Raw genomic sequence first — 55,228 nt, forward strand, 5'->3', positions numbered from 1 at the left:
GTTCCTGCGGATATGATCCAGATTGATCGGAAAACGCTCTAAGGGCTATCGCGTCTTTGCTGCCGGCGCGGGGCCTAGACTCCACCAAGACAGCGTGTGCACGTCATGCGCGCTGGTCCAGAGACCATTTCCGGCAAACCGCAGCGCCCCGCTTCCGCTCGCAGTGCCAAGCCGACCGAGGATCGCGAGAGACTGCGGATCGATCTTCACGAAAGTCTGGTCTGCGGTGGTGCGGAGCCAGACCGCTCCATTTCCGGTGTCGATATCACCGTAGAGCAAGTCGGCGCCTACCTTCACGCGGCCAGAGACCGCGCCGCTGGCCGGATCGATCCGCGCCAGCGTACCGTCGCCCTGTTCTTGCACCCATACCGCGCCTTCCCCGGCGGCGAGAAAGCCCGGCTGCTTTCCCAGCCCCGTGCGGCGGACGACCTGGTTGGTGGCAGGATCGACCTGTTGCACCGTCTGGGCATCGCTGCTGACCGCCCAGACCGAACCGAAGCCAAAAGTGAGGAAGAAGGTGCCCGGATCGACGGCGATGGAGGCGACTACCCGGTTACTCGCGGGGTCGACGCGCGCCAGTTTGCCACCCGCGTCGCTCGCTACCCAGATCGATCCTGCTCCAGCGACCACGTTCAACTCGCCCTTAGGGTTGGCGATTCCAGTGGGAATCGCCGCCAAGAGCTTAGCGGTCTTCAGGTCAATCCGGTTAAGCGTGGCGTCCTTGCAATCGGCGACCCACAGCGAGCCGGCGGTGATCGTCATGGCGCCGCATGGATGTGCCAACACCACTTCGGCGAGCTTGCCACTGCGCGACCAGCGCTCCACTCGCCCCCTGTTGGTGGCCCAAACGCTATCCCCGTCCACTGCCAGGAAATCGGCGAAACCGGGAACCGACAGCACCTGTTCCTCGCGCGGCAGCGGATCGGTGGCCTCAGCGGCGGCGCTGCTGGCCAGCAGCGCTGCAAACATCAGCATCCAGGCCATCGCGCTCAGCCTGCCACGACATCGGTGGAGATTGCTGGGCTGCGCTTCAGTCGCGCAAAGATCGGCTGGAACGGGAATAGCCACTGCTCGCGAATCGAGAGCCGACGGCGATCGTCCTGTCCTACCACCGATGCCTCGCCCTCCTTGTATGTGCCGAAGATGCGATCGAGTAGGATTAGCGCGTTGCCGTAGTTGCAGCGTGTATCTTCATAGGGAACCGAATGGTGAAGGCTATGGTGGCGAATCGTCGTGAAAACAAAGCTGTACCAGATCGGCGGATTGGCCCTCACATTGGCGTGTGCGAAGGTGGAAACCACGCCAAGCACGTTCAGCGCGCAGAAAACGGCGGTCAGCGGCAGGTCGAAAAGGGCAACGACGCTGAGGCTGATCAGGAACAGCTCGACCGGATTGCCGACATAGCCCTTGGCAGCATTGAGCTGGGTGATGTGGTGATGCGGCGCATGGGTGAGCCAAAAGGGCGTCACGTTGTGCATCAGCCGGTGCATCCAATACTGCCCGAACTCGATGAGGAAGACCACGAGCGCCACCTGCAGCAGGAACGGCATCTGCATCGCCCAGGGAGTGCGAATCCCCAGCGCCTGCTTGAGCGCCAGCAACGGCGCTTCCGCCAGCGCCTGCGATGCCCAGGAGATCGCCGTCGCGCCCAAGACAACGTAAAAAAGATCGGTCCAGAATTCGCGCCAGTTCATCCGCCATCCCGGGTGCCGTTCGAACAGGAACTCCAGGCCCTGCACAAACAGCGTTATCGCCGCGGAGGTGATAACGATGGTCCAAGGGTTGGCGAGGATCGCCGCCGGGGCGAACGCCCAGAAGCATAGCACCGCCGCCACGGATATCGGCGGAATCAGGTTTACGAGACCATTCTTCATCTGCTGTTCGCCCCGGTCGCGGGGAAGGCAGTGACGCTACCGACGTGCCTTCCCTTTCCTGCGACGGAGAATAGAGCACGCGCCCGTGTCCGCGCAGGTGTCCGAATGACGTAGCCGCGAGAAACGGCGCGGCCGCACGCGTCCCCTGCGGACGCACGCGGCCGGAACTGCTCTACAAAGGGTCGGATCAGCGCAGCGCGGCGACCTGCACGCCGCGGGCCTTGCCGGCCTGGGCGACACGCATCTCGATCTGGCTGCGGACCTGCTCGGCCACATCGGCGCGGCAGGCACGAGCGCGGGCTTCGAGTTCGGGGTGGATCGTGGCGAGGCTTTCGCCGCAGACGATGCGAGCAGCCTGATCGACGCGGATTGCCAGACGCTGCTGGCCTTCCGCCGTCGCGAGATCGAGGCCGGCGAGCGTGAGCACAGCCGAAGGCTTGCCAAAGCCGGTGTCGGTTGTGCCGGCGAAAGCGGCGGTGCTGATCGAAAGCGCGGCGGCGGCCGCGATGAGCATCTTCATCGAAATCTCCTGCAACCAAAGGCCGCCTCTACCGAGCGGTCGAGGCGCATCTAGCCGCAGGCGCGACAAATCGCAAGATGAAAAGCTACAGAACGCCTTAAGGACTTCCCCCATGCAAGGATGAGGCAAGTGTTGCAATGCAGCAGTGCTTTATTACGACTCTAGTCCTTCTTCATACTCCGTCTTTCTATTGGACAGTATTACGCATCAACGCGCACGTACCACCAGCGACGCCAATGCTACATCATGGCCCAGCAAACCTATCGGCAGCCGCACCGTCGCCTGCCACTCGACCCGCCCCGATGCGTCGACCGCCGCTACCGCGAGCGTACGCGCGAAAGGCGATGCCCAGTTGCGCACCGTTGCCAAGGGCAGCCGTACCTTCCAGCCGCGCCGGCCGCTTGCCGGTACAAGGTGATCGTTGATCGTGATGCGGGCGGCCGCCGACCTACGCTCACCGCGGATCAGCAGACAATCACCGGCGTCGCAGCGGACGAGCTTGGCGGTGGGAAGCGCATCGGCCTGCGCGCCGGGCGCGGCGAGCAGCGCGGCGAGCAGTGCAAGGCTGGAAGCATATCCCATGCCCAGGATGCTGACCGGCGTCGCCGGTCAGCACCATGAGGCGTTTGACGTACGCGACCGTCAGTCGATAGCGATGCCGTGCGCGGTAAAATAGGCGGCGACGGGTGCCAGCGCCGCCGCGTGCCGCCGCCATCGCGCCACCGAGTCGCCGTAGATCGGGCGGCGCACCTGCGCGGCGCTGGGGGTGGAAACCGCCCCGCCCTGCGTATGGAAATCGAGGCAAGCATCGCTCCAGTCGAGCCGGCAGTGGTCCAGCAGCCGCCGTGTCTGCCCGGCCTGATCGGCAACGAGATCCTCGTAGCGCAGTTCCAGGATACGGCCGGGCAGTTCCGCCCGCCAAAGCGCCATCAATCGTTCGAAGCCTGCGACATAGGCGGCGATTTCCAGGAGATCATAACTATAGTCGTAATAGCGCGAGCCGATCGCGAACAGGTTGCGGAAATTGGCCAGCACCGTGTCCATGGGGTTGCGACGCAGGCAGACGATCGCCGCACTCGGCAGCGCCCGCGCCGCGATGCCGGCATAATGGAAGTTGCCGGGAAACTTGTCGACGAAGCGTCGCTCCGGCGCGCGCCGATGATGTTCCGCCCGTGCCAGATAGTCGCGGCCGATCGCGCCGAGATCGGTGCTGGCGGCCGCGTGCAGCGTTTCAGGATCGAGCACCGTGCGGCTGCGCGTACCTGCGGCAGCCTTTACCGCCAGCGGCAGCGCTTGAAGCTCGCCGACGCTTTCCACCGCCGGATGCGCGGCAAGGATGCGATCGACCAGCGTGGTGCCGGTGCGCGGCATGCCGATGATCAGGATGGGCGCCTCTTCGGGACAGCCCGTCGCGGGAGCGGCGGCAAAGGCGGGCCAACTTGCCGCCACGGCCTCGACGATCGCCGCATCGCGCGCGGGATCATAGCCGAGCGTAGCGCGATGCTCGGTATTGACGGCGAGCAAGCAGGCCAGCGCTTCGTCCGCCCGGCCGATATCCTCCAGTTCCTTCGCAAGCGCATAGCCGGTCAACAGCCGGTCGCTCCCCTGCGCGCGGCCGTGGGCGCCCTGCAGTCGCACGACATGGTTACGATCCTCCCGCTGCTTGCGCAGTCCCGCGAGGAGGTGGTGCGCGCGGGCATGATCGGGACTGCGCGCGAGCAGCATCTCCAGCGCCCCTTCGGCATCGTCGGTGCGGCCGAGGAAGCTCAGCGTCGCGGCCTGGTTGTAGAGAAACTGGTCGTTCTCCGGCGCTAGCGCTACCGCCACCGCAAAGTGCGGCAGCGCGGCTTCATGGTCGCCCAGCCGGGCATAGACGCAACCGATCGTATCTCGCGACAGCGCATCCGCGGGCGGGTTCGCCTCCGTCGCCGCCAGCTGCACCGCCGCATCGCCGTCGCGGCGCACCAGCGTATAGAGCCGGGCGAGCTGCGCCCGATATTCGCTGCGCGGATCCTGCCCCACCGCCGCTTCGATTCGCCGGATGGCCTCGCCGATCCGTCCCTGCTCCGCCGCGATCACGCCGAGCACGAACCCCGCTTCGGCTGCGCTTTCCGATGCGCTCAGGCACGCGGTGGCGATACGCGCCGCCCGGTCGAAATCCCCTTGCTCGAGCGCCGCCCGCGCCCCTGCCGCACCGCTCATCCCGCCAGCGTCGCCACCGCGATCGCCGTCGCCGAAGCGCGATTTTCGACGCCCATCTTCTGGAAGATCTGCTCGAGATGCTTGTTCACGGTGCGCGGGCTGATTTCGAGGATCTCGCTGATCTCGCGGTTCTGCTTGCCGCGACTGATCCATACCAGCACTTCCGCTTCACGCGACGTGAGTCCGTGGCGTTCGGCGAGGATGCGTTCGGCATCGCCCTCGCGCTTCTCGATCAGGCGGAACAGCCATTCGCTGGCGCTGGTCTGACGCAGAAAGCTGCACTGAAGCGCGCTATCGCCCAGTTGCAGCGTGGCCTGCGCCCCCGCTGGCACCGCCGGATCCTGCAACCGCCGCACGATCGCCGCCAGTTCGTCCGGCAGATGCAGATCGCGCGGCGACCAGGCGGGAAACAGCCGCTCGATCGTGTCGGCGGCGAGCGGGGTCAGCCAGCTGGTGCGCCCCACCTCGTCCACGGCAAAGGACGGCCGGCCGGCGGTATCGAGCGCGAGCTGGCTGCTTTGCGCGATTCGCGCATTGGCGAGATGGACCGAGACGCGCGCTAGCAGCTCATCGACGACGATCGGCTTATGGACATAATCGACCGCGCCGGCATCAAGCCCGCGCACGACATGCTCGCTTTCGGTGAGCCCGGTCATGAAGATCACCGGCACGTGGCGGAAGCGGCCGTCGCCCTTGATGCGGCGGGTGGTGCTGAACCCGTCCAGCCCCGGCATCACCGCGTCCATCAGGATCAGGTCCGGCGTGCCATGTTCGAGCAGGTCGAGCGCGGCGAGCCCGTCCACCGCGATCAGCACCGTCATCCCCGCCTGCTCCAGTGTCGCCGTGAGAAAGCGGAGCGATTCGGGCGTGTCGTCCACCACCAGGATCGTGGCGCCGGGATCGCTAGCCGACATCGTCGAGTGTCCTTGCCAGCCCGCGCAGATCGAACGCCTGCAATTGCGGCCGCAGCCGCGCGACAAGATCGGCGCTTTCGGGAACGTTCCTCTCCAGCGTCACCAGCGTGGTTTCGATTCCGCGGACATGCCCGAGCTTCATAAAGCGGCGCAGCTCTTCGAGATAGGGGGCGGCCGAGGGCGGCAGCGCCCGCGCCGCCTGGCGCGGCGCCGCCACGGTTTCCGCTTCCTCGACAATCCAGTCGAGGCTCAGCTGGCGGGCGATCATGTCGAGCAGCGCGTCGAGATCCACCGGCTTGGTAAGAAAGGCATCGTGCGCGCGACGGCCGTCACGGCCGGCATGGAATTCATGCGCGTTGGCGGAGACCATCACGATCCGCAACGCCGGCCCGAAGCGCGCGCGGAGCTGTTCGGCCACGTCCCAGCCGCTGGTGCCCGGCATTTGGATGTCGAGCAGCACCAGATCGGGCGAACAGTGATCGGCAAGCGCGAGGCCTGCCGCGCCTCCGCCCGCTTCGAATACCGAAAAGCCGAGCGGGCGCAGGAGGTGGTTCACCACCGTCGTTTGCGCGGGGCTGTCGTCGATCACCAAGATCGTCTTGCGAGGCCCCTGATAGCCGGTGACGCGCCGATAGGCGGCTGCACCCGACGGCGCGGCGATCGGCTCAGGGAGCAGCAGCCGCAGCAGGAAGCTGCTGCCCTTGCCCAGTTCGCTGGTCACCGTCACTTCGCCGCCCAGGATGCGGGCCAGCACCCGGGTGATCGCCAGGCCAAGCCCGATACCGGGCTGCATCGCCGCATCGGTGTCCCTGCCCCGCTCGAACGGCTCGAAGATGCGTTCCAGATCCTCGGCCGGAATGCCCGTGCCGGTATCGCGCACCTCGATCGCAGCGCTCTGGCTGCGATAGCGGACGGTGAGCGTGGCGCCGCCCTGATCGGTATATTTGATCGCATTGGACAGCAGGTTGATCAGGATTTGCCGCAGCCTTTTCTCGTCGGTGCGGACATAGGCGGGAAGCCGACCCTCCACCACATAATCGAGCGACAGCCCCTTGGCGGCAGCCTGGACGCGGAACATCTCGACCACCTGGTCGAGCAGGGCGGGCAGCCGCACCAGTTCCTGCCGCACCTGCAACACCCCGCTTTCAACGCGGGAAATATCGAGCAGCCCTTCAACGAGGTTGGTGAGATGCTCTGCCGAGCGGCGGATCACCCCGCCCGCTTCGACGGCAGGAATCGTATCGCCGCGCTCCAATAGCTGGGCGTATCCATAAATGGCGTTGAGCGGCGAGCGAATTTCGTGGCTCACCGCGACCAGGTAGCGCGTCTTGGCGGCATTTGCGGCCTCCGCAGCATCCTTGGCCCGCTGCAGCGCGGCTTCAGTCTCGCGATGCGCCGCAATCTCGTTGTGAAGCCGCTCGGTCTGGAGCAGGCTTGCCTGCTCGGCGGCGCGGTGCCCGTCGCGCGCCTTCAGGAACAATCGGACGAAGGTAGCGGCAACGGCAAGCGCCAGCCCGAGGCCAACTGCCCAGAAGATGCGCGCCGTCGCCATTGGTCGTCAGCCCCTCCCCCCCGCCACACACTTGTCCGAACGGCCCGAGAGGGGCCATCCCATGCCTGAATGGCGCATTGCAGCATCACGATTTCGGGTGACACATGCCATGGAGCATGTCTATAAGTCGTATTACTGGATTGAGCAAACGTAATATCGGGCGCAACCATCCGGCGGCTGAAATTCGCGCTTTTCAGCGCGACGAACATGGGGGTCGAACATGGCGAGCTGGGTGTCAAAGGCGCGGGTAGCGGTAGCGGCGATGGCGATGCTGGCAACGGCCTCATGCGGCGGCGGTGGCGATGCACAAAAGCCGCGCACCGACTTCAACATCGGCTGGTCGATCTATGCGGGCTGGATGCCCTGGCCCTATGCCGAACAGGCCGGAATCGTGAAGAAATGGGCCGACAAGTACGGCGTGAAGATCCACTTCGTGCAGGTCAATGACTACGTCGAATCGGTGAACCAGTTCAACGCCGGCAAGCTGGACGGCGTCACCGTCACCAACATGGACGCGCTCACCATCCCGGCCGCGGGCGGCAAGGATACCAGCGCGATCATCCTCGGCGACTATTCGAACGGCAATGACGGCATCGTCCTCAAGAACGCCAAGAGCCTGGCGGACATCAAGGGCCGCACCGTCTATCTCGTCGAGTTGTCGGTCTCGCATTATCTGCTCGCGCGCGGCCTCTCCACGGTAGGCTTGCAGCTGTCCGACGTGAAGACGGTCAACACCTCGGACGCGGATATCGTCGGCGCCTTCGCCAACCCGGCCGCAACCGCCGTGGTCACCTGGAACCCGCAGCTTACCGAAGTCGCCAAGCTGCCGGGTGCTACGAAGGTATTCGATTCGAGCCAGGTGCCCGCCGAGATCCTCGACCTGCTCGCGGTCGACACTGCGACGCTCAAGGCCAATCCGAACCTCGGCAAGGCACTGGCCGGCATCTGGTACGAGACGATCCAGCTGATGCAGAAGAAGGACGCCGCTGGCGCCGCCGCCCGCGCGGCGATGGCCAAGCTCGCCGGCGCGACGCCGGAGGCGTTCGACGCACAGCTTGCCACCACGCATCTTTACGGTACGCCGCAGGATGCCCTTGCCGCCGTGAAGTCTCCGGCGATCGGCGCCACCATGGTGAAGGTGCGCGACTTCAGCTTCTCCAAGGGGCTTTTCGGCCAGGGCGCCAAGTCCGCCGACGCGATCGGCATTTCGGTGCCGGGCAAGACGATCGGCGACGCCAACAACGTCAAGCTGCGCTTCGACCCGACCTATATGGAGCTGGCTGCGGCCGGCAAGCTCTGAGGCCGGTCCGAATATGCGCTGGGTGAACATCCGACCTCGCCGCCGCACCGGCTGGCTGCTGGGGAGCCTGCCGCTACTGCTGGTGGCGATCGTCTACCTCTTCGCCTCGGCAGCGCGGCACGCCGAGAATCCCTCGGACAAGCTGCTGCCGACACCCGGCGCGATGGTCGAGGCGATGCACGGCCTGCTCGCCCAGGCCGACCCCTTGAGCGGCCGGCTGATCTTCTGGGCGGACACGGTGGCGAGCCTGGAGCGGCTGGGCCTCGCGCTCGGCATCTGTGCGCTCTCGGCGCTACTGGTCGGCATGGTGCTGGGCGTGCTCCCCGCCGCCCGCGCCACCTTCGGCGCGTTCGTCACCACGATCGCGGTGATCCCGCCGATCGCGCTGCTGCCGGTGCTGTTCATCGTCTTCGGGCTGGGCGACACCGCCAAGGTCGCGCTGATCGTCATCGGCGTCACCCCCTTCCTGATCCGCGACCTCGCCGATCACATCACCGCGATTCCCCAGGAACAGCTGATCAAGGCGCAGACGCTCGGCGCGAGCAGCTGGCAGCTCGCGCTCCGCGTCGCGCTGCCGCAGGCGCTGCCCCGGCTGATCGCGGGCATCCGCCTCTCGCTCGGGCCGGCCTGGGTATACCTGATCTCGGCCGAGGCGATCGCGTCGGACGTCGGGCTCGGCTACCGGATCTTCCTCGTGCGGCGCTATCTGGCGATGGATATCATCATCCCGTATGTCGCCTGGATCTCGATCCTCGCCATCCTGATGGACGTGGCGCTGGCCCAGCTGAGCAAGCGCGCCTTCGCCTGGGCACACGGAGCCGCCCGATGAGCGCGCTCCTCTCCTTCCAGAATGTCTGGCTCGAATATGGCGACAAGATCGTGCTGGAGCGGGTCGATCTCGACATCGCCGAGCGCAGCTTCGTCTCGATCGTCGGGCCTTCGGGGGCAGGCAAGAGCAGCTTTCTCCGCCTTGCGCTCGGCCAGGAACGCCCCACGCGGGGCAAGATCCTGCTCGACGGTACGCCGCTCCCCGGCGAATGCGGCCCCGATCGCGGCGTGGTGTTCCAGCGCTATTCGGTGTTCCCGCATCTGACCGCACTCAGGAACGTGATGTTCGAGCGCGAATGCGTCGGCGCGCCCTTTACCGCCCGGCTGTTCGGCGCCGCCCGCCGCCGGGCCCGCGACGAGGCCGCCGCGATGCTCGCCGAAGTGGGCCTGGGCGATGCGCTCGACCTCTATCCCGCCCAGCTTTCCGGGGGCATGCAGCAGCGGCTCGCCATCGCCCAGGCGCTGATCGCCCGGCCACGCGTGCTGCTGCTCGACGAGCCGTTCGGCGCGCTCGATCCCGGCATCCGCCAGGACATGCACCGGCTGATCCTCAAGCTCTGGGAAGAGCATGCACTCACCGTGCTGATGGTCACCCACGACATTTCCGAGGCGTTCAACCTCGGCACCCGCGTGCTCACCTTCGACAAGCGCCGCGTCGATCCGCACGCGCCGCACCGCTACGGCGCGACCGCCGTCTACGACCTCCACCTCACCCGCAAGCGGCGCGAGGCGATCGTCGAGGCGCAGCAGGAAGTATTACGATTGACAGAATCAGTAATAACCGGGAAAGAGGAATCACTGTGAAGGAACCCACCTCTTCCTCGACCCTCGCGCGGCTCAGCATGAGCCTGCCCGCCGATCTTTTCCGCCAGCTCGATGAAATGGTGGAGGATCGCGGCCTCCCCTCGCGCTCGCAGCTGATCGCCGAGCTGATCCGCGACGAGCTGGCCGAGCAGAGCGCCGCCTCGCGCCCCGAGGAGATGCTCGCCGGCACGATCACGCTGGTCTACCGCGCCGATCTCGGCCGGGTGCGCCACCAGCTGGCGCAGACCCAGGCCGAGTATCTGAAGGAGGTCATCTCCTCGCAGCACGTATTCCTGGAGGACGACCAGTCGCTCGAGGTGCTGCTGGTCCAGGGGCCGGCCCGCCGGCTGCGCGACCTGTGCGACGCGCTGCGCAAGGTGCGCGGCGTGCAGCAACTGCGCCTCTTCACCACCACCGCGCTGCTGCCCCCGCTCCACGAGCAGGACGAGGCGGCAGCCCCTAAAGGGAGCAAGGCGGCATGAGCATTCTCGCCGACCCCAATGCCGCGCGCGACCATGCGCGGGCGATGGCCGGCACCGTCGTCGAGGCGATGCCGATCCTGCCGCCCAAGGCGGACGACCTGCCCGCGGGCGTGCGCGCCGAGGATCTGGTCTGGGAAGAGACGATCGCCGCGGGCGGCTATGCCAGCCGCGTGCTGGCGCGCGGCACCCGACTACGGCTGATCGACCTGCACGGCGACGCCTGCGCCTCGCTCCAGCTGTTCAACGCCGCGATGCCCACCGAGCGCTTGAACGTCGCCGATACGGTGAAGGTGCAGTGGAACGCCTATCTCGGCACCGGCAGCCTGTTCCTCTCCGACATGGGCCGCGTGCTCGCCAGCATCGAGCAGGACGACGCCGGCACCCACGACGCGTTCTGCGGCGCGTCCAACGCCGCGTCGAACACCCGCCGCTACGGCGACGGCAGCAATTCGGGGCCGTATCCGAACGCCCGCGACAGGCTGCTGCTCGGTGCCGCCAAGCACGGCCTCACCCGCCGCGACGTCCACCCCTGCGTGAACCTGTTCAAGGGCGTCCGCATCGCCGCCGACGGCACCACCGAGCCGCAGCTCGGGCCGTTCGTCCCCGGCCGCGCGCTGGTGCTCCGCGCCGAGATGGACCTGATCGTCGCGCTGGCCAATTGCCCGCACGTCCTCGATCCACGGCCCTGGACCGTCACGCCCCTGCGCGCCACCGCCTGGCGCGGGCCGGTGACGGCGCAGGAAGATCCGATCCGCAACGCGACGCCCGAACGGCAGCGCGCCTTCCTCAACACCGAAGACTGGGTCCGCCGCTGATGGAACAGGATATGGCACTTGCCGGCCTCACCGGCCGGGTGGTCCATGACGAGATCGTCCCCGCCCGCGCGCCCTGGCTGCACCGCGTGAAAGCGGGCGAAACGCTCCGCGTCGTCGATCTCGAAGGCAATCAGGCGGTCGATTTCCTCCTCTACGCCACGCACGACGATGCCGAGCGCTACAGCGCGCAGGACACGATCGCGGCGCAGGCCAATATCTTCCTGCGCACCGGCAGCGTGCTGCGCTCGAACGAGGGCCGGCCGATGATGACGATCACCGCGACGGCGGTCGAATACCACGACACGATCGGCGGCGCCTGCTCCTGCGAGTCCAACACGCTGCGCTACGGTCATTTCACCAAGGCGCAGCACGCCTGTGTCGACAATTTCCTCGAAGCCAATCTCCGCGACGGCCGGGGCAAGCGCGACATCGTGTCGAACGTCAATTTCTTCATGAACGTGCCGGTCGAGGCCGATGGCGCGCTGGGCATCGTCGACGGCATCTCGGCGCCCGGCCTTACCGTGGACCTTCGCGCAGAAATGGATGTGACCGTGGTCGTTTCGAATTGCCCGCAGATCAACAATCCCTGCAACGGCTTCAATCCCACCCCCGTCCGCATGATCGTCACCGCATGAGCGGCGTGCGCACGGTCCTGATCGCCAATCGCGGGGCGATCGCCTGCCGGATCATCCGCACGCTGAAAACAATGGGCATCCGCTCGGTCGCGGTGTTCTCCGACGCCGACGAGGCCTCGCGCCACGTCGCGCTTGCGGACATCGCGGTGCGGATCGGCCCGGGCCCGGCGGCGGAAAGCTATCTCGACGTCGCCCGCATCCTCGCAGCCGCCAAGGAAACCGGCGCCGACGCGATCCACCCCGGCTATGGCTTCCTCTCCGAGAACGCCGCTTTCGCCGAGGCCTGCGAAGCCGCCGGCATCGCCTTCATCGGCCCGACCCCAGACAGCATCCGCGCCTTCGGCCTCAAGCACAGCGCCCGCGCGCTCGCGGAGGCGGAGAACGTCCCCCTCGCTCCCGGCACCGGGCTGCTCGACAGCGTCGAGGCCGCGCTCGAAGCGGCGGAGCGCATCGGCTATCCGGTGATGCTCAAGGCGACCGCCGGCGGCGGCGGCATCGGCATGCGCGTCTGCGCGGACGAACAGGCGGTGCGCGACGGCTATGCCGCGGTGGCCCGCCTGGGTGCCGGCAATTTCGGCGATGCCGGGCTGTTCCTCGAACGCTTCGTGCCGCGCGCGCGGCATGTCGAAGTGCAGATCTTCGGCGACGGGCAGGGCCGCGTCGTGGCGCTCGGCGAGCGCGACTGCTCGCTTCAGCGCCGCAACCAGAAGGTGGTGGAAGAGGCCCCCGCCCCGCACCTCCCCGAACGCGTCCGCGCGGCGCTGATCGAGGCGGCGGTGCGCCTTGGCCGGGCGGCCAATTATCGCTCCGCCGGCACGGTCGAGTTCCTCTACGATCCGGCGCGCGAGGACTGGTTCTTCCTCGAAGTGAACACGCGCCTCCAGGTCGAGCACGGCGTCACCGAGGAAGTGACCGGCGTCGACCTGGTCGAATGGATGGTCCGCGGCGCAGGCGGCGACTACAGCTTCCTCGACACCCCCGTCCCCGCCCCCAGGGGCTGGTCGATCCAGGCGCGGCTCTATGCCGAGGATCCGGCGGTCGACTTCCGCCCCGCCTCGGGCACGCTCACCGACGTGGCGTTCCCCGAAGGCGCCCGCGTCGAAAGCTGGGTGGAATCGGGCAGCGCCGTCTCCTCCTTCTACGACCCGATGCTCGCCAAGCTGATCGTCCACGGCGAGGACCGCGAGTCCGCCGTCGCGGCGATGCAGGCGGCGCTCGACCACACCCGCTTCGCCGGCATCGAGACCAATGTCCGCTGGCTGCGCGACGTGGCCCGCAGCGAAGACTTCGTCACCGGCGACGTCTCGACGCGCTCGCTGGAAACGGTGGTCCATCGCCCGCAGAGCATCGTCGTCCGCTCGGCCGGCACCGCGACCAGCGTGCAGGATTATCCCGGCCGCGTCGGCCTGTGGGACATCGGCGTGCCGCCCTCGGGCCCGATGGACGCCCGTGCCTTCCGGCTCGGCAACATGCTGCTCGGCAACGACAGCACCGCGCCCGGGCTGGAGATGACCGCCACCGGCCCGACGCTCCAGTTCAACACCGCGACTCGCATCGTCCTCACCGGCGCCGACTTCGCCGCGACGCTCGATGGTGCCCCGGTACCGCGCAACAAGCCTGTCGCGATCGCCGAGGGCCAGACGCTCGCGCTCGGCCGCGTCACCGGCGGCGGCATGCGCGGCTATATCCTGTTCGCCGGCGGGCTCGACGTGCCGAGCTATCTCGGCAGCGCCAGCACCTTCGATCTCGGCGAGTTCGGCGGCCATGGCGGGCGCGTGCTCCGCGTCGGCGACACGCTGCACCTGACCGATCATGCCCCGGCCGTCATCCCCGGCCCGCGCGTGGTGGAGCAGGAGCAGCTCGGCCCTGACTGGACGATCCGCGTCCTCTACGGCCCCCACGGCGCCCCCGATTTCTTTGCGCCGGAGGATGTCGACACGATCCTCTCGGCCGAATGGCGCGTCCACTACAACAGCAACCGCACCGGCGTGCGGCTGGTCGGCCCCAAGCCGCACTGGGCCCGCAAGGATGGCGGCGAGGCAGGGCTCCACCCGTCGAACATCCACGATAACCCCTATGCGATCGGCGCGCTGGATTTCACCGGCGACATGCCAATCATCCTCGGCCCCGACGGACCCTCGCTCGGCGGCTTCGTCTGCCCGTTCGTGGTGATCGCGGCGGATCTGTGGAAGGTCGGCCAGCTCGCACCCGGCGACCGCATCCAGTTCGAGCAGGTCAGCCTCGACGAGGCCGATGCCGCCGCAGCAGTCGAAGAGGCGTGGATCGAAGGCCGCGCCGCCACCGCGACGCACCCCGCCAAGGGCGGCGGACGCGATGCGATCCTGGTCGACCTGCCGGCCAAGGGCCGCCGCCCGCGCGTGCTGTTCCGCCGCCAGGGCGATCGCAACCTGCTGATCGAATATGGCCCGATCACGCTCGACCTCGAGCTGCGCCTGCGCGTCCATGCCGCGACCACCGCGCTTGCCGAACTCGCGCTGCCGGGCATCCTCGACATCGTGCCGGGCATCCGCTCCTTCCAGGTGCATATCGACGGCATCCGCTTGAAGGAAGCGGCGCTGATCGAGCGGCTGACGCAAATCGAGGACGCGCTCGGCGATCTCGAGGATTTCGTCATCCCCTCGCGCATCGTCCATCTGCCGCTCAGCTGGAACGACCCCGCGATCCACGAGACGATCCAGCGCTATATGCGCGTGGTCCGCGACGATGCGCCCTGGTGCCCGGACAATATCGAGTTCATCCGGCGCGCCAACGGGCTGGAAAGCGCCGAGGAGGTCCACCGGATCATCTTCGACGCCAGCTACCTCGTCTATGGCCTGGGCGACGTGTATCTGGGCGCGCCGGTCGCCACGCCGATCGATCCGCGCCACCGGCTCGTCACCACCAAGTACAACCCGGCCCGCACCTGGACACCGCCCAACGTGGTGGGCATCGGCGGCGCGTATATGTGCATCTATGGCATGGAGGGTCCGGGCGGCTACCAGCTGTTCGGGCGCACCATCCAGGTGTGGAACACCTATCGCCAGACCGGCGCCTTCGCCGAGGGCAAGCCGTGGCTGCTGCGCTTCTTCGACCAGATCCGCTTCTTTCCCGTCAGCCATGAAGAGCTGACCGAGTGGCGGCGCGACTTCCCGCTCGGGCGCCGCGAGATCAAGATCGAGGAAACCGAGTTCCGGCTTTCCGACTATCGCGCGTTCCTGGCCGAGAATGCCCGCTCGATCGCCGCATTCGAGAAGCAGCGCAACGCCGCCTTCGCCGCCGAGCGCGCCGACTGGGAACGCAAGGGCGAGTTCGATCGCGTCGCCAGCTTGACCGAAAGTGCCGACGACAGCGCCGACGCGGCGGTGACGGTGCCGGAAGGCGCCGAACTGGTCGAAGCGCCGTTCGGCGGCAGCGTGTGGAAACTGCTCAAGGAGGTCGGCGACCCGATCGACGCAGGCGAGACCATCGCCGTGCTCGAAGCGATGAAGATGGAGTTTCCGGTCACCAGCCCGGCAGCGGGTACGGTGGCAGCACTCTATGTCGCCGAGCGGCAGACCGTCACCCCGGGCTCGCCGGTGCTGGCGCTGGTGCGGGCATGACGGCGCTCGACCGGCTCTCGGTCGCGGCCATCGCCGCCGAGGTGCAGGCGGGCGAGCGCAGTGCGCTCGCGGTGATCGAGGACGTGCTGGCGCGGCTCGACGCCTATGACGCCATCCAGCCTGCCGTGTGGATTGCGCGGTTCGAGCCCGAGGCGCTGCGTGCCGTCGCCACTGCGGTGGATGCCCGGATAGCCGCGGGAGAAACGCTGCCGCTGGCGGGCGTACCCTTCGCGGTGAAGGACAATATCGATCTCGCGGGCCTCGCCACCACCGCTGCCTGCCCGGCCTTCGCCTACCAGCCCGAACACTCGGCCACCGTGGTTGCGAAGCTGGTAGCCGCCGGGGCGATCCCGGTGGGCAAGGCCAATCTCGACCAGTTCGCCACCGGGCTCAACGGCACGCGCAGCCCCTATGGCATTCCGCGCAACGCCTATAACCGCGCCTGGGTAAGCGGCGGCTCCAGCTCGGGCTCGGCGGTGGCGGTCGCCGCGGGGCTGGTCGCCTTCGCGCTCGGCACCGACACCGCGGGCTCGGGCCGCGTACCCGCCGCGTTCAACCATCTCGTCGGCCTCAAGCCCAGCAAGGGCCGCTGGAGCAGCACCGGCCTCGTCCCCGCCTGCCGCACGCTCGATTGCATCACCGTGTTCGCGGGCAGCACCGAAGACGCCGCGCTGGTGGACACCATTGCCGCCGGCTTCGACGCGACGGACGCGCTCTCCCGCGCGCTGCCCGATCTGCCCCGCGCGCATCGCCGCATCGGCGTGCCGCGCGCCGAGCAATGCCGCTGGTTCGGCGACATCGAGTCCGAATATCTCTATCGCACGGCGCTGGCCGGCCTCGATGCCGAACTGGTCGAGATCGACCTCGCCCCGCTCGATGAAGCCGCCCGCCTGCTCTACGATGGCCCCTGGGTCGCCGAGCGCACCGCCGCGCTGCAGGGCCTGCTGCTGGACAACCCCGACGCGATCCACCCGGTGGTGCGCGAGATTGTCGAGGGCGGCTTCGGCTACAGCGCGATCGATGCGTTCAACGGCGCCTATCGCCTCGCCGAACTCGCCCGCATCGCCGAGGCGATGTGGGAGAAGGTCGACCTGATCGCCCTCCCCACCGCGCCGACCAGCTACCGCGTGGCGGAGATGCTCGAAGCACCCATCGCGCTCAATGCGAGCCTCGGCGCCTATACCAATTTCGTGAACCTGCTCGACATGGCGGCGATCGCGGTTCCCGCCGGCAGCTATGCCAGCGGTGTCGGCTTCGGCGTGACGCTGATGGGCCCGGCAGGCACCGATCGCGCGCTGATCGACGCGGCCAACGCATTTTTCCCCGCGCCGGCATCCCCGCCGCCGCTGGACCTGGAGGGACGGATGGAAACGGTGAAGCTCGCGGTCGTAGGCGCCCATCTCGAAGGCATGCCGCTCCACTGGCAGCTGACCTCGCGCGACGCGAAGTTCGTCGAGGCGACTACCACCGCGCCGACCTACAAGCTCTATGCCATGGCGGAAAGCGTGCCGCCCAAGCCGGCGCTGGTTTACAGCGAAGACGGCGGTGCGGCGATCGCGCTGGAAGTCTACGAGCTCGACATGGCCGCGTTCGGCAGCTTCGTCGCCGAAGTGCCGCCGCCGCTCGCGATCGGCACGGTGACGCTGGCCGATGGCAGCATGGTCAAGGGCTTCGTCGCCGAACCGCGCGCGATGACCGGCGCCGAGGACATCACCGCGCTGGGCGGCTGGCGGGCGTATATCGCGCGGGGCTGAGCCCGCTCAGTCGTTCGGGCGGGCCGGCACCGGATAGACGATGAAGTCCGCGTGCCGGTCCACCACCGGCACAGGCCCGGCCTTGGCTACGGCGGCGCGCAGTTCCTCGATCGCGGAAGGCGCCAACGGGAGCGGATGTTCGTCGGCATGCACCGGAGCCTCCATCGCATAATCCTTGGCCGGGGTGGTCGTCATTTCGATATGCGCGCCGAGCAGCGCACGGATCCGGTGCGTCCTAGCAAACGCCGCCAGCCGCTCGGCACTCCCCCGGAAATCGTCGAAATGGTTGAGCGGCACGTAGAGCCGTCCCGGATAAAGCATGTCCCCCGAGAACAGCAGCCGAGTCCGCGCATCATAGACCATGATGTGCGCCGGCTGGTGGCCAGGCGTCGCCAGCACGTCTAACGTCCGGCCCCCGAGGTCAAACCGCGCCACGCTCTGTGGCCAATCGGTGAAGCCGAAGAACGCAGCGACTTCAGTGGGTTTCAATCCCACCACATCGGTATCCGGCCGCGCGCGGAACTCGTCGTCGCCGGCATGATGGTCGCCATGGCTGTGCGAGTGCGCCACAATCAGCCGGATCGGTCGCTCGCCGTGCCTGGCGCGCCAGTCCGCGATCAGCCGGTCGATCGTCGGCCGGATCTGCAGCCCGCCAGCGCCGCTATCGAGGAGCAGCACCCGCTCGCGGCCGAAGAGCAGGTATAGGAAAGGCGCTTCAAAATTGGTCTGCACCGATTGGCGGATCACGAAGGTGTCGCCGTCGATCGCCTGCACCTGCGTTTCGGGTTCGCGCGCCTGCGTGCCGTTGATCCAGGGCTTGAAGGCAAGCGGCTTCGGGTCCTCCGCCCCGAGCAGAGCAAAGGTGGCCAGCGTGAGCAAAAGCGATCGGCGAAATCGGTGCATACGCGGCATGCTGGGCCAGGCAAGCAGGCCGGACAAGCCGTTGAATCGCCTGCTACGTCAAACGACTTACGGCATGTCGCGCTGCTTTCGGTCATCTTGGTTTCATCGGAGTCACTAAGAGGACCGGGCGCAGTCATGGATGCAGCTGTTTCGAACCTGAACGTTTCGAACCTGAACGAGGCGACCGGCGTGCAAGGCGGGCCGATCAAGCGCTTCGTCTTCACCCATTTCCAGCCGGCCATGCTGGTGGCAATGATCCTGTTCTGGACCTTCGCGCCGGATTCGATTGCCAAGCCGGCCACCGCAGTAGGCATCGGCATCGTCTTCAAGCTGTGCCTGCTGGGCATGGAGCGCATCAGCGAGCGGCACGCCAGCTGGCGGCTCACCTGGAAGGAGCTGGCCAGCGACGTCTTCTATGTCGCGATCAGCTATACGCTGGTGAAATATGTCGGAAAGAACTTTGGCGATGACGCGATTATCGACGCCATCAAAGGCTATTTCCACATTAAGACCGCCTGGGCCGCCCAGATCCCGATCCTGTTCCAGGCGCTCGCTATCCTGCTAATCTTCGATTTCGGCCAGTATTGGATGCATCGCGGCATGCACAACTGGTATCCGCTGTGGCTGACCCATGCGCCGCACCACCATATTACGCAGCTCAACGCGCTGAAGGGCTCCGTTGGCAACCCGATCGAACTGTTCCTGATCGGGCTTAGCTTTGGGGGGTTCTTCGATTTCCTGCCGCGCGCCGCGCTGCTCGCCGGCGGCATCGGCATGGCGGTGGGCGCCTATACCCACGCGAACATCCGTTTCAACACGCCGCGTTGGTGGTCCTATCTGTTCAACACGGTCGAGCATCACAGCCTGCACCATTCGCCGGATTACGACAGCAGCCGCACCAACTACGCCAACACCTTCATCTTTATCGACCGCATCTTCGGCACCTGCGTCGACTCGCAGTCGGAACGGGTCGGGCTCGATGATTGCCGTCGCCTGCCCATCAAGGACCAGATGCTCTACCCCTTCTACCCGATGGTCGATCAGGTGAAGAAATGGCGGCTTTCGCGGACGGCAGCCGCCGTACCCGCCGAATAGGACCGCCTCCGTCGCTCTTCTGAAAAAGGCTTGGCTATGCGCATCATCGACTGGATCTGGCGTGTCCGCGGAAGCATCCCGCTTGCGTCTCCGCGATCAAGCGCCGAGCTTTTCGGTCGGCTGGAAGGCCTGTTCCAGGAACGGGGCACGACGACCGAGATCGTCGACGGCGCACTTATCTTTCACAAGGAAAATCCCGATTCGCAGGACAAGCTGGCTTCGTTCGAGACCGGCAGGCTGACCCTTTCCGGCGGAAGCGCACCCGCACTCCACTATGCGATGAGCAGCAAGCCGCTCCTTTGGTGCTTCATCGCGCCTCTGCCCTTCCTAGCGGTAGCCCTGGGTGTGCCGAGCCTGAAGATCTCAGGATACAGTTTTGCCGGCATCTTCGTGCTGCTATATATCGCCGGTCGCTTCATTGAACAGCGCCAGGCGCACAGGCTGTTCACCCGTGCGCTGGGGGATGCTGCAGCAATCGCGGCGCCCGCTGCCGCTTCGGCCGAAGCCGGCGTACCGATCTGACGCACCTTCCGTGGCGCGCGGTTTCCACTGATGCCGCGAACCCAGGCGCGCCGCGGCGAACACCTTTCTTTTGCGGCCGTTAACCGCTGAAATGCGTAAACGATCCTTTTCCCTGTTACAGACCGGAGACAAACCGGGAGGAAGGCCCTATATGGCGGCCAACCGTTGCCGTTCCCCCCGAGGGCCAATGCTTACCACACACCCGTTTGATGACGACAAGCTGCACGAAGAGTGTGGCATTTTCGGCGTTTCCAACAGCGAAGGCGCCGCCGCGATGGTCGCGTTGGGGCTGCACGCGCTCCAGCACCGCGGCCAGGAAGCTGCGGGCATCACCAGCTGGGATGGGCAGCAATTCCATTCCCACCGGGCGATGGGCCATGTCGCCGGCAATTTCGATCGCGACGATGTGATTCGCTCGCTGCCCGGCCTCGTGGCCTGTGGCCATGTCCGCTATGCCACCACCGGCGGCTCGGCGATCCGCAACGTCCAGCCGCTCTATGCCGAGCTGGCCAGCGGCGGCTTCGCCGTTGCGCATAACGGCAATATCTCGAATGCGATGCGGCTGCGGCGCGATCTCGTCCGCCGCGGCGCGATCTTCCAGTCGACTTCGGATACCGAGGTGATTCTCCATCTCGTCGCCACCTCTCAATATCGTACGCTGATCGATCGGTTCATCGACGCGCTCAAGCAAGTGGAAGGCGCCTATTCGCTGATCGTGATGACGCCGGAAGGCATGGTCGCCTGCCGCGATCCGCTGGGCATTCGTCCGCTGGTGATGGGCCGGTTGGGCGATGCAGTGATCTTCGCTTCCGAAACGGTTGCCCTCGACGTGGTCGGCGCCGATTATGTCCGCGACGTCGAACCTGGCGAGCTGGTGATCGTGAAGGGCAATGGCAATATCTCCAGCCACAAGCCGTTCGCGCCGCAGGCGGCCCGCCCGTGCATCTTCGAATATGTCTACTTCTCACGCCCCGATTCGATCAGCGACAACCGCTCGGTCTATTCGGTGCGCAAGGCGATCGGCGCGCAGTTGGCGATCGAATCGCCGGTCGAGGCCGACCTCGTCGTGCCGGTGCCCGATTCGGGCGTTCCGGCGGCGATCGGCTATGCCCAGCAATCGGGCATCCCGTTCGAGCTGGGCATCATCCGTTCGCACTATGTCGGCCGCACCTTCATCCAGCCGGGCGACAAGGTCCGCCATCTCGGCGTGAAGCTGAAGCACAACGCCAATCGCGATCTGATTGCCGGCAAGCGCATCGTGCTGATCGACGATTCGATCGTGCGCGGCACCACGAGCCTGAAGATCGTGCAGATGATGCACGAAGCCGGCGCGGCGGAAGTCCATATGCGCATCGCCTCGCCGCCCACCCGGCACAGCTGCTTCTACGGTGTCGACACGCCGGAACGCGCCAAGCTGCTCGCGGCGAAGATGGATGTCGGCGGCATGACCGATTTCATTCATGCAGACAGCCTTGCCTTCGTCTCAATCGACGGCCTGTACAAGGCGCTGGGCGAAGCGAAGCGCGCGGACATCCATCCGAAATATTGCGACGCCTGTTTCACCGGCGATTATCCGACGATGCTGACCGATCAGGACGAGCTTGCGCCGCCGCCCGATCAACTGGCGCTGCTTGCCGAAAAGGTCGGCTGAACCGTCCTCCCTCTTCGCATTCCAGGAGACCGCATGCGCGACCGTCCGCTATCGGGAAAGACTGCGCTCGTCACCGGCGCCAGCCGCGGCATCGGCGCCGCCACGGCGCTGGCGCTCGCCGAAGCGGGAGCGCATGTGGTGCTTACCGCGCGCACGGCCGGCGGGCTGGAGGAAGTTGAGGACGCGATTTTCGCGGCCGGCGGCAGCGCCACCATCGCGCCGCTCGACCTGACCGTACATCAGGCGATCGCCCGGCTTGCCGAAGCGGTTGCGGAACGCTGGTCGGCGCTCGACATGCTGGTGCTGAACGCCGGCATGCTGGGGACGCTTGGCGCGATCAACGCCATCGACTTCCCGGAATTCGCGAAGGTGTTGACGCTGAACGTCACCGCGCAGGCCGCGCTGCTCGCCGCTTTCGATCCGTTGCTGCGCCGGGCGCCTTCGGCGCGGGTGATCGGGATCACCTCCAGCGTGGCGCAGGCGCCGCGCGCCTATTGGGGCGTCTATGGCGCATCAAAGGCTGCGTTCGAGAATCTGCTGCTCAGCTATGGCGAGGAAGTGGGACCGATCAGCGCAATCCGCACGGCGATCCTCGATCCCGGCGCCACCCGCACCAAGATGCGGGCGCGCGCCTTTCCCGGTGAAGATCCTGCCAGCGTCAAGCCGCCGGAAGCGGTGGCTGCGCGGATCGCAGCACTGATGCAGGCCGGCTTTGATGCCGGGCACCGCGAACGGGTCGACTGAGCCGCGTCAAGCTTCCACCACCGGCTGCAGTCCCATAGCCCCCGCCAGCGCGCGGTGGCGCTTCTCCACCGCTTCGCCCCACAGCGCTTCGTCGCCATCGGCAAGGCTGAGGATCACGCTCCCATGCTCTACCCGCAGCCGCGAACGCTTGAGCGGAGCAGCGACGCCGCCGCTCAGCCGCTGGCCCAGTCGCATCGCAAGGCCCCATTTTGTCGCTTCCAGCAACGCATCGGGCGATGCAAGACGTTCGAGGGGCTGCGGCCTATCGGTGGCACCGCCCAGCGACGTGTAGAGCGCCTGTGCCACCATCGCTCGGCCGGCCGCATCGATTCCAACCCAATTGCCGTGCAGCGCGATTTCCATGCCGCGTTCCGCCCGAAATTCCGGGTTTGCCCGCCAGCCAACATCGGCGAGCAGGCAGGCGGCATGGCGCAGCCGCGCCCAATCGCGGCTGTCCTGGAACAGCGGCGCGATCCAGGCATCGAGCAGGTCACCATGCTCGGGGAAGCGGCCCAGCCGCTCGCCTTCCTCGCGCGCCGCGACGATCAGCGGATCCATCCGGCGCTCCTCGGGCGACAGGCGCTGGAACAGCAGGCCTTCGCGCAAACCATAAGCGGAGACGATCGTGCCCGAACTGCCCAGTTGTCTCACTATGGCGAGCAGCACCGCGGCCGCATCGGCAAGCGTGGGGATGCGGGCGCTAGACAGGTCCGGCACGGTCTTCAGGTCCGCCTTGGTGGCGCCTTCTACCCGGCGGCCTAGTTCGGCGATCCGATCGATCGCCAGGGGGTAATTGTGGACGATCGGCAGCGGATAGGCGGTCAGATGCATGTCCAGCTTCGCCAGCGAACGCCAAGAACCGCCGACGAGATAGAAGGGCAGCCCCTTGCAGCGTCCCTTCCAGCCCGCCGCGTCGATCATTCGCGCCACCTCACGATCGAAGGCGGCGCGCCCCTGCGCCCGGATCGCCCCCAGCCGCAGCACCCCCAGCGGGAAGGAAACGCGATCGGTTACGGTGCCGGCCACCACCCGCACCAGCTCCAGGCTGCCGCCGCCGAGATCGCCGACGATACCGTCCGCGTCGGGAATGGCAGACAGAACCCCCAGCCCGGATGCAGTCGCTTCTTCCTGCCCGGAGAGCAGCTCTACCTCGAGCCCCATCGCCTCGGCTGCCGCCATCAGCTCGCCGCCATTGCGGGCATCGCGCACCGCAGCGGTCGCCACCGTGCGAAGCTCGCCCACCTGCATCTCGCCAGCGAGCAGCGCGAACCGGGCGAGTGCGGCGCGGGCGCTGGCCAGCGCGGCAGGCGCGATCGCACCCGTTTCGGCCAGGCCGCGGCCTAGCCCGGCCATGACCTTCTCGTTGAACAGGATCGCCGGCAGCCGCGCTGCGCCTTCATAGACCACCAGGCGCACCGAGTTGGAACCGATATCGATGATCGCGGTGCGCGGGCGTGTGCCCTCTGCCGCCGCCCGCGGCTTGCCGAACAACAAGGTCGCCACCCGGCTCAACCGCCTTTCGCGGCGAGACGACGCTTGCGCGGCGAGAGCTTCGGCACCGGCTTGCGCGCCTCGACGGCAGCGCCGCGGCCGGACAGCGACGGATTGGTCATGAAATAGCGATGCAAGTTGAATTCGCCATCCTCGCCCGGTGCAACCCGCGCATAATGGCCGTCCGCGTCCAACAGCCAGCTTTGTTCGGTATCGAGCAGGTTCGCCACCATCACCTGATCCAGCACCTGATCGTGCACGGTCTTATTGAGGATCGGCAACATGAACTCGACTCGGCGGTCGAAGTTGCGCGGCATCCAGTCGGCGGAGGAGATATACACCTTGGCGCCGTCGTTCGGCAGCGCCTGGCCATTGCCGAACGCCCAGATGCGGCTGTGCTCCAGGAACCGACCGACGATTGACTTTACGCGGATGTTCTCGCTCATGCCCGCCACGCCCGGCCGCAGGCAGCAGATGCCGCGCACAACCAGTTCCACCTTCACGCCGGCGCAGCTTGCTTCGTACAGCTTCTCGATGATCGCAGGGTCGACCAGCGAATTCATCTTCGCCCACACCGTGCCCGGCCGCCCCGCGCGGGCATGGGCGGTTTCCTCTTCGATCAGCTGGCCCAGCCGGTTGCGCAAATCGCGCGGCGAAATGCCGATCAGCTCTAGATGCTGCGGCTCGACATAGCCGGTGACGTAGTTGAAGATCTGCGCAGCATCGCGCCCTACCCGCGGATCGGCGGTGAAGAAGCTGAGATCGGTATAGATGCGCGCGGTAATCGGGTGGTAATTGCCCGTGCCGAAATGGCAGTAGGTGCGATAGCCATTGCCTTCGCGCCGCACCACCATCGAAACCTTGGCATGCGTTTTCCAGTCGATGAAGCCATATACCACTTGCACGCCGGCCCGCTCCAGCGCGGTTGCCCAATAGAGGTTCTGCTCTTCGTCGAACCGCGCTTTCAGCTCCACCACCGCGGTGACTGATTTGCCCGCCTCGGCAGCGGCGATCAGCGCGTTGATAACAGCGGGCTGCTTGCCGGCGCGGTACAGCGTCTGCTTGATCGCAACGACATCCGGATCCGCCGCTGCCTGCTGCAAGAAAGAAATGACAACGTCGAAGCTCTCATAGGGATGGTGGACGATGATGTCCTTTGCTCGGATCGCAGCAAAGCAATCGCCGCCATATTCTCGGATTCGTTCGGGAATTCGCGCAGAGAAGGGCGTGAACTTCAGGTCCGGGCGGTCCTCGTCGACCAGCAGTGAAAGGTCGCCCACTCCCAAAAAGCCGCCGGTCTCCGTCAGCAGCGCATCACTGCCGCCCAGCTCTTCCTTCAGAATGGCTTCCAGCTCCGGGGCGATCCCCTCCTCCATCTCCAGGCGGATCACGCGGCCGCGGCGGCGGCGTTTGATCGCGGACCGGAAGGTCATCACCAAGTCCTCGGCTTCTTCCTCGATCTCGATGTCGCTGTCGCGCAGCACGCGGAACGTGGCGGCACTCACCACGGTATAGCCGGGGAAGAGCAGCCAGGAGAAATGCTTGATCAGCGTCTCGATCGCCACATACCGCGCAGGCGTGCCTGGAAGGCGCACGAACCGGCGGATGGCAGACGGCAAAAGCACAAGCTCACGAACAGGTTGTCTATCGCTCTTGCGAACAAGATTGAAGATCACGCTCGATCCCTGGTTGGGGATGAACGGAAAGGGATGCGCCGGATCCAGCGCTTGCGGCGTCAGGATGGGGAAGATCTGTTCGCGGAAATGCGCCTCAAGCCATTGCTCGACCTCGCCCTCGATCGCATCGGCTTCCAGCACGAAAATATTGGCGATGGCGAGCTCGGCGCGGATATCTACCCACACCGCTTGCTGCTCGTCAGCCAGCCGCGCCGCTTCGGCGGAGATTGCTTCCAGCTGCTGCGCAGGCGTCAGCCCGTCGACCGAACGGGTATCGATGAGCTGAAGCTGCTGACCCATCAGGCCGGCAACGCGGACCATGAAGAACTCGTCGAAGTTATTCCCGGAGATGGACAGGAAGCGCAGCCGCTCCAGCAGCGGATGGGCGGGATTGCACGCCTCTTCCATCACCCGCCGGTTGAACGCGAGCCAGGAAAGCTCCCGGTTGAAATAGCGGGCGGCCTGTTCGGCCGGACTGCGCGGCGGTGCCTCCGGGGCGGCGATCGAAGCGGTTGCTGGGCTGTTCATTCGCTCTCGCTATCGTCGAAATGCGTCAAAAGGCTTGCAGCCCCCAATGTAGCCTTCACCACTGGGATCGACAAACGACCATCGGTTTCGGTCTCCAGCACATCGGCCACGCGCAGAATGGCGACATGGCTGCGTTCGATCCGCTTTGCGATCCAGGCGATCACCACGGGCGCCGCGTGCAGCAGGTGCCGGGTGAAGGCGCGCTCCACCAGCTGCGGCATCAGCGCATCGTCGGGCGGGCCGATCTCCAGCAGCGGCGACGCGGCAAGGCGCGAGCGCAGGTCGGGCAGTGCCACCTCCCACCGTGGCGGTGGCGCATCGGCGACGATCAACAGCGGGCGATGCTCGACCTGTGCTCGATTCCAGGCATGAAAGATCTCCGCCTCCACCGCCCGCTCCGCATCGTCGATGATCGCAGCACCCGTCTTCGCCGCGAAGATCCGCGCCAGCAGGCTACGGCCCGACTTGCGCGGGCCTGTGAGCAGCGCCGCCATGACCGGCCATGTGCCCCAATGTTCAAGCTGGTGGACCGCGCGGGCGTTCGATTCGCTGACCAGGAAATCAGTTTCGCTCGCCTCGGGCAAGCCAAGCGGCAGGCGCAGCTGGCTCATGGTTCCCGCGGCGTCGCCGAAGCGCGCGGCGACGGTGTCGCGGCCGGTGCGGAGCTTCCGCCTCCGGCCCGCCGGATCCGCAGCACCCCTGGCCCCTCCTGCACGCTCCAGCCGCGCGCCTCCAACGCGGCGCGAAGGCTTGCCTGCGATCCGTCGAAGGCGATGCGCATCACCGAGATGCCGCCGAGCGCTAGGCTCGCGGTCGTTGCGCTGCGCACGCCCGGCACGCTCCGAATGGCCGATTCAGATGCCGTCACTGCGGCAGCGTTGGGCGTGTCGACCTGAATCGACAGCGTGGCGCCTCCGGCGGCGTCGGCCGTGGGCGTCGCCGTCGGGGTGGGTTCGGGCGCCGCCTCGGTGAGTTCGGGCGGCGCGATCTGCGCCACCGGCGGACGTGCAGCGAGCACGGCATCGGTGTGCAACCGGCCCTCGGCCAGCGCCGTCTGATACGCCTTGTCGATGCGCCTCACCGCAGTATCGAGCAGCGCATCGATCGCGTCACCATTGTCGATGCGCAGCGCAAAGCTTGTCACCGGCACCCGGTCCGGCCCGTGGCTGGCCGCGAATACGCCGATAATCGGCCCGCCGGGATATTCGCGCCGCAGCTGCACCTCGGCGACCAGGACATCGTTCGCGCCATATTGGTCGAGGATCGTGCGCCACCAGTTGCGCCCGCGCCGCAGCGTCTGGCCGCTGTTCACCAGCAACCGGTCCGCGCCCGTGCCGCGCAGGCGCACATAGTCGATGGTGCTGCTAGCAGCACGCAATCGGTTCCATGCGCGCGCCCATGCGGTCTCGCGCTCGAAAACCTGTCCCGAACCGCCCGAAAACTGCAGCGGCACCAGCAACATGGGCGCCGAATGGGTAACGGCGATCGAAACCCCTAAAATCGAGCCTGCTTTGGACCTGTCGAACAGGATACCCAGGCTGGCGATATAGCGGTTCGGCCCGATCTGCTCGCGCTCCACCACGATGCCGGTCACGATCGAATCGAGGGCCGAATCGGACAGCGGGCTGGTCTTGCCGGTCAACTGCTTCGCCAGCCGTTCCCAGCCTTTGCGCTGGGCGATCCGCCAGCCCCCCTGCCGCGCGAGATCCGCCGTCTTACCTGATACGTCGACGGTGACGCCGCTCACCTCGAAGCTGCCGGAAGCCGCAGCAGCAGCCGTCGGCGCTTCGCCCTGCCCCCGCGCGACCATGGCCCCGGTAGCGGCCATGCCGAGCGCCGCAAGGGCGACGAAAGCGGTTTTGGGACGTCGGAACTGCATCTGCGCGCTCTTTTGGCGAAGCGGGCGTGGAAATCCAAGCGCGTTGTGGCTAGTGCCGACGCCCATGAGCGAGACCAAGGCGGGCGATGGCCCTTATACCTATGCCCAGGCGGGCGTTTCGATTGCGGCAGGCAACGCGCTGGTGCGCGCGATCGGGCCGCTGGCGCGTTCCACTCGGCGCTCCGGCGCCGATGCCGATCTCGGCGGGGTCGGCGGCATCTTCGATCTAAAGGCGGCCGGCTTTACCGATCCGCTACTAGTCGCCGCGAACGATGGCGTCGGCACCAAGCTCAAGCTGGCGATCGAGCATGACCGGCACGACGGCGTCGGCATCGATCTTGTGGCGATGTGCGCCAACGATCTGATCGTGCAGGGCGCCGAGCCTCTGTTTTTCCTCGATTATTATGCGAGCGGCAAGCTCGACAACGCGGTGGCAGAGCGAGTGATCGCAGGAATCGCCGAAGGATGCCGCCAGGCCGGTTGCGCGCTGATCGGCGGCGAAACGGCGGAGATGCCGGGCATGTACGCCGATGGAGATTATGATCTCGCCGGCTTCTGCGTCGGCGCGGTCGAGCGCGATCAGTTGCTCGACGGCAAGAAGATTGCGCCCGGCGACGTGCTGCTCGGTCTCGCCTCAAATGGCGTGCACTCGAACGGCTTCTCGCTGGTGCGGCGACTCGCGGCAGACAAGGGGTGGAAGCTCGATCGACCTGCTTTGTTCGATCAGGAGCGCCTGCTGATCGACGCGCTGATGGCACCGACTCGTATTTATGTCGCCAGCCTGCTGCCGGAGTTACGCAAGGGCAGCATCCATGGACTTGCCCACATCACCGGCGGCGGCCTACTGGAAAACGTTCCTCGCGTGCTCCCCGCAGGCACCCACGCGCGCATCGATGCCGATGCATGGCCACAGCCGCGCCTCATGGCGTTCCTACAGGCACAGGGCGCAATCGAGCCGGAAGAGATGGCGCGCACCTTCAACTGCGGCATTGGCATGGTCGCCGTAGTCCCGGCGGATCAGGCCGAGGCGGTAACGGCAGCACTTACCACTGCGGGCGAGACGGTGTTCACGATCGGCACGATCGAAGCCGGCGAGTGCGGGTGCACCGTGGTTGGCGGCGACGAAACCTGGAGCGCGCGCGAACCGTGGAGCGCCACGCACCATGGCTGAGGCGTCTACCGGCGCCTCAAGCCCTAAGAAGCGAGTCGGCATCCTGATCTCGGGTCGCGGATCGAACATGGCTTCGCTGGTGGAGGCCGCCGCGGCGCCGGATTGCCCCTATACGGTAGCACTTGTCGCCAGCGACAAGCCGGAAGCCGCCGGGCTTGCCTGGGCCGCCGAGCGCGGCGTCCGGACCTTCGCCCAGTCGCCCAAGGGCATGCCGAAGGCCGAGTATGAAGCCAGCATCGACGCGGCGCTGCGCGATGCGGACGTGGAGGCGATTGCGCTTGCCGGCTATATGCGGCTGCTATCAGATGCGTTCGTGGCCCGCTGGCGCGGGCGAATCGTGAACATTCACCCGTCGCTGCTGCCGAAATACAAGGGACTGGATACCCATGCCCGCGCGATCGCTGCCGGCGATACCGAAGCCGGCGCCTCCGTGCATCTGGTGACCGAAGAATTGGATGGCGGTGAGGTTCTGGGCCAGGCGCGCGTGGCGATCCTTGCCGGTGACACCGCCGACACCCTCTCGCAGCGCGTGCTGCAGGAAGAACACCGTCTATACCCCCGCATCCTTTCGCAATGGCTACAAGGCTGATCGACAACGGATATTTCGCCCGCCCCGCGCGTTAAGGTCGCCGATAAGAACAGGCAGAAAGAAACGGACATGCCCAGCGAATCGCCGCTTGCGCCCGAAACGAGCGGCGGGGTGGCGTCCGCGGAATTCGGCCTGGTGATGCTCGACGGGCCTGCGGGCGTGGCCGTGGCAATGACCCCCGAAGCCGCCGAGGAAACCGGTCTCAGCTTGCTGGCGGCCGCAGAAGCCGCCGCCGGGCAACGCGCGCGCGGAGAAACGGGTTATTAGGCTTGTGCAACGATGCTGCTCGCGCCGATAAGGGGCGCGGATGATCAAGGTCGCCAGCTACAACATGCGGAAGTCGATCGGCACCGACCGACGACGCCGACCGGAGAGGACGCTCGAGGTACTGCTCGAGGTCGATGCCGATGTGATCGCCTTGCAGGAGGCGGATCGCCGATTCGGCACACGCGAGGCTGTGCTCACCGCGAACCTGCTCGCCGAACACAGCCCGTGGAAGGCGGTGCACTTCGGGATGCGGGCGCGTTCGATGGGCTGGCATGGCAATGCCTTGCTGGTACGCAAGGACGCGGAGATCCTCGCCTGCGAAGCCATTCACCTCCCTACGCTTGAGCCGCGCGGCGCGGTGATGGCCGATCTGCGGGTGAACGGCTCGCCCTTGCGGGGGGTCGGGATGCATCTCGATCTTTCCGGCCTCTGGCGGCGCCGCCAGGCCCATGCCATTCTTTCCCATCTCGCCGCCTGCACCCCACGGATGCCGACAGTGATGATGGGCGACCTTAACGAATGGAGCGCTGAACGCGGCTGCCTGCACGATTTCGCTCAGCATTTCGCGTTCGCTCCCACCGGCAAGAGCTTCCACGCCCGCCGCCCGATGGCGCGGCTGGACAGGATAATGGCATCGCCCGAACTTGAGATCGGCGACGTCGGCGTGCACCGGAGTCTCGCCGCGCGCACCGCCTCCGATCACCTGCCGGTCTGGGCGGAGCTACGGCACCGCTGATGCACGAGACGCAGGAAAAGGAACTGCGGCTCGCACTGGTCTGCTATGGCGGGATCAGCCTCGCCGTCTACATGCACGGCATCACCAAGGAAGTCTGGCACCTCGCCCGCGCCAGCTGTGCGGAACGCGAGGGCACGCCGCTCGACAGCGTCTATCGCGGGCTGATCGAGGAAATCCGCGAGCGCAGCGGCCTTAACCTTCGCGTGCTCGTCGACATTCTATCCGGCGCCAGCGCCGGCGGGATCAACGCGGTTTTCCTGGCACAGGCGATCGCCACCGGCCAGTCGCTGGATCCGCTGACCGCAATGTGGCTCGACCATGCCGATGTCGAGGCGCTGCTCGCCCCCGCTCAGGCCCCGTCGCACCGCTTCGCCAAGATCTGGGCGACGCCGATCGCCTGGATGATGGCCAATCGCTCGCAGACGATCGACGAGACCGTGGAGGCCAGTGCCCGCGCCGAAGTCCGGGAAAAGCTGGAGCGTTTCGTCCGGTCCCGCTGGTTCGAACCGCCTTTCGGCGGAGAGCAGCTGCTGAACAAGCTGCTCGATGCCTTCGACGCAATGGCCCGGGGCCCGGCCGACCGTCGCCTCCTGCCGCACGGGCAGCCGCTCGATCTGTTCGTCACCGCCACCGATTTTCGCGGACATTCCGAAATGCTGCGACTGAATTCCCCGCGGGAAGTGGTGGAAACCGAACACCGGCTGGTCTTCGCCTTCAGCGATCACGGGCGAGGCACCGGCGTCGCCCATCCCGCGGCCCTCGCCTTCGCAGCGCGTGCCACCTCCAGCTTCCCGGGCGCCTTCCCGCCGCTGATGGTGGCGGAACTCGACAAGGTTCTTGCCGAGCGCGGCGAGCAATGGGCGGGCCGCAACGCCTTCCTGCAGCGCGCGCTGCCCGAGCAATGGGCGGACAATCGAGCGGAAAAGGCCGTGCTAATCGATGGCTCGGTGCTCGCAAACGCGCCCTTCCGCCCGGCGATGGAGGCATTGCGTGAGCGTCCCGCCCACCGCCAGGTGGACCGCCGCTTCGTCTTCCTCGATCCGACGCCGGACATGCGCTTCGATTTTTACGGCCCCCGGCAGGAACGCCCTGGGTTCTTTTCGACGCTGATCGGCGCGCTTTCGGAGCTGCCGCGCAAGCAGCCGATCCGCGACAATCTAGAAACTATCGCCGAGCGGTCCGATCGGATCGAGCGGATGCTTGCCATCGTGACGGAGATCCGCGCAGAGGTTGAAGCGCAGGTCGACTTGCTGTTCGGCTATACGCTGTGGCTGGATTACCCGACGCCCAAGCGACTGGCCGCGTGGCGCAAACGCGCGCAGCTCCAGGCCGCCGCAAAGGCGGGCTATGGCCACACCGCCTATGCGTTGCTGAAAGTGGACGGCGCGATCGATCGCACTGCGCGACTGGTGCAGGCGGTGCTGGGCCAGCAGGACGGCCAGCGGCTTCGCATGCTTTGCCGGCAGCTGCGCGAAACGGTGCGCGCGCGAGGCGCCGATCGGTTCGGCGCATCGCTGCCGGGCGGCGCTTCCCCCGAGGCGCTGGATTTCCTTCGTGGTCACGACCTAGGTTTCCGCATCCGCCGGCTGCGCCTTCTCGCCCGGCGCCTCGCCGAACTGGAGCAGTCGGCGCCGCGCGGGGTGATGCGGCCGATGCGCGATGCGATCTATGGTGCGCTCGCCGCCTATCTTGAGCTGAAGCGCGCCGATACCTTTGTCGATCTGCGCGAAACGCTGGTGGATGCGGAGAATCATGCCGGGCCGACGCTCGATGCCCTGGCGGCGCACATGCAGCTCCGCACGCTCGACGCGCAGACCGATGCGATCCTTTCCACCGGGTTCAGCGCACTGTCGAAGGATCTGCGGCGGCCGATGCTGCTCGCCTATCTCGGCTTCCCCTTCTTCGACATCGCCACGCTGCCCCTACTGCAAGGCGAAGGCGTGGACGAATTCGATCCGATCCGCGTCGACCGGATCTCGCCCGAGGATGCCAAGGCAATCCGGACCGGCGGCGTGGCGGCGATGCTAAAAGGCAATCAGTTCAACAATTTCGGCGCCTTTTTCAGCCGCGCCTACCGCGAGAACGATTATCTCTGGGGCCGGCTCAACGGTGCCGATCGGCTGATCGACATCGTCTTGTCGACTCTCGACGAAGATGCTCAACTACCCGCCGATCGCATCGCCGAAGTGAAGCGCCGGGCCTTTCACGCGATCCTGGACGAAGAGGCGCCGCGTCTCACGGCCATTCCTGCCCTGATCGCGGAGCTGCGCAGCGAAATCGGCTGAGCCTTGGCAAGCAGCCTTCCTCGGGCCTAGAAGGATGGCAAGGTTTGCTTGGAAGGGAGCGGAATGCGGTTTCTGAAGGTGCTATTGTGGCTCCTGCTCGGCGGCGTGATCGCCGGGTTCGTGATCTACAATGGCGAGCAGCGCGTGAGCATCCAGCTCTGGGGCGGACTGGTCGCCGATATCAGTCTGCCGCTGCTGCTGATCGTCGTGTTCCTAGCCGGCTTCCTGCCGATGCTGGTGGCCTATCAGGCGCTCCGGTGGCGGATGCGCCAGCGCTTCGCCGGGCTGGAACGCGCTATTGCTGATCTCCGCGCTGTCCCCGCCGCGCCCGCACCCCGTTTCGAGCCGGTCGCCCCCACCGCGGCGCTTGAGGAGCCGCGTGCATGAGCGGCCGTATCTATGTCGCGCTCGACACGCCGGAGCTGGATAAGGCGAAGTCGCTCGCCCAGAAGGTTCGCCACCATGTCGGCGGTATCAAGCTGGGCCTTGAATTCTTCATGGCGAACGGCGGCCACGGCGTGCACGAAATGGCCGAGATCGGCGTGCCGATCTTCCTCGACCTCAAATTCCACGACATCCCCAACACCGTTGCCAAGGCCATCCAGGCGCTGCGGCCGCTGAACCCCGCGATCCTCACCGTTCACGCCGCCGGCGGCCGGGCGATGCTGGAGGATGCCAAGGCCGCCGCGCCCGAGGGCACCAAGGTCGTCGCGGTGACGATGCTCACCAGCCTCGACGGCAACGACATGACGTCGATCGGCCTCAGGCCCGATCCGCACGAGCAGGTGATGCGGCTGGCCGAGCTCGCCCGCTCGGCGGGGGTCGACGGCATCGTCTGCTCGGGCGAAGAGGTGAAGGCGGCGCATGCGGCGTGGAAGGACGGCTTCTTCGTCGTCCCCGGCGTGCGCCCTGCCGATGCGCATGTCGGCGATCAGAAGCGGGTGGTGACGCCGCGCAGCGCGGTGGATGCCGGTGCCTCGATTCTGGTGATCGGCCGTCCGATCACCCAGGCCGAGGATCCGGACGCGGCCGCGCGAGCGATCGCGGCGACCTTGTAACTCGCCGCAAGGCCCCCCTCGCCCTCCCCACTGCCTCCGGCGCGGGAGGCGCCGAGCGCCGGAAGGGTGAGAGTAACCGTCCAAGCATAACCATGGCTCCTATCATCCGCCCCGCCACCACTGCCGACCTGCCGGCGATCCACCCAATGATCGAACGCGCCTATCGCGGCGAAACCGCGCGCCAAGGCTGGACGCACGAGGCCGATCTGATCGAGGGTCCGCGCACCAATCTCCAAACGCTCACCGCCATCGTCAACGATCCGGCGCAGGTGCTGCTCAGCGCCTGGGACGGCAACACCGCGATCGGCTGCGTCAACGTCGCGAACCGGGGGGGCGGCACCGCCTATCTGGGCCTGCTCTGCATCGATCCGCTGCGCCAGGCCGCGGGGCTCGGCCGCCAGCTGATCGCCGCCGCCGAGGCGCATGCCCGCACCGTCTTTGGCTGCACGCGGATGGAGATGACGGTGATCGAGCAACGCCGCAAGCTGATCGATTACTATGTGCGCCGCGGCTATACCGAAACCGGCGCGCGCTGCGACTTCCCGATCCCGCTCGATCCGCCGCTGTTCATGACGGTGCTGGCCAAGAAGCTGGTCTAGCGCCTACAGGGCAGCGATGCCCGCAACCGCGAAAATCTGTGGCCTGTCCACGCCCGAGACGCTCGACGCCGCCGTGGCCGGCGGGGCGAGCCATATCGGCCTCGTTTTCTTCCCGCCCAGCCCGCGCCACCTGAGCTTCGACAAGGCGCAGGGACTCGCCGCGCGGGTGCCTGGGCATGTCGCGCGCGTAGGCGTGTTCGTCGATCCCGACGACGCGCTGCTCGACACCGCGATTGCCGCCGGATGGCTGGACGTGATCCAGCTCCACAAGGTGACGCCCGAGCGCACCGCCGCCGTGAAGGCCCGCACCCGCCTCGAAACCTGGGCCGCGCTCGCGGTGAAGACCCGCGCCGATCTCGTCCCCGCCGCCGGCTTTCGGGGCGCCGCCGACCGGCTGCTCTACGACGCCAAGGCGCCGGAAGGGGCGAAGGTCCCCGGCGGCACCGGCCTGCGCTTCGACTGGACCCTGCTCGACGGCTTCGCCCATCCCCTGCCCTGGATCCTTTCCGGCGGGCTCGACGCGGGCAATGTCAGCGAGGCGATCCGCGTCACCGGTGCCCGCCTGGTGGATGTCTCTTCGGGCATCGAGGCCGCGCCGGGCATCAAGGATGTGGACAAGATCGCCGCATTCCTTAAAGCCGTGGCCCGATCATGACCGCACCCAACTCCTTCCGCGCCCAGCCCGACGACCGCGGGCATTTCGGCCAGTTCGGCGGACGCTTCGTCGCCGAGACGCTGATGCCGCTGGTTCTCGACCTGGAGCGCGAATACACCGCCGCCAAGGCCGATCCCGCCTTCCAGGCCGAGTTCGACGACCTGCTCGAACATTATGTCGGCCGCCCCAGCCCGCTCTATTATGCCGAGCGGCTGACCGAGGCGCTGCGCGAGAACGCGCCCGATGGGCTCGGCGCGGAGGTCTGGTTCAAGCGCGACGAGCTCAACCATACCGGTGCGCACAAGATCAACAATTGCATCGGCCAGATCCTGCTCGCTAGGCGAATGGGCAAGACGCGGATCATCGCCGAGACCGGCGCCGGCCAGCACGGCGTGGCGACCGCCACCGTCTGCGCGCGCTTCGGGCTCCCTTGCGTGATCTACATGGGTGCGACCGACGTGGCGCGGCAGCAGCCCAACGTGTTCCGCATGAAGCTGCTCGGCGCCGAAGTGGTGCCGGTCACCTCGGGCGCCGCGACGCTCAAGGACGCGATGAACGAAGGCCTGCGCGATTGGGTCGCCAATGTGGAGGACACCTTCTACATCATCGGCACCGCCGCCGGCCCGCACCCCTATCCCGAGCTGGTCCGCGACTTCCAGTCGGTGATCGGCCGCGAGGCGCGCGAACAGATGCTCAAGCGCACCGGCAAGCTGCCCGATCTGCTCGTGGCCGCGATCGGCGGCGGATCCAACGCGATCGGGCTGTTCCACCCGTTCCTCGACGATGCCGAGGTCCAGATGCTCGGCGTCGAGGCGGCGGGCGAAGGGCTCGACAAGCGCCATGCCGCCAGCCTCGCCGGCGGCGCGCCCGGCATCCTGCATGGCAATCGCACCTATCTGCTGCAGGACGAGGACGGCCAGATCACCGAGGCGCACTCGATCTCGGCAGGCCTCGACTATCCGGGCATCGGGCCCGAGCACGCCTGGCTGCGCGACATCGGCCGCGTGGAATACACGGCGGTGACCGACACCGAGGCGCTCGACGCCTTCCAGCTGCTCTGCCGCACCGAGGGCATCATCCCCGCGCTCGAGCCGAGCCATGCCATCGCCGCAGTGGCCAAGGTCGCCCGCACCATGCCGCGCGACAAGGTGATCCTCGCCAACCTTTGCGGTCGCGGCGACAAGGACATCTTCACCGTCGCCGACGCGCTGGGAGTGCAGATGTGACCCGGCTCGCCAACGCCTTTGCCCGCGCCGCCGATCAGGGCCGCGCCGCGCTGGTGACCTTCGTCACCGCCGGCGATCCGACGCCGGGTGCCACCGCCGCGATCCTCGACGCGCTGGTCGCGGGCGGGGCCGACGTGATCGAGCTCGGCATGCCGTTCACCGATCCGATGGCCGACGGCCCGGCGATCCAGGCAGCGAACCTGCGCAGCCTCGCCGCCGGCACTACCACGGCGGACGTGCTCGCGATCGCCACCGCATTCCGCGCACGCCATCCGGACGTGCCGCTGGTCCTGATGGGCTATGCCAACCCGATGACGCGTCGCGGACCGCAATGGTTTGCCAGCGCCGCGCGCGATGCCGGTGCCGACGGCGTGATCTGCGTCGACATTCCCGCCGAGGAAGATGACAGCCTCGGCGAAGCGCTGCGCGCCGCCGGCCTCGGCAATGTCCGCCTCGCTACCCCGACCACCGATGCCGCCCGCCTGCCGGCGGTGCTGGAGGGGGCCTCGGGGTTCCTCTACTATGTCTCGGTCGCCGGGATCACGGGGCTGCAGCAGGCCGCCACGGCCTCGATCGAAGCGGCGGTCGCCCGCCTCAATGCCGCCACCGACCTGCCGATCGCGGTGGGCTTCGGCGTCCGCACCCCCGAGCAGGCGGCCGCCATCGGCCGCGTTGCCGACGGCGTCGTCGTGGGCAGCGCGATCGTCGAGCTGGTCGGCCGTCACGGCGCGGATGCGGCGGAGCCCGTCCGTGCCTATATCGATACGTTGAAGACGGCGCTGGTCGCCGCACGCAAGGAAGTCGCATGAGCTGGATTTCGCGCGTCCGTAACGCGCTCGCCTATGTCACCACCCGTGGCGAGGAGAGCCCCGACAATCTCTGGCACAAGTGCAAGGGATGCGGACAGATGGTCTTCATGAAGGAATTCGAGGACAATCTGAACGTTTGTCCGCACTGCGATCATCATGACCGGATCGGTGCCGCCAAGCGCTTTGAGCATCTGTTCGACAAGGGCAGCTTCAAGCTGCTGCCCAATCCGAAGGTGGCCGAAGATCCCCTGAAGTTCCGCGACTCGAAGCCCTATACGGCCCGCATCAAGGCGGCGCGGGCGACTACGGGTGAGCAGGACGCGTTCCAGAATGCCAGCGGCACGATCAATGGCCACAAGGCGGTGATCGGCGTGCAGGACTTCGCCTTCATGGGCGGATCGATGGGCCAGGCGGTCGGCGAGGCGTTCATCGCCGGCGTCGAGACCGCGATCGCCGCGCGTGCGCCCTATATCGTGTTTACTGCCTCGGGCGGCGCGCGCATGCAGGAAGGCATTCTCAGCCTGATGCAGATGCCGCGCACCACCGTGGCGATCGAGATGCTGCACGATGCAGGCCTGCCCTATGTCGTCGTGCTGACCGATCCGACCTCGGGCGGCGTGATGGCGGCCTATGCGATGCTGGGCGACGTCCAGATCGCCGAGCCGGGCGCGACGCTTGCCTTCACCGGCCGCCGCGTGATCGAGAACACGATCCGCGAGAAGCTGCCTGACGATTTCCAGACCAGCGAATATTATCGCGACCATGGCCTGGTCGATATGGTGACACACCGCCGCGACCTGCGCGACACGCTGGGCCAGCTGATCGGCCTCCTGTGCGAGGCGCGCGCGGCGGCGTAATGCGTCAGGGGATGTGCAGCCAGTTTGCGCTCCCCTCCCGCTTACGGGAGGGGAACGGTGCCTGATTTCGCTCGCTCCACCGATCCCGCAGTGCAAGCCCAGATCGACCGGCTGACCCTGCTCTCCCCCGGCGCCGACATCCTCGGTTTGGATCGGATCACCCGCCTCCTAGAGCGCGTCGGCAACCCGCACCTCCGCTTGCCGCCGGTGCTTCACGTCGCTGGCACCAACGGCAAGGGCTCCACCTGCGCCTTCCTCCGTGCAGCGCTCGAAGCCGCGGGCCTGCGCGTCCATGTCTATTCTAGCCCGCACCTCGTCCGCTTCAACGAGCGGATCCGCCTCGCTGGCACGCTGATCGACGACGCCACGCTCGCGCCACTGCTCGCCGACGTGCTGGACGCCGGTGGAGACATCGGCGCGAGCTTCTTCGAAGTCACCACGGCCGCCGCCTTCCTCGCCTTCGCCCGTACCCCCGCCGATGCCTGCGTGATCGAAGTCGGCCTGGGCGGGCGGCTGGACGCCACCAACGTCATCCCCGCGCCAATCGCCACCGGGATAGCCCAGCTCGGTATCGATCATCAGGCGTTCCTCGGCGACACGCTGCCGCAGATCGCCCGCGAAAAGGCCGGCATCGCCAAGCCCGGCGTGCCGCTGGTGACGATGCGCTACGATCCGAAAATTGCCGTGGTGGTGGCGGCAGCCGGGGTGCCGGTGCTCGCCCAGGGCGGGGCATGGGACTACGCCGTGAAAGGCGATCGCCTCACCTATCGCGACGCGAAAGGCACGCTGGAAACCCCGCTGCCGACACTGTCCGGACCGCACCAGCCCGGCAACCTCGCGCTCGCGATTGCGATGCTGCGGCATCAGGACACCCTCGTCGTATCCGATACCGCCTTCGCCGCCGCAGCGACGGGTGCGCGCTGGCCGGCAAGGATGCAGCGGCTCGGCCACGGCCCGCTGACGGCGCTGCTTCCAGCCGGAACGGCGGTGTGGCTCGACGGCGGCCACAATGCCGCCGCCGGAGAAGCCATCGCCGAAACCGTGGCCAATGTTGCCGCAGGTGCGCGCTCTCACCTCATCCTGGGCATGCTTGCAAACAAAGATCCCGAAGGGCTGATCGCGCCGCTCGTTGCCCACCTCGCCAGCGTTACCGCGGTGCCGATCCCGGGCCACGCCCATCATGCCCCGGAAGATCTCGTCGCGTTGCTGGGCAAAATGGGCGTGCAAAGGGCGCAGACGGCGACGGATGTGCCATCAGCGTTGCACGCGCTGGCCAGCCACCTCGACTCCGCGCACCCAGGCACGATCCTGATTCTTGGCTCACTGTATCTCGCCGGCACTGTGCTGCAGGCGAACGCAGAATTGCCCGACTGATCGCATTCGCAGCTTATTGCGATTGACTATTAATAACAGAACGGCATGATCCCTCCCGTGCTCAGCGGGAGAATCGCATGTCGCCGAACGTCCAGACCCTCGTAACTGCCCTTCCGACGCTCCAGCCCGACGATCCCGGCGTGCGGCTGCTGCTGTTCGGCATCCGGCAGACGGGCGCCAACGGCCTGAACGATGCCAGCACTGCCCACGCATTTGTGGTCGCCTTCGGCAAAGCGTTTCGCCGTCCCTTGCTGCTGCTGCGGACTCTGATGCAGGAAATGTCGGCCATGGCTGCCGGACCGGTGCAGATCGGCCCCTGGTGCTGCCCGCGCATGACGACGTCCGAGGCCTGCCTGATCGCCGCGCTGGCGAAGGTCCGCACCAACCCGGCCGCCGCGGCGCTGTTGCTGGCAGACGTGATCGGAGTGCGCGACGCTCGAGGCCTGCTCCCCACTGCGCATGCGCTTGCTGAGAGCTTTGCGGACCTCGCTCTGCCGCTCGAAGCTTAGCCGGCGGCGGCGAGAAATGCGGGGACCAGGCCCCACACCTGGTCCAGCTGCGCGCGTGTGATGCTGTAGGGCGGCATCACATAGACGGTGTTGCCGAGCGGGCGCAGCAACACGCCGCGATCGCGGGCGAACGCCATCAGGCGGGGCGCGATGGCGGAAAGGTAGCCGTTTTCCGGCTGCTCGATCTCCACTGCGGCAATCGTGCCCATCCGCCGGTGGCCGATTAGGCCGGGCATATCGCCAAGCCGCTCCAGCGCGGACTGCTGCCATTCGCCCAACTGCATCACCCGCTCAAGCACCGGCTCGTCGCGCCAGATCGCCAGATTGGCGACAGCGGCCGCGCACGCGATCGGATTCGCGGTATAGCTGGAGGAATGGAAGAACATCCGCGCGCGATCCTCGGCCCAGTGCGCCTCGAAGATCGGCGCAGTCGCGAGTGTCACCGCCAGCGGGATCGCGCCGCCGGTAATTCCCTTCGAAAGGCAAAGAATATCCGGCACCACGGCTGCCTGCTCGCAGGCGGTGAGCGTGCCGGTGCGCCCCCATCCGGTCATCACCTCGTCGGCGATGAAGAGAACGTCGTGGCGTGCGCAGATCGCGCGCACTTCGGCGAGCAGCGCCGGGGTGTAAAAGAGCATCCCCCCTGCCCCCAGCACCAGCGGCTCAACGATGAACGCCGCCGCACCCGCGCGGCACTCCGCTTCCAGCGCGTCGAGCGTCGCCTGTTCGGCGCCAGCGCTTGGGAACGGGATGGTACCGACATCGAACAGCAGCGGCTGATACGGGCGGTTGAACACGCCACGGGCGCCGACCGACATGCCGCCGATCGTATCGCCGTGATAGCTGTGCTCGAGCACGAGGATACGGCTGCGATCCTCCCCGCGATTATGCCAATAGCCGAGCGCCATCTTGAGCGCGACTTCCACCGCGGTCGAGCCGCTGTCGCTGAAGAAGACATGTTCGAGCGCGTCCGGCAGGATCTCGCGCAGCCCGGCGGCGAGCGTCTCGGCGGGCTCGTGCGTCCAGCCGGCGAAGATGATCTGGTCGAGCTTGCCGGCCTGCTCGGCGATCGCCGCCATGATGCGCGGATTGCAATGGCCGTGGGTCGTCACCCACCAGGACGAGATCGCATCGATGAAGCTGCGGCCGTCAGCGGTGTGGATCACGGCATCCCGGGCATGGCTGACCATCGGGATCGGCTCGCCCAAGCCATGCTGGGTGAAGGGGTGCCAAACCGACGACATCAGGCGAAATCCGCAAGGTCGAAGGCGCCGGCGAAGGCTTGGGCGAGCGCCGCGGGGGTGAGCTCGGACAGCATCGGCAGGCGGCCGAGACGCTTGACCTTGCCAATCGCGGCGATGGTCGCCTCGCTGTCCTCGACCGGATCGCCGACGAACGCGATGCCGTGGATCGGCACGCCGCGCGACCTCAGCGCCTCGATCGAGAGCAGGCTGTGGTTGATCGTGCCGAGCGCGGTGCGCGCGACCAGCACCACCGGCTTGGCCCAGCGCGCAAAGACGTCGGCGTAGAGGATCTCGCGCGTCACCGGCACCAGCGCACCGCCTGCGCCTTCCACCACCAGCGGCCCGTCGACCGCGGGCAGCGCGAGGCGATCGAGGTCGATGGTGACACCGTCGATTTCGGCCGCGAAGTGCGGCGAGCAGGGCGTGACCAGACGATAGGCTTCCGGGAGGATGTGCCCGATCGGCAGGCCCGAGAGCGCTGCGGTACGTTCGCTGTCGCTGCCGTCGTCGAGCCCGGCCTGAACGGGTTTCCAGTAGCGCGCGCGCAGCGCACCGGCGAGAGCTGCGGCGAACACGGTCTTGCCGATGCCGGTATCCGTACCGGTGACGATGAAGGTCTGGGTCATGCTGCGACGGGCTCGGTTGCGGGGAGAAGCGTCGCCAGCCGCTCCGCGAGCGCGGCGATCTGGCCATGCGACACATTGTTGGTGATCGAGATGCGCAGGCGCGAGGTGCCTGCGGAAACGGTCGGGGGGCGGATGCCGCGGACGTCGAAGCCGCTGTCCTGCAGCGCGCCAGCGATCGCCATGGTCCGCACATCATCGCCGAGGATCAGCGGCAGGATCTGGGTATCACCCGCCGGTACGCCGAGCGGCGCAAGCGCGGCGCGGGCGGCGGCGACCCGCTCGGCCAGCGCGGACCGGAGGTTGTCCCCCTTTGCCACGATGCGCAGCGCCGCGCGCACGGCGGCGGCCATCAACGGCGACGGCGCGGTGGAGAAGATGAACGGCCGGCCGCGGTTGACGAGGAAGTCGCGGACGATCGTCGGGCCGGTGACCAGCGCGCCTTCGCAGCCCAGCGCCTTGCCGCAGGTGTGCAGCGTGATCAGGTTGGCGGTCGGCAGGCCATAAGCCAGCCCCTGCCCCTGCGGGCCGTAGACCCCGGTCGCGTGCGCCTCGTCGACGAGCAGAATGGCACCTTCTGCCTCGGCCAGCGCCGACAGCGCGGCGAGCGGCGCGACATCGCCGTCCATGCTGTAGAGGCTCTCGACCGCGATCCACACGCGTCCCGCCCCGCCCTCGCGACGCCAGCCGGCGATCGCCTCCGCGAACGCGGCAACGTCGTTATGCGGAGCCTGTCGGGTTTCCGCGCGCCCAAGACGCATGCCCTCATGGGCGCTCGCGTGGACGAGTTCGTCGAACAGCACGAGGTCGCCGCGCTGGGGCAAGGTCGCGAGCAGCGCTGCGTTGGCCGCATAGCCGCTGGAGAAATACAGAGCCGACTCGCGGCCGAAGAACGCTGCTGCTTCGGCCTCCAGCGCTTCGTGCTCGGGATGGTTGCCGCGCAGAAGCCGCGAGCCGCCCGAGCCGATCGGTACGCCGCGCGCCAGCGCCGCCGCCACCGCTTCGCGCAGGGCCGGCGAGTCGGATAGGCCGAGATAATCGTTGGACGCGAAGTCCGCGCCCTCGCGGGCGATCAGCCGGCGGCCGCGTCCGCGCGCAGCGAGATCGGCAAGGTCGCGCGCCTGTGCTTCGAATGCGTGCATCGCCGCGCGGCTACACCCGGCCGCGCCCGCGTGCAATCGATCCGCTCGCCTTTACCCCGTCGGGGTAAGAAAAAGCTTGCACATGTTTACCCCAGCCGGGTAAGCGGCCGGTATGACGACGTTAGCCGGTTCCAAGATCCGCCAGTTTCGCGAGGAACGCACCCTCACCCGCGCCGCCTTCGGTGCCTGGTTCGATACGCCAGGCTCGACCGTGCAAGGCTGGGAGACCGACGGCAAACGCGCCAACACCAAGGTGATGAATCAGATAGCGGCGATGGGAATCGCCGAGCATGCGGACTGGCACGTCGCCGTCCGCGACGTGGAGAGTGCAATGGCAAGCTGGACCCCCGATAGCTGGACGCGCGCCGAAGCGCGCCAGATGCCGCAATATCCGGACAAGGGCGCGCTCGACGCCGCCACCCGGCAGCTGAGCAGCTACCCGCCGCTGGTCTTCGCCGGCGAGGCGCGCGAGCTTACGGGCGCACTCGCCAAGGTCGCGCGCGGTGAGGCGTTTCTGCTACAAGGCGGTGACTGCGCCGAGAGCTTCGCCGAGTTCCACCCCAACAATATCCGCGACACCTTCCGCGTGATCCTGCAGATGGCGGTGGTGCTCACCTTCGCCTCGAAGCTGCCTACGGTGAAGCTCGGCCGCATGGCCGGCCAGTTCGCCAAGCCGCGCTCGGCCGATACCGAGGTGATCGACGGCGTCGAGCTGCCCAGCTACCGCGGCGACAATGTCAACGACATCGCCTTCACGCCGGAAGCGCGGATCCCCGATCCGCAGCGGATGGTGCAGGGCTACAGCCAGTCGGCCGCGACGCTCAACCTGCTCCGCGCCTTTGCGAATGGCGGCTATGCCAATTTGCATCAGGTCCACAAGTGGACGCTCGACTTCATGGGCAAGAGCCCCTGGTCGGCCAAGTTCGCCGATGTCGCGGACCGGATCGGTGAAGCGCTCGACTTCATGGAAGCGTGCGGGATCAACCCGGATACCGTGCCGCAGCTCAAGGGCACCGATTTCTACACCAGCCACGAGGCGCTGCTCTTACCCTATGAACAGGCGCTGACCCGGCAGGACAGCCTGACCGGCGACTGGTACGATACCTCGGCGCACTTCCTGTGGATCGGCGACCGCACCCGCTTCGAGGGCTCGGCGCATGTCGAGTTCCTGCGCGGCATTGGCAACCCGATCGGCATGAAGTGCGGGCCGAGCCTCGAGCCTGACGCACTTCTGCGGCTGCTCGACACGCTCAACCCCGGCCGGGTGCCGGGGCGGATGACGCTGATCACCCGCTATGGGCATGACAAGATCGAGGCGGGCCTGCCTAAGCTGGTCCGCGCGGTGAAGCGCGAGGGCCATCCGGTGGTGTGGAGCTGCGATCCGATGCACGGCAACGTCGTCAAGGCGGCGAACGGCTACAAGACGCGGCCGTTCGACCGGATCCTCGCCGAGGTGCGCGGCTTCTTCGCCGTCCACCGCGCCGAAGGCACCTTCGCCGGCGGCATCCATGCCGAGATGACCGGGCAGAACGTCACCGAGTGCACCGGCGGCGCGATCGCGATTACCGAGCAGGGTCTGGCCGATCGCTACCACACGCATTGCGACCCGCGCTTGAACGCCGGTCAAAGCCTGGAACTAGCCTTCCTGCTTGCCGAAATGCTTAACGAAGAAATGGCCGAACGCCGCAAAGCTGCAGCATAAAATCAACCAGTGGGCGCTGCTTATCCGAGCAGCGCCCGCACGAGCGCGACGACACCCCAGCCGATAGCGAACACGAATACCCATGCCAGAAATGCGCTGACGATGATGGCAGCCACGCGCGTGCGAATCGGCAGCCGGTCGTCCTTCAGTGCGCTCTCCGCACTCTCCTCCGACATAGTCGAACGGGGCGTGGGCAGCGGCGTCTTGGGGAAGGCAATCGGGCTGGCGGCCGGCGCGGAAACCGCCGTGCGCAGATCTTCGCTGCTCAGCGGGATCAGGAATTCGCAGCCATAGATGCCTTGGTCGCCCCACACAACTCGCGCCTCGCGAGTGCCGAGGCCGGCCACGCCCAATGCGATCTTGTCGCCGATCGCTAGGTCGGCACCCGCCACGACTCGAAAGCCCCCCGGCGACACATCCTCGATCACCACGTCCAGCGGCGACCATGCGGAGTCGCGCAGGGTCGCTTCGATTTCCACCGGGTGGCGGTCGGTCCAACGGCCGTCCTGATAGAGTCGCGCTGCAATGCCCATCTTGCGCTCCAATGAAGTGCGTGATGCGATGCTCTGCACTCAAGTGGGTTGCCGTTGCGTAAACACCGTCCTGCACGGGGCGACAATTTTCGAGAATTCTTCTCGGGATGTAACGTCCGGCGGGCCTCTTTCCGGTTGAATTGCATCAGACGGACACTCTTCTGCAACATCCGCGATGCAAAGCCAGGCCGTCGGCGCGACCAGTTCCCCCTTCGCGTCGACTCTCCCCGAACTACGGGGCAGCCGATGCGTCGGCTGCCCCGGCCTTTTTCGGTCTCAGGCGTAAAGGTCGATCACCTCCGCCCCGTTTCCCTCTGCCTCCAGAAGCAATGTGCGGTGGCAATGACATGGATCGCGCTCGTAGCAGAGTAGCGCGCTCGGCTTGTCGGCGGCGAGCGTCCGCATCTGCGCGGCCTGGGCCTGCGCTTCGGGTAAGCCGAGCTGGAGGTCATAGACGTAGCGCAGTGTCTCCACATCCCCCTTCTTCGCCGCATCGCGCCCGCGCTTGGGCGTGCCGAGCTGCTTGAGATGCACATAGTCGATCCCCGCCTCGGCGAGGCTGGCCGCCAGGCTCGACTTGGAGAAACCGGGGCGGCGCGACAGCGGCAACGCGCGTACGTCGATCACCCGCTGCACCCCGGCCGCCTGCAACGCGGCGAGGAACTCGGCCATGGTGGTGGCCTCATAGCCGATGGTGAAAATCTTCATCGCCTCTTCTCTAGCGCAACATGCGAGAACACACCCTGCTTTTCGCGATTGAAAGATTCGGCTGCACCATTCGCTTCAAAGCTGAATGGCAACAAGGGTGAACACGCGGCGTCTCGGGGGTTGCACGATCATTCAGCCCAGCTATGGCCGCGGCTTCCCATAGAAGAGTAGAAGCACGTCCATGCCCGGCCACGACATTCATATCATCGGCGGCGGTCTCGCCGGATCGGAAGCCGCTTGGCAGCTGGCCCAGGCCGGTCACAAGGTCCGCCTGTCGGAAATGCGGGGCTCGGGCGAGATGACGCCGGCGCACCAGAGCGATCGACTGGCCGAGCTGGTCTGCTCGAACAGCTTCCGCTCGGACGATGCCGACAGCAACGCGGTCGGGCTGCTCCACCAGGAGATGCGCGCGCTCGGCTCGCTGATCCTGACACAGGGCGACATTCACAAGGTGCCTGCCGGCTCGGCGTTGGCGGTGGACCGCGACGGCTTTGCCGATGGCGTGACCGCCGCGCTGGAGCAGCACCCCAACGTCACCATCGTCCGCGAGCGCGTCGACACGCTGCCCGCCGAGGGCCGCACGATCGTCGCCACCGGGCCGCTCACCGCTCCGTTGCTGGCCGAGAGCATCGGCCGCGCGACCGGCAAGGACAGCCTCGCCTTCTTCGATGCCATCGCGCCGATCGTCCACCGCGAATCGATCGACATGGAGACCGCCTGGTTCCAGAGCCGGTGGAACAAGGGATCGGGCAAGGATTACATCAACTGCCCGATGTCCAAGGAACAGTATCTCGAATTCCACGCCGGGCTGATGGCGGGCGAGAAGACCGAGTTTCGCGAGTGGGAGAACGTCCCCTATTTCGAAGGCTGCATGCCGATCGAGGTGATGGCGGAGCGCGGGGTGGACACGTTGCGATACGGGCCGATGAAGGGCGTCGGCCTCGACGATCCGCGCACCGGCCGCTGGCCCTATGCGGTGGTTCAGCTCCGGCAGGACAATGCCAGCGGCACGCTGTGGAACATGGTCGGCTTCCAAACAAAGCTGAAATATGCCGAGCAGGTGCGGCTGTTCCGCACCATCCCGGGGCTGGAGAAAGCCGAGTTCGCGCGGCTCGGCGGGCTGCACCGCAATACCTTCCTGCGCTCGCCCGAGTTGCTCGACAGCACGCTGCGGCTGAAGAGCGCGCCCCACATCCGTTTCGCCGGGCAGATCACCGGCTGCGAAGGCTATGTGGAAAGTTCCGCGATCGGGATGCTTGCCGGGCGCTTTGCCGCGGCGGAGATCGCCGGCCAAATGCTGGCCCCTCCTCCGCGCGAAACGGCGCTGGGCGCCCTGCTCGCGCACATCACGGGCGAGGCGGAGGTAGATACCTATCAGCCGATGAACGTCAATTTCGGGCTATTCCCGCCGATCGAGGGGCGGACCAAGAAGGCTGATCGCAAGCGCATGTACACAGATCGTGCGCGGGCGGCGCTGAAGGACTGGCTGGCGGCCTGACGCAAGGTGCTATTTGTCCTCGTCTTCGCTGGCCTTGGCGGCCGCATCGGCGGAAGGGGTGGCCTTCTCACAAGCGCAGCGTGCAACTGGCCGGCGCTTCGGTGCGGTGGTAGAAAATTCCGCGCGGGAGAGCACCCCGGACCTGTCTGCATCAGCCCCGGTGAAACGGTCGATTGCCTTGACCGCCCATTCTTCGAAGCTCAGCCGTCCGTCGCCATTAGCGTCTAACTTTGCAAAAGCCTTGCGACGCGCAGCAAAATACTCGTCGCGATTGATCGCATCGTCCCGATCCTTGTCATAGCGATCAAAACGCTTCTGTTCGCGGGTCTTGGCGTCAGCTTCCGGCGCGGCATCGGGCAAGTCGGACTCCGCCGCGCTTGCATTGCCGAGCGGAAACGGCGCGGAAGCAAGCTTGGAGCCGCCCTGCGGCGCGCCTTGAAAGATCAGAAAGCCACCGAGCGCCAGCAGCAACGCCGCCACCGCGCCCACACCGTATCGCCACATCTGCAGCCTCCCCCGAGACATAGACAAGACTAAGCGCCACGACGCGCGGCGCCAAGCGTTATCGTCCGCTCAGCCGGTGCCAGAGCAGCCGCGCCACGCGCCCAGGCGCGCCAATGGGCACCGGCTGGTCCAGCGGCACGGCTAGGTCTAGCCGCGCACGATGAGCCAGCGCCCCCAGCGCGCGTGCCTTGCGGCCCCAGCGCGTACCGAGTGCCGCATCCAGCAGCGGTCGTGCCTCGCGCCGCGCCGCCTCCGCCTCCGCGCCGTCGCCCAGATGGCGGGCAAGGTCTGCCAGCGCCCAGCCCTGCCCCGCCTGGGCGAGCGGGTCCGCAGCCCCTGCCCCAAATGCGGCGCCGGCAGCGACGAACAGCGTGCCTCGCCCCACGGCGAAGCGCGTCAGCGCCAGCGTGTCCAGCGCCTCTTCTTCCACCAGCACTTCCCACCCATGCACAATCGGCACCAGCGATGCCCCGGTCCCTCCCCGAGGGAGCACGTCCGCCGCGAGCGCGGTCAGCACTGGTTCGGCAGGGGGCGGCGCGGTATCGAGCTTGGCCAGCGCTTCCCGCCACCACGCGAGTCGGAGCTGCCCGACAGCGGGCTGTGACGTCGTCCGCAGTAGTTGCGCTAGCGCGTCGTCCAGCGCCAGCAGCGCCGCCAATGCCGGCCGCGCTTCAATGGGCGCATAGGCGAGGATCAGTCCCCGCTCGGGATCTTGGATTATAGGATCGGTCACGTCGTTCCTGTATGACCAGTCGGCGGTCCGCGAAAGAGTCCGCACAAAAGAGAAGACCCGCCGGACACTGGGTCCGGCGGGCCTTTCCTGTTCCGCTTCAGCGGCGAAGATCAGCGATAGGTTACCTTTTTCACCATCGCGACCACCTTGTCGGCAGTCACAAGCGCAAGCTTTTCAAGGTTCGCGGCATAAGGAAGCGGCACGTCCTCGTTGGTAACGCGCAGCACCGGTGCGTCGAGGTCGTCGAAGCCCTCTTCCATCACGAAAGCGGCGACTTCCGACGCGATCGAGCAGACCGGCCAGCCTTCCTCGACCACCACGATGCGGTTGGTCTTCTTCAGACTCTCCAGCACAGTCTGCTTGTCCAGCGGACGCAGCGTGCGCAGGTCGATCACCTCGGCATCGATGCCCTCGGCCGCCAGCTTCTCGGCGGCTTCGAGCGAGACGCCCACGCCGATCGAGTAGCTGACCAGGGTCACGTCCTTGCCCTCGCGCATGATGCGGGCCTTGCCGATCGGCAGGACATAGTCGTCGAGCTTGGGCACGTCGAAGCTGCGACCGTACATCAGCTCGTTCTCGAGGAACACGACCGGGTCCTCCGAACGGATCGCCGCCTTGAGCAGGCCCTTGGCGTCGGCCGAATCATAGGGCGCGATCACGATCAGGCCGGGGACGCTGGCGTACCACGGGCCATAGTTCTGGCTGTGCTGCGCGCCGACGCGGCTGGCCGCGCCGTTCGGACCACGGAACACGATTGGGCAGCGCATCTGGCCGCCGGACATGTAGTTGGTCTTGGCCGCCGAGTTGATGATGTGGTCGATCGCCTGCATGGCGAAGTTGAACGTCATGAACTCGATGATCGGCTTCAGGCCGCCCATCGCCGCACCGGTGCCGACGCCGGCAAAGCCGTATTCGGTGATCGGCGTGTCGATGACGCGCTTGGGGCCGAATTCGTCGAGCAGGCCCTGGGTCACCTTGTAGGCGCCCTGATATTCGGCGACTTCCTCGCCCATCACGAAGATGCGCGGATCGGTCCGCATTTCCTCGGCCATCGCGTCGCGCAGCGCTTCGCGGACCGTGGTCTTCACCATCTCGGTGCCGGCGGGCACGGCCGGATCGGCCGGACGCGTCTTCTCGACCGCGGCGGTCAGCTGGGCGGTGCCGGTTTCCGGAGCCTTCTCAGGCGCCGGCGTCGGCTCGGCCTGCTGGCTCGCGGGTTCCGGCGCGGCCGGTGCAGCAGCGGCGAAGGATGCATCCTCGCCCTCGCCCGCGATCATCGCGATCACGGTGCCGACCTTCACGTTATCCGTGCCCTCGGCGACCAGGATCTTGGCGATCGTGCCTTCGTCGACGGCTTCGAATTCCATCGTCGCCTTGTCGGTCTCGATCTCGGCGAGGATATCGCCGGACTTCACGACATCGCCTTCCTTGACGAGCCACTTGGCGAGCGTGCCCTCTTCCATGGTCGGCGAGAGCGCCGGCATCTTGAGTTCGATCGCCATCTCAGTAGGTCTCCACCAGCACGTCGGTATAGAGTTCGGCCGGATCGGGCTCCGGCGTCTGTTCGGCGAAGTCCGCCGATTCGTTCACGATCTTGCGGATCTCGGCCTCGAGCGGCTTCAGCTGCTCTTCGGTCACGCCCATCGTCTCGAGCTCGCGCTTCACCGCCTCGATCGGGTCCGACTTGTCGCGGACCGACTGGACTTCCTCGCGGCTGCGATACTTGGCCGGATCGGACATCGAGTGGCCGCGATAGCGATAGGTCTTCATCTCGAGGATGATCGGGCCCTTGCCGGCGCGCACCCAGGCGAGCGCCTCTTCCGCCGCACCGCGGCAGGCGAGCACGTCCATGCCGTCCACCTGGATGCCGGGGATGCGGAAGCTCTCGCCGCGCTTGTACAGCTGGTCCTCGGCCGAGGAGCGATTGACGCTGGTGCCCATGGCGTACTGGTTGTTCTCGATCACGTAGATGATCGGGAGCTTCCACAGCTCGGCCATGTTGAACGATTCGTACACCTGGCCCTGGTTCGCGGCGCCGTCGCCGAAATAGGCCATGGCGACGCCGCCATCCTCGTTATACTTGTGCGCGAAGGCGAGGCCGGTGCCGAGCGAGACCTGCGCGCCGACGATGCCGTGGCCGCCGTAGAACTTCTTCTCGGTCGAGAACATGTGCATCGAGCCGCCCTTGCCGCGCGAGATACCCGCGCCGCGGCCGGTCAGCTCGGCCATGATCACCTTGGGGTCGATGCCGTAGGCGAGCATGTGGCCATGGTCGCGATAGCCGGTGATCACCGAGTCCTTCTCGCCGTCCAGCGCCGACTGCAGGCCCACCGCAACGGCCTCCTGGCCGATATAGAGGTGGCAGAAGCCGCCGATGAAGCCGAGGCCGTAGAGCTGGCCCGCCTTCTCTTCGAAGCGGCGGATCAGCAGCATCTGCCGGTAGAATTCGAGCAGCTGTTCCTTCGACGCCTTGAACCGTTCCGGTTCGCTGGGCCGCTCGCGATTCGGTACGGCGGGTGGGGTCGGTGCGTTGCGTGCCGGTGCTTTGGCCACGATCAGATATTCCTCATCCGGGGAGGGGAAAGGCGGGTGCCTATACGCGCGTTTTCGCAAGGCTTGCAACCAACGCGCGGGTTCGGACCACGTACATCCGCCCTAAGGTGCTCGGCCGTGGCTGGCAACAGGTGCCGCTACGGCGATCACTTCTTGTCGAGCGGGATGATCACTTCGTCGGGGCGGACGACGTTGAGCTGCTTGCGAGCAAGCTCGTCGACCATGTCGGGATCGGCGCCGTGCTTCGGATCGAGCAGATCGACTCGATTCTTGAGCTCGGCACGCTTCTTGTCGAGCACCGCATACTCGCGCTGCTTGGCTTCCAATTCGTGCCGCACTTCCTTCGCGGCGACGATCCCGTTCGGCCCCAGAACCGCGTTATACCCGAAAAAGCCGATGGCGATCAGCGCCGCGGCGGGAAGCCCCGCGCGGCGCAGCAGCGTGGACATGGGCGAAGCGCGCTTCATGCCCGTGTTTTTCGCTGATCGATCGGCTCTTAGCAAGATTGCGGTTCCTACTGAGGGTCAGGCGCGGCGCAGCACCGAACGGCCAGCATAGACCGCCGCGTCGCCCAGCTCTTCCTCGATGCGGATCAGCTGGTTGTACTTGGCGAGCCGGTCCGAGCGCGCGAGGCTGCCGGTCTTGATCTGACCGCAGTTGGTGGCGACCGCGAGATCGGCGATCGTCGCGTCCTCGGTCTCGCCCGAACGGTGCGACATCACCGCGGTGTAGGACGAGCGCTGGGCAAGGCTGACGGCCTCCAGCGTCTCGGTCAGCGTGCCGATCTGGTTGACCTTCACGAGCAGCGAGTTGGCATAGCGGCCCTCGATGCCGCGCAGCAGGCGCTCGGGGTTGGTGACGAACAGGTCGTCGCCGACCAGCTGGACCTTGCCGCCGAGCAGCTCGGTCAGCGTCTTCCAGCCTTCCCAGTCGTCCTCGGCCATGCCGTCCTCGATCGAGAAGATCGGATAGTCGGCGGCGAGCTTGGCCAGGAACTCGGCATTCTCGGTCGAGCTGAGGGTCTTGCCCTCGCCCACCATCTTGTAGGCGCCGTCCTTGAAATATTCGGTGGCGGCGCAGTCGAGCGCGAGCATCACGTCGTCACCGGGCCTGTACCCGGCGGCTTCGATGCTGGTCATGATGAAGTCGAGCGCTTCGGTGGTCGAGGCGATGTTGGGGGCGAAACCGCCCTCGTCGCCCACGCCGGTCGCCAGGCCCTTCTCGTGCAGCTTCTTCTTCAGCGTGTGGAAGATTTCCGAACCGCAGCGCACCGCCTCGACGATGTTCTCGGCACCGACCGGAACGATCATGAATTCCTGAAAGTCGATCGGGTTGTCGGCATGCTCGCCGCCGTTGATGATGTTCATCATCGGCACCGGCAGGACGTGCGCGTTGACGCCGCCGACATAGCGATAGAGCGGCAGCCCGCGCGCATCGGCCGCGGCCTTGGCGGCGGCGAGGCTGACGCCGAGGATGGCGTTGGCGCCGAGGCGACCCTTGTTGGCGGTACCGTCGAGTTCGATCATGGTGCGGTCGAGATCGGCCTGGTCTTCGGCGTCGAGGCCGAGAACCGCCTCGGCAATCTCACCGTTCACCGCATCGACGGCACCTTCGACGCCCTTGCCGAGCCAGCGGGACTTGTCGCCGTCGCGCTTTTCCACCGCCTCGTGGGCACCGGTGGAGGCGCCCGAGGGCACGGCGGCGCGGCCGAAGCTGCCATCGTCCAGCAGGACATCCACTTCCACCGTGGGGTTGCCACGGCTGTCGAGAATCTGGCGGGCGTGGACGTCGATGATTGCGGTCACGTCATGGTCTCCGTAACATGTCAGGAATGAGGCGCGCGGTGCCTCTAGCGGTTCCGTATGGAACTCGCAAACGGGGCCGTTGTTGTTTCGACGAGGCATGGAGGGTTTTTGATCATGGCAGACGAAACGACCAGCATCGCGGGCGATCCGCTCGCGGGGAATATGGGCGCTACCGGCAGCGATGCGGGCGGCACCGAGGGTGCGGAGACGAAGCGCTCCACATCGGATACGATCAAGGACGAAGCCGGCAAGTTCGCCGATCAGGCGAGGGAACGCATCCTCGGCTTTGCAGGCGACGGCAAGGAACGGGCCACCAGCGCGCTCGACGAGGTAGTGACTATGATGCGCACTGCCGCGAGCGATGTTGATGCCAAGCTCGGCGAGCAATACGGCCAATATGCTCGCAGCGCTGCGGACGGTATCGCCGGGTTTGCCGAGTCGCTGCGCGCAAGGGACGTCGACGATCTGCTGAACGAAGCAACCGACTTCGTGAAGAAAAGCCCGGCGATCGCGGTCGGCACGGCAGCCGCGCTTGGCTTCGTGCTTGCCCGCGTCATCAAGTCGGGCATCGAGGCGGCCGGCGGTGAAGGCACCACCGGCGGAAACGGCGGCACAACGACGGGCAGCACCGCTACCGCCGGCACAGCCGAAGATATCACCGTGGATCCCGTCGGCTTCGGCACTGGTCCGTCGGCGTCCCCCGGCACCACCCAGAGCTAAGGACGAGCAAAAAAGGGCATGGAAGCGCCCCGAACGGAAGACGCCGGTATCGGTGAGCTGATCGGCCAACTCACCGAAGACGCCAAGGACTACGCCCGTGCCGAGGTCGATTACTTAAAGGCGGTCACCCGGCTAAAACTGGCCGAGATGAAGGGCGCGGCAATCGCCGCCATCCTTGCCTTCGCGCTGGCGCTCGCGGCGGCGATCGGTCTTATCGTGGGGGCAATCCTGACGCTTGCCACGCAGGTCGGCCCCGGCTGGGCGACGCTGATCGTCGTGGGCATCAGTCTGGTCGTAGCGACGCTGCTCGGTTGGGCGGCGGCGCGGGGCTTCCGCAAAGCCATGGGAGCGACACAATGACAGTACCCCGCGACCCCGACGCGGCTAGGGTGCGTGCTCGCGCCGCGCGGGACAAGCTGATGGGCACCGTCGGCACGCTGCAACAGCGGCTCAAGCCGGCGAATCTCGCCCAGGAGGCGGTGGAAAACGCCAAGCAGAGCGTCACTAGCATTGCCCGCGAGGGCACGGAGGCGGTTCGCACCCGCCCCTGGCTGGCAGCGGCGGTGACCAGCGGCATCGGGCTCGTCTTCGCCCGTGGGTGGATCGTCGACATCTTCCGCAAGGGCAAACACGAAACCGCCGGCCTCCCCAAGGGTTCGGCTACGCAAAACAGCAACGCAGAAGGATGACGCCATGAGCATCAACACCGAAACCGACACCGACACCGGATTGCGCCTTACCGAAAATCCCGCGCTGCTGCTTGCCGGCGGCGTTGCGGTGGGCGTGCTGATCGGCATGCTGCTGCCGCGGTTCGAGCGCGAAAAGGCGGCACTGGAGCCGCTCGGCCGCAAGCTTGCCGACGGCGCCGCCGCCGCCGTTCAGGCCGCAAAGGAAAGCGGCCGCGAACAGATAGAATCGCTGATCCCGAACAGCGATGCCACCAAGGAGCGCGTCTCGGCACTGTTCGGCACCGTAATCGACGCGGCCAAGGACGCTACGAGTAGCCGTTGATCCGCCTATAAGGGGGTTGAGCGAAGGGCCGCAGTCCCGGTAAGGGCTGCGGCAACCCCACCCCAGGAGGCGCAATGAGCAAGCTTCATCTGGTTTTCGGCGGCCGCGTGGCCGATCCGACGACCCTTGATTTCGTCGATCCCTCAAAACTTGATGTTGTCGGCATCTTCCCCGACTATGCAAGCGCCGAAAAGGCGTGGCGCGCTGCCGCGCAGCGGACCGTCGACGATGCTGAGATGCGTTATGTGGTGGTCCATCTCCACCGCATGCTGGATCCGGACGCGGAAGCGACCAAAGGCTAATCCAGCCCCGAACGGTTCACCCCCTCCTGCGTGCGGGAGGGGGTATAGCGAAACTTGCGCTCAGGCGTGCCGCCAGCGCCACAGCAGCAGCGGCCGCGCCAGCGCAAGTCCAACCAGGAAGCCGCCGATATGCGCCCAGATGGCGACATCTACGCCACCCTGGACGAAAGCAAAGCCCATCAGCAAGTTAAGGCCGATCCATGCCGCGGCCAGCCAAGCAATGTGAACCACCGGCGCCGGGATAGGC

At 66.8% G+C, this 55,228-nt stretch carries 57 protein-coding genes (1 of these 57 cut by a window edge); 33 read left to right on the forward strand and 24 right to left on the reverse strand.

From position 1 onward, the window contains the following. Nucleotides 1–45: 45 nt before the first annotated feature. From B215_RS0101585 to B215_RS0101615, 7 genes are all read right to left on the reverse strand, one after another. Nucleotides 46–984 carry a Vgb family protein gene (locus tag B215_RS0101585; RefSeq protein ID WP_019367872.1) on the reverse strand — a complete coding sequence of 313 codons (939 nt, stop codon included), beginning with the start codon at nt 982–984 and terminating at the stop codon, nt 46–48. Between the two features lie 5 nt (nt 985–989). Further along, nucleotides 990–1,874 (reverse strand): sterol desaturase family protein, encoded by an 885-nt coding sequence (locus tag B215_RS0101590; RefSeq protein WP_019367873.1) that lies wholly within the window; start codon nt 1,872–1,874, stop codon nt 990–992. Nucleotides 1,875–2,061: 187 nt separating this feature from the next. After that, nucleotides 2,062–2,394: a UrcA family protein gene (locus B215_RS0101595; RefSeq protein WP_050990114.1), complete on the reverse strand. Its 333-nt coding sequence runs from the start codon at nt 2,392–2,394 to the stop codon at nt 2,062–2,064. A 207-nt stretch (nt 2,395–2,601) separates the two neighbouring features. Beyond that, nucleotides 2,602–2,976, reverse strand: coding sequence for a hypothetical protein (locus tag B215_RS0101600; RefSeq protein ID WP_019367875.1), 375 nt, complete (start codon nt 2,974–2,976; stop codon nt 2,602–2,604). 60 nt (nt 2,977–3,036) lie between these two features. Then, on the reverse strand, nt 3,037–4,596 hold the full coding sequence (locus tag B215_RS0101605) for a tetratricopeptide repeat-containing sulfotransferase family protein (protein ID WP_019367876.1): 1,560 nt from the start codon (nt 4,594–4,596) through the stop codon (nt 3,037–3,039). Then, the gene (locus tag B215_RS0101610) at nt 4,593–5,510 is read right to left on the reverse strand and encodes a response regulator transcription factor (protein ID WP_019367877.1); all 918 of its coding nucleotides are present in this window, start codon (nt 5,508–5,510) and stop codon (nt 4,593–4,595) included. The genes B215_RS0101605 and B215_RS0101610 overlap by 4 nt, the downstream gene beginning before the upstream one ends. Further along, nucleotides 5,500–7,062 carry an ATP-binding response regulator gene (locus B215_RS0101615; protein WP_019367878.1) on the reverse strand — a complete coding sequence of 521 codons (1,563 nt, stop codon included), beginning with the start codon at nt 7,060–7,062 and terminating at the stop codon, nt 5,500–5,502. Before B215_RS0101615 ends, B215_RS0101610 begins: the two co-directional genes overlap by 11 nt. Before the next feature lie 220 nt (nt 7,063–7,282). Between B215_RS0101615 and B215_RS0101620 the strand changes: the two genes are divergently transcribed. The 8 genes from B215_RS0101620 to atzF are packed head-to-tail and all read left to right on the forward strand — an operon-like array spanning nt 7,283 to nt 17,279. Further along, a complete protein-coding gene (locus B215_RS0101620; RefSeq protein WP_019367879.1) occupies nt 7,283–8,362 on the forward strand; it encodes a putative urea ABC transporter substrate-binding protein in 1,080 nt (359 codons plus the stop codon). A gap of 13 nt (nt 8,363–8,375) precedes the next feature. Then, entirely contained in the window at nt 8,376–9,191 is an 816-nt protein-coding gene (locus B215_RS0101625; RefSeq protein ID WP_019367880.1) for an ABC transporter permease, read from the forward strand. Next, nucleotides 9,188–9,994 (forward strand): ATP-binding cassette domain-containing protein, encoded by an 807-nt coding sequence (locus B215_RS0101630; RefSeq protein ID WP_019367881.1) that lies wholly within the window; start codon nt 9,188–9,190, stop codon nt 9,992–9,994. The genes B215_RS0101625 and B215_RS0101630 overlap by 4 nt, the downstream gene beginning before the upstream one ends. A 38-nt stretch (nt 9,995–10,032) precedes the next feature. Continuing rightward, a complete protein-coding gene (locus tag B215_RS0101635; protein ID WP_173644879.1) occupies nt 10,033–10,476 on the forward strand; it encodes a CopG family ribbon-helix-helix protein in 444 nt (147 codons plus the stop codon). Beyond that, on the forward strand, nt 10,473–11,291 hold the full coding sequence (locus B215_RS0101640) for an urea amidolyase associated protein UAAP1 (RefSeq protein WP_019367882.1): 819 nt from the start codon (nt 10,473–10,475) through the stop codon (nt 11,289–11,291). Before B215_RS0101635 ends, B215_RS0101640 begins: the two co-directional genes overlap by 4 nt. Then, nucleotides 11,291–11,926, forward strand: a complete 636-nt coding sequence (locus tag B215_RS0101645) for an urea amidolyase associated protein UAAP2 (protein WP_019367883.1) — start codon at nt 11,291–11,293, stop codon at nt 11,924–11,926. The genes B215_RS0101640 and B215_RS0101645 overlap by 1 nt, the downstream gene beginning before the upstream one ends. Next, on the forward strand, nt 11,923–15,525 hold the full coding sequence (gene uca, locus B215_RS0101650) for an urea carboxylase (protein ID WP_019367884.1): 3,603 nt from the start codon (nt 11,923–11,925) through the stop codon (nt 15,523–15,525). Before B215_RS0101645 ends, uca begins: the two co-directional genes overlap by 4 nt. Continuing rightward, on the forward strand, nt 15,522–17,279 hold the full coding sequence (atzF, locus tag B215_RS0101655) for an allophanate hydrolase (protein WP_019367885.1): 1,758 nt from the start codon (nt 15,522–15,524) through the stop codon (nt 17,277–17,279). Before uca ends, atzF begins: the two co-directional genes overlap by 4 nt. Before the next feature lie 6 nt (nt 17,280–17,285). Here the strand turns inward: atzF and B215_RS0101660 are convergent, their stop codons facing one another. Next, on the reverse strand, nt 17,286–18,191 hold the full coding sequence (locus B215_RS0101660) for an MBL fold metallo-hydrolase (RefSeq protein WP_019367886.1): 906 nt from the start codon (nt 18,189–18,191) through the stop codon (nt 17,286–17,288). A gap of 126 nt (nt 18,192–18,317) precedes the next feature. Between B215_RS0101660 and B215_RS0101665 the strand changes: the two genes are divergently transcribed. The 4 genes from B215_RS0101665 to B215_RS0101680 all read left to right on the forward strand — a co-directional run bounded on the left by B215_RS0101665 (nt 18,318) and on the right by B215_RS0101680 (nt 22,194). After that, the gene (locus B215_RS0101665; protein ID WP_019367887.1) at nt 18,318–19,277 is read left to right on the forward strand and encodes a sterol desaturase family protein; all 960 of its coding nucleotides are present in this window, start codon (nt 18,318–18,320) and stop codon (nt 19,275–19,277) included. 36 nt (nt 19,278–19,313) lie between these two features. Next, on the forward strand, nt 19,314–19,799 hold the full coding sequence (locus tag B215_RS20520) for a hypothetical protein (protein WP_019367888.1): 486 nt from the start codon (nt 19,314–19,316) through the stop codon (nt 19,797–19,799). Nucleotides 19,800–19,986: 187 nt separating this feature from the next. Further along, the gene (gene purF, locus B215_RS0101675) at nt 19,987–21,450 is read left to right on the forward strand and encodes an amidophosphoribosyltransferase (RefSeq protein ID WP_019367889.1); all 1,464 of its coding nucleotides are present in this window, start codon (nt 19,987–19,989) and stop codon (nt 21,448–21,450) included. Between the two features lie 33 nt (nt 21,451–21,483). Next, the gene (locus tag B215_RS0101680) at nt 21,484–22,194 is read left to right on the forward strand and encodes an SDR family NAD(P)-dependent oxidoreductase (RefSeq protein WP_019367890.1); all 711 of its coding nucleotides are present in this window, start codon (nt 21,484–21,486) and stop codon (nt 22,192–22,194) included. Between the two features lie 6 nt (nt 22,195–22,200). Here B215_RS0101680 and B215_RS0101685 read toward each other — a convergent pair whose 3' ends face one another. From B215_RS0101685 to B215_RS0101700, 4 genes are read right to left on the reverse strand one after another with little or no spacing between them, the layout of a single operon-like run. Further along, nucleotides 22,201–23,697, reverse strand: coding sequence for a Ppx/GppA phosphatase family protein (locus tag B215_RS0101685; RefSeq protein WP_019367891.1), 1,497 nt, complete (start codon nt 23,695–23,697; stop codon nt 22,201–22,203). Between the two features lie 5 nt (nt 23,698–23,702). Continuing rightward, nucleotides 23,703–25,889: an RNA degradosome polyphosphate kinase gene (locus B215_RS0101690; RefSeq protein WP_019367892.1), complete on the reverse strand. Its 2,187-nt coding sequence runs from the start codon at nt 25,887–25,889 to the stop codon at nt 23,703–23,705. Further along, nucleotides 25,886–26,500: a DnaA ATPase domain-containing protein gene (locus tag B215_RS0101695; RefSeq protein ID WP_019367893.1), complete on the reverse strand. Its 615-nt coding sequence runs from the start codon at nt 26,498–26,500 to the stop codon at nt 25,886–25,888. The genes B215_RS0101690 and B215_RS0101695 overlap by 4 nt, the downstream gene beginning before the upstream one ends. Next, nucleotides 26,497–27,768, reverse strand: a complete 1,272-nt coding sequence (locus B215_RS0101700; protein ID WP_037512807.1) for a hypothetical protein — start codon at nt 27,766–27,768, stop codon at nt 26,497–26,499. Before B215_RS0101700 ends, B215_RS0101695 begins: the two co-directional genes overlap by 4 nt. Nucleotides 27,769–27,832: 64 nt before the next feature. Between B215_RS0101700 and purM the strand changes: the two genes are divergently transcribed. From purM to B215_RS0101770, 14 genes are all read left to right on the forward strand, one after another. Further along, nucleotides 27,833–28,939: a phosphoribosylformylglycinamidine cyclo-ligase gene (gene purM, locus B215_RS0101705; RefSeq protein WP_019367895.1), complete on the forward strand. Its 1,107-nt coding sequence runs from the start codon at nt 27,833–27,835 to the stop codon at nt 28,937–28,939. After that, nucleotides 28,932–29,528 carry a phosphoribosylglycinamide formyltransferase gene (gene purN / locus B215_RS0101710; RefSeq protein ID WP_037512775.1) on the forward strand — a complete coding sequence of 199 codons (597 nt, stop codon included), beginning with the start codon at nt 28,932–28,934 and terminating at the stop codon, nt 29,526–29,528. Before purM ends, purN begins: the two co-directional genes overlap by 8 nt. A gap of 69 nt (nt 29,529–29,597) precedes the next feature. Further along, complete coding sequence (locus B215_RS0101715; protein ID WP_019367897.1) at nt 29,598–29,795, forward strand: hypothetical protein; 198 nt, start codon at nt 29,598–29,600, stop codon at nt 29,793–29,795. 40 nt (nt 29,796–29,835) lie between these two features. Beyond that, a complete protein-coding gene (locus B215_RS0101720) occupies nt 29,836–30,531 on the forward strand; it encodes an endonuclease/exonuclease/phosphatase family protein (RefSeq protein ID WP_019367898.1) in 696 nt (231 codons plus the stop codon). Beyond that, nucleotides 30,531–32,816: a patatin-like protein gene (locus tag B215_RS0101725; RefSeq protein ID WP_019367899.1), complete on the forward strand. Its 2,286-nt coding sequence runs from the start codon at nt 30,531–30,533 to the stop codon at nt 32,814–32,816. Before B215_RS0101720 ends, B215_RS0101725 begins: the two co-directional genes overlap by 1 nt. Nucleotides 32,817–32,879: 63 nt before the next feature. Continuing rightward, nucleotides 32,880–33,203, forward strand: a complete 324-nt coding sequence (locus tag B215_RS0101730; protein ID WP_019367900.1) for a LapA family protein — start codon at nt 32,880–32,882, stop codon at nt 33,201–33,203. After that, nucleotides 33,200–33,874 carry an orotidine-5'-phosphate decarboxylase gene (gene pyrF, locus B215_RS0101735; protein ID WP_019367901.1) on the forward strand — a complete coding sequence of 225 codons (675 nt, stop codon included), beginning with the start codon at nt 33,200–33,202 and terminating at the stop codon, nt 33,872–33,874. The genes B215_RS0101730 and pyrF overlap by 4 nt, the downstream gene beginning before the upstream one ends. 92 nt (nt 33,875–33,966) lie before the next feature. Next, nucleotides 33,967–34,473, forward strand: coding sequence for a GNAT family N-acetyltransferase (locus B215_RS0101740; protein ID WP_026008838.1), 507 nt, complete (start codon nt 33,967–33,969; stop codon nt 34,471–34,473). A gap of 16 nt (nt 34,474–34,489) precedes the next feature. Next, nucleotides 34,490–35,128 carry a phosphoribosylanthranilate isomerase gene (locus B215_RS0101745; protein ID WP_019367903.1) on the forward strand — a complete coding sequence of 213 codons (639 nt, stop codon included), beginning with the start codon at nt 34,490–34,492 and terminating at the stop codon, nt 35,126–35,128. After that, on the forward strand, nt 35,125–36,354 hold the full coding sequence (trpB, locus tag B215_RS0101750; protein WP_019367904.1) for a tryptophan synthase subunit beta: 1,230 nt from the start codon (nt 35,125–35,127) through the stop codon (nt 36,352–36,354). The genes B215_RS0101745 and trpB overlap by 4 nt, the downstream gene beginning before the upstream one ends. Further along, on the forward strand, nt 36,351–37,163 hold the full coding sequence (trpA, locus tag B215_RS0101755; RefSeq protein ID WP_019367905.1) for a tryptophan synthase subunit alpha: 813 nt from the start codon (nt 36,351–36,353) through the stop codon (nt 37,161–37,163). The genes trpB and trpA overlap by 4 nt, the downstream gene beginning before the upstream one ends. Beyond that, a complete protein-coding gene (gene accD / locus B215_RS0101760; RefSeq protein ID WP_019367906.1) occupies nt 37,160–38,020 on the forward strand; it encodes an acetyl-CoA carboxylase, carboxyltransferase subunit beta in 861 nt (286 codons plus the stop codon). Before trpA ends, accD begins: the two co-directional genes overlap by 4 nt. Nucleotides 38,021–38,077: 57 nt before the next feature. Further along, the gene (locus B215_RS0101765) at nt 38,078–39,394 is read left to right on the forward strand and encodes a bifunctional folylpolyglutamate synthase/dihydrofolate synthase (RefSeq protein WP_019367907.1); all 1,317 of its coding nucleotides are present in this window, start codon (nt 38,078–38,080) and stop codon (nt 39,392–39,394) included. 77 nt (nt 39,395–39,471) lie between these two features. Further along, entirely contained in the window at nt 39,472–39,903 is a 432-nt protein-coding gene (locus B215_RS0101770) for a hypothetical protein (RefSeq protein ID WP_019367908.1), read from the forward strand. On the opposite strand, the gene B215_RS0101775 is transcribed toward B215_RS0101770, so the two are convergent. Genes B215_RS0101775 through B215_RS0101785 form a run of 3 tightly spaced genes read right to left on the reverse strand, consistent with a single transcriptional unit; the run spans nt 39,900 to nt 42,912 of the window. Further along, nucleotides 39,900–41,147 (reverse strand): adenosylmethionine--8-amino-7-oxononanoate transaminase, encoded by a 1,248-nt coding sequence (locus B215_RS0101775; RefSeq protein ID WP_019367909.1) that lies wholly within the window; start codon nt 41,145–41,147, stop codon nt 39,900–39,902. The genes B215_RS0101770 and B215_RS0101775 overlap by 4 nt on opposite strands. After that, nucleotides 41,147–41,773 carry a dethiobiotin synthase gene (gene bioD / locus B215_RS0101780; protein ID WP_019367910.1) on the reverse strand — a complete coding sequence of 209 codons (627 nt, stop codon included), beginning with the start codon at nt 41,771–41,773 and terminating at the stop codon, nt 41,147–41,149. Before bioD ends, B215_RS0101775 begins: the two co-directional genes overlap by 1 nt. Further along, nucleotides 41,770–42,912 carry an 8-amino-7-oxononanoate synthase gene (locus B215_RS0101785; protein WP_019367911.1) on the reverse strand — a complete coding sequence of 381 codons (1,143 nt, stop codon included), beginning with the start codon at nt 42,910–42,912 and terminating at the stop codon, nt 41,770–41,772. The genes bioD and B215_RS0101785 overlap by 4 nt, the downstream gene beginning before the upstream one ends. Before the next feature lie 331 nt (nt 42,913–43,243). On the opposite strand from B215_RS0101785, the gene B215_RS0101790 reads away from it, so the two are divergent. Next, nucleotides 43,244–44,614, forward strand: a complete 1,371-nt coding sequence (locus B215_RS0101790) for a class II 3-deoxy-7-phosphoheptulonate synthase (protein WP_173644877.1) — start codon at nt 43,244–43,246, stop codon at nt 44,612–44,614. A 20-nt stretch (nt 44,615–44,634) separates the two neighbouring features. On the opposite strand, the gene B215_RS0101795 is transcribed toward B215_RS0101790, so the two are convergent. After that, complete coding sequence (locus tag B215_RS0101795; protein ID WP_037512809.1) at nt 44,635–45,147, reverse strand: PilZ domain-containing protein; 513 nt, start codon at nt 45,145–45,147, stop codon at nt 44,635–44,637. Nucleotides 45,148–45,423: 276 nt separating this feature from the next. Continuing rightward, nucleotides 45,424–45,855, reverse strand: coding sequence for a DUF488 domain-containing protein (locus B215_RS0101800; RefSeq protein WP_019367914.1), 432 nt, complete (start codon nt 45,853–45,855; stop codon nt 45,424–45,426). A gap of 181 nt (nt 45,856–46,036) precedes the next feature. On the opposite strand from B215_RS0101800, the gene trmFO reads away from it, so the two are divergent. Further along, the gene (gene trmFO, locus B215_RS0101805; RefSeq protein WP_019367915.1) at nt 46,037–47,353 is read left to right on the forward strand and encodes a methylenetetrahydrofolate--tRNA-(uracil(54)-C(5))-methyltransferase (FADH(2)-oxidizing) TrmFO; all 1,317 of its coding nucleotides are present in this window, start codon (nt 46,037–46,039) and stop codon (nt 47,351–47,353) included. A 9-nt stretch (nt 47,354–47,362) separates the two neighbouring features. Here trmFO and B215_RS0101810 read toward each other — a convergent pair whose 3' ends face one another. From B215_RS0101810 to eno, 6 genes are all read right to left on the reverse strand, one after another. Beyond that, nucleotides 47,363–47,857 carry an EF-hand domain-containing protein gene (locus B215_RS0101810; RefSeq protein WP_019367916.1) on the reverse strand — a complete coding sequence of 165 codons (495 nt, stop codon included), beginning with the start codon at nt 47,855–47,857 and terminating at the stop codon, nt 47,363–47,365. A 58-nt stretch (nt 47,858–47,915) separates the two neighbouring features. Next, a complete protein-coding gene (locus B215_RS0101815; protein ID WP_019367917.1) occupies nt 47,916–48,590 on the reverse strand; it encodes a squalene/phytoene synthase family protein in 675 nt (224 codons plus the stop codon). Between the two features lie 110 nt (nt 48,591–48,700). Next, nucleotides 48,701–50,092, reverse strand: a complete 1,392-nt coding sequence (locus B215_RS0101820) for a pyruvate dehydrogenase complex E1 component subunit beta (protein WP_019367918.1) — start codon at nt 50,090–50,092, stop codon at nt 48,701–48,703. 1 nt (nt 50,093) lies between these two features. Further along, the gene (gene pdhA / locus B215_RS0101825; RefSeq protein ID WP_019367919.1) at nt 50,094–51,143 is read right to left on the reverse strand and encodes a pyruvate dehydrogenase (acetyl-transferring) E1 component subunit alpha; all 1,050 of its coding nucleotides are present in this window, start codon (nt 51,141–51,143) and stop codon (nt 50,094–50,096) included. 146 nt (nt 51,144–51,289) lie between these two features. Further along, nucleotides 51,290–51,610: an FtsB family cell division protein gene (locus B215_RS0101830; RefSeq protein ID WP_019367920.1), complete on the reverse strand. Its 321-nt coding sequence runs from the start codon at nt 51,608–51,610 to the stop codon at nt 51,290–51,292. Between the two features lie 57 nt (nt 51,611–51,667). After that, nucleotides 51,668–52,948 carry a phosphopyruvate hydratase gene (gene eno, locus B215_RS0101835; RefSeq protein ID WP_019367921.1) on the reverse strand — a complete coding sequence of 427 codons (1,281 nt, stop codon included), beginning with the start codon at nt 52,946–52,948 and terminating at the stop codon, nt 51,668–51,670. A 114-nt stretch (nt 52,949–53,062) separates the two neighbouring features. Here eno and B215_RS0101840 point away from each other — a divergent pair, with 114 nt between their 5' ends. From B215_RS0101840 to B215_RS0101860, 5 genes are all read left to right on the forward strand, one after another. Next, nucleotides 53,063–53,668: a hypothetical protein gene (locus B215_RS0101840; RefSeq protein WP_019367922.1), complete on the forward strand. Its 606-nt coding sequence runs from the start codon at nt 53,063–53,065 to the stop codon at nt 53,666–53,668. An 18-nt stretch (nt 53,669–53,686) separates the two neighbouring features. Continuing rightward, nucleotides 53,687–54,028 (forward strand): phage holin family protein, encoded by a 342-nt coding sequence (locus tag B215_RS0101845; RefSeq protein ID WP_019367923.1) that lies wholly within the window; start codon nt 53,687–53,689, stop codon nt 54,026–54,028. Then, nucleotides 54,025–54,357 carry a DUF3618 domain-containing protein gene (locus tag B215_RS0101850; protein WP_026008840.1) on the forward strand — a complete coding sequence of 111 codons (333 nt, stop codon included), beginning with the start codon at nt 54,025–54,027 and terminating at the stop codon, nt 54,355–54,357. Before B215_RS0101845 ends, B215_RS0101850 begins: the two co-directional genes overlap by 4 nt. Nucleotides 54,358–54,361: 4 nt before the next feature. Further along, a complete protein-coding gene (locus B215_RS0101855; RefSeq protein WP_019367925.1) occupies nt 54,362–54,679 on the forward strand; it encodes a hypothetical protein in 318 nt (105 codons plus the stop codon). Nucleotides 54,680–54,753: 74 nt separating this feature from the next. Continuing rightward, nucleotides 54,754–54,981 (forward strand): DUF4170 domain-containing protein, encoded by a 228-nt coding sequence (locus B215_RS0101860; RefSeq protein ID WP_019367926.1) that lies wholly within the window; start codon nt 54,754–54,756, stop codon nt 54,979–54,981. A gap of 60 nt (nt 54,982–55,041) precedes the next feature. On the opposite strand, the gene B215_RS0101865 is transcribed toward B215_RS0101860, so the two are convergent. Beyond that, nucleotides 55,042–55,228 carry the final stretch of a rhomboid family intramembrane serine protease gene (locus B215_RS0101865; protein ID WP_019367927.1) on the reverse strand. Its footprint extends 443 nt past the window's final position, so only the last 187 of its 630 coding nucleotides appear in the window; its start codon lies off the right edge, out of view — the gene reads right to left on this strand; its stop codon occupies nt 55,042–55,044.

The sequence above is a fragment of the Sphingomonas sp. ATCC 31555 genome (assembly GCF_000282895.1).
Lineage (GTDB): Bacteria > Pseudomonadota > Alphaproteobacteria > Sphingomonadales > Sphingomonadaceae > Sphingomonas.

Coding starts and splice junctions, on each gene's coding strand:
- B215_RS0101585 (WP_019367872.1), bottom strand. CDS start 984: ATGGCCTGGATGCTGATGTTTGCAGCGCTGCTGGCCAGCAGCGCCGCC.
- B215_RS0101590 (WP_019367873.1), bottom strand. CDS start 1,874: ATGAAGAATGGTCTCGTAAACCTGATTCCGCCGATATCCGTGGCGGCG.
- B215_RS0101595 (WP_050990114.1), bottom strand. CDS start 2,394: ATGAAGATGCTCATCGCGGCCGCCGCCGCGCTTTCGATCAGCACCGCC.
- B215_RS0101600 (WP_019367875.1), bottom strand. CDS start 2,976: ATGGGATATGCTTCCAGCCTTGCACTGCTCGCCGCGCTGCTCGCCGCG.
- B215_RS0101605 (WP_019367876.1), bottom strand. CDS start 4,596: ATGAGCGGTGCGGCAGGGGCGCGGGCGGCGCTCGAGCAAGGGGATTTC.
- B215_RS0101610 (WP_019367877.1), bottom strand. CDS start 5,510: ATGTCGGCTAGCGATCCCGGCGCCACGATCCTGGTGGTGGACGACACG.
- B215_RS0101615 (WP_019367878.1), bottom strand. CDS start 7,062: ATGGCGACGGCGCGCATCTTCTGGGCAGTTGGCCTCGGGCTGGCGCTT.
- B215_RS0101620 (WP_019367879.1), top strand. CDS start 7,283: ATGGCGAGCTGGGTGTCAAAGGCGCGGGTAGCGGTAGCGGCGATGGCG.
- B215_RS0101625 (WP_019367880.1), top strand. CDS start 8,376: ATGCGCTGGGTGAACATCCGACCTCGCCGCCGCACCGGCTGGCTGCTG.
- B215_RS0101630 (WP_019367881.1), top strand. CDS start 9,188: ATGAGCGCGCTCCTCTCCTTCCAGAATGTCTGGCTCGAATATGGCGAC.
- B215_RS0101635 (WP_173644879.1), top strand. CDS start 10,033: ATGAGCCTGCCCGCCGATCTTTTCCGCCAGCTCGATGAAATGGTGGAG.
- B215_RS0101640 (WP_019367882.1), top strand. CDS start 10,473: ATGAGCATTCTCGCCGACCCCAATGCCGCGCGCGACCATGCGCGGGCG.
- B215_RS0101645 (WP_019367883.1), top strand. CDS start 11,291: ATGGAACAGGATATGGCACTTGCCGGCCTCACCGGCCGGGTGGTCCAT.
- uca (WP_019367884.1), top strand. CDS start 11,923: ATGAGCGGCGTGCGCACGGTCCTGATCGCCAATCGCGGGGCGATCGCC.
- atzF (WP_019367885.1), top strand. CDS start 15,522: ATGACGGCGCTCGACCGGCTCTCGGTCGCGGCCATCGCCGCCGAGGTG.
- B215_RS0101660 (WP_019367886.1), bottom strand. CDS start 18,191: ATGCCGCGTATGCACCGATTTCGCCGATCGCTTTTGCTCACGCTGGCC.
- B215_RS0101665 (WP_019367887.1), top strand. CDS start 18,318: ATGGATGCAGCTGTTTCGAACCTGAACGTTTCGAACCTGAACGAGGCG.
- B215_RS20520 (WP_019367888.1), top strand. CDS start 19,314: ATGCGCATCATCGACTGGATCTGGCGTGTCCGCGGAAGCATCCCGCTT.
- purF (WP_019367889.1), top strand. CDS start 19,987: ATGCTTACCACACACCCGTTTGATGACGACAAGCTGCACGAAGAGTGT.
- B215_RS0101680 (WP_019367890.1), top strand. CDS start 21,484: ATGCGCGACCGTCCGCTATCGGGAAAGACTGCGCTCGTCACCGGCGCC.
- B215_RS0101690 (WP_019367892.1), bottom strand. CDS start 25,889: ATGAACAGCCCAGCAACCGCTTCGATCGCCGCCCCGGAGGCACCGCCG.
- B215_RS0101695 (WP_019367893.1), bottom strand. CDS start 26,500: ATGAGCCAGCTGCGCCTGCCGCTTGGCTTGCCCGAGGCGAGCGAAACT.
- B215_RS0101700 (WP_037512807.1), bottom strand. CDS start 27,768: ATGCAGTTCCGACGTCCCAAAACCGCTTTCGTCGCCCTTGCGGCGCTC.
- purM (WP_019367895.1), top strand. CDS start 27,833: ATGAGCGAGACCAAGGCGGGCGATGGCCCTTATACCTATGCCCAGGCG.
- purN (WP_037512775.1), top strand. CDS start 28,932: ATGGCTGAGGCGTCTACCGGCGCCTCAAGCCCTAAGAAGCGAGTCGGC.
- B215_RS0101715 (WP_019367897.1), top strand. CDS start 29,598: ATGCCCAGCGAATCGCCGCTTGCGCCCGAAACGAGCGGCGGGGTGGCG.
- B215_RS0101720 (WP_019367898.1), top strand. CDS start 29,836: ATGATCAAGGTCGCCAGCTACAACATGCGGAAGTCGATCGGCACCGAC.
- B215_RS0101725 (WP_019367899.1), top strand. CDS start 30,531: ATGCACGAGACGCAGGAAAAGGAACTGCGGCTCGCACTGGTCTGCTAT.
- B215_RS0101730 (WP_019367900.1), top strand. CDS start 32,880: ATGCGGTTTCTGAAGGTGCTATTGTGGCTCCTGCTCGGCGGCGTGATC.
- pyrF (WP_019367901.1), top strand. CDS start 33,200: ATGAGCGGCCGTATCTATGTCGCGCTCGACACGCCGGAGCTGGATAAG.
- B215_RS0101740 (WP_026008838.1), top strand. CDS start 33,967: ATGGCTCCTATCATCCGCCCCGCCACCACTGCCGACCTGCCGGCGATC.
- B215_RS0101745 (WP_019367903.1), top strand. CDS start 34,490: ATGCCCGCAACCGCGAAAATCTGTGGCCTGTCCACGCCCGAGACGCTC.
- trpB (WP_019367904.1), top strand. CDS start 35,125: ATGACCGCACCCAACTCCTTCCGCGCCCAGCCCGACGACCGCGGGCAT.
- accD (WP_019367906.1), top strand. CDS start 37,160: ATGAGCTGGATTTCGCGCGTCCGTAACGCGCTCGCCTATGTCACCACC.
- B215_RS0101770 (WP_019367908.1), top strand. CDS start 39,472: ATGTCGCCGAACGTCCAGACCCTCGTAACTGCCCTTCCGACGCTCCAG.
- B215_RS0101775 (WP_019367909.1), bottom strand. CDS start 41,147: ATGTCGTCGGTTTGGCACCCCTTCACCCAGCATGGCTTGGGCGAGCCG.
- bioD (WP_019367910.1), bottom strand. CDS start 41,773: ATGACCCAGACCTTCATCGTCACCGGTACGGATACCGGCATCGGCAAG.
- B215_RS0101785 (WP_019367911.1), bottom strand. CDS start 42,912: ATGCACGCATTCGAAGCACAGGCGCGCGACCTTGCCGATCTCGCTGCG.
- B215_RS0101790 (WP_173644877.1), top strand. CDS start 43,244: ATGGCAAGCTGGACCCCCGATAGCTGGACGCGCGCCGAAGCGCGCCAG.
- B215_RS0101795 (WP_037512809.1), bottom strand. CDS start 45,147: ATGGGCATTGCAGCGCGACTCTATCAGGACGGCCGTTGGACCGACCGC.
- B215_RS0101800 (WP_019367914.1), bottom strand. CDS start 45,855: ATGAAGATTTTCACCATCGGCTATGAGGCCACCACCATGGCCGAGTTC.
- trmFO (WP_019367915.1), top strand. CDS start 46,037: ATGCCCGGCCACGACATTCATATCATCGGCGGCGGTCTCGCCGGATCG.
- B215_RS0101810 (WP_019367916.1), bottom strand. CDS start 47,857: ATGTGGCGATACGGTGTGGGCGCGGTGGCGGCGTTGCTGCTGGCGCTC.
- B215_RS0101820 (WP_019367918.1), bottom strand. CDS start 50,092: ATGGCGATCGAACTCAAGATGCCGGCGCTCTCGCCGACCATGGAAGAG.
- B215_RS0101830 (WP_019367920.1), bottom strand. CDS start 51,610: ATGAAGCGCGCTTCGCCCATGTCCACGCTGCTGCGCCGCGCGGGGCTT.
- B215_RS0101840 (WP_019367922.1), top strand. CDS start 53,063: ATGGCAGACGAAACGACCAGCATCGCGGGCGATCCGCTCGCGGGGAAT.
- B215_RS0101845 (WP_019367923.1), top strand. CDS start 53,687: ATGGAAGCGCCCCGAACGGAAGACGCCGGTATCGGTGAGCTGATCGGC.
- B215_RS0101850 (WP_026008840.1), top strand. CDS start 54,025: ATGACAGTACCCCGCGACCCCGACGCGGCTAGGGTGCGTGCTCGCGCC.
- B215_RS0101855 (WP_019367925.1), top strand. CDS start 54,362: ATGAGCATCAACACCGAAACCGACACCGACACCGGATTGCGCCTTACC.
- B215_RS0101860 (WP_019367926.1), top strand. CDS start 54,754: ATGAGCAAGCTTCATCTGGTTTTCGGCGGCCGCGTGGCCGATCCGACG.